Raw genomic sequence first — 57,671 nt, forward strand, 5'->3', positions numbered from 1 at the left:
TTATGGCTCCTTGATTTTGTGCTTTTTAATAAACTCATCTTTGTTTAATAATAAACGCCAGGCTGTTGTAATAACGTTTCTGAAATGATATTCGCCGCTGTGAATACGTCTTTTATTCCATCTGGAGGCTGAGGGCGGCATATACTGAATGCCGCCCTCATTCAATCAATTTACCAGCTGTAGGTTATACCGGCATTCACCTGCCATGGTTTTTCGTGGTTCTCACCTTTAGAATAATTGGCGCCAACGTATCCACCAAAACCCGATTTAAAGGCGACATCCGCACCCAGACCTACAATACCTGCCATACCATCGGTACTGTCTTTGACCTCAATACCGTTCATATTCATCTTGTTGTTTTTCGCCATTTCATCTGCCACCGCAGCATGAATGTAGGGAGCAATTCTCCCGCCGTTTTTGAGGGTCCACTGTGTGCCTACATTGGCGCCAGCCTCACTGCGTAATGACTCATACCCGCTGTCACGTGCATGCAGGCCGTTGCTCAGCTTATAATCAACCCCGTTAAAGCGGGCGTAGCTGAGGCTGACATAAGGCTCAACAAACAACGTTTTTAATGGCTGCAGACGTACACCGGTTTTCAGACGGCCACCAAAACCAGCAGAGTCGTAACTTGCTGAAGACCTTCCGCCATCAAGAGACGTTACGTTGAGATCGTTCTCCATGCGGCTGGCTTTTACTGAACCGTCCACGAAAATGCCGTTATGGTGACGGAATGAGCCGTATAGGGTTCCGGAGTAACCGGTGATGTTACTCCCTGTGTTGGCTTTATCCGTCATACTGACGTCTGAACTCCCCCGCATTACGCTCATGCCAAGCAGCACGTTGCCGTTATTCAGCTCAAACTCTTTATCATATCCGAGCATAAATCCATGGTTTTCCTGTTCAAAGCCCGAACTGGCACCATCCATTTGCTGGCGAGTATCACTGCCGTAATAGCTGCCCCAGACGCCATGGGCATTCTTCTCTCCGGTACGACGGTTATTGTCCATTCTCAGATTGAGGGCTTCTTCCTCATCACGCCAGAGCGTTACCGCCGCCGCACGGGTATTGACCACGGTCTGTGCACCAGTAGATAACTCCGGCGGCCTGGAACCTGGGTTTTGCGGTGCTGCAGGGTTCGTGATATCCGGGTTTTGCGGTGCTGCAGGGTTCGTGATATCCGGGGTTTGCGGTGCTGCAGGGTTCGTGATATCCGGGGTTTGCGGTGCTGCAGGGTTCGTGATATCCGGTGTCTGCGGGATAGTCGGATCTGTGATATCTCCTAAAGTACCCAGGATGACATCCGTTGAACCATCATCATTCTTGATTACATACGACTGGTAGCGATAAACGCCAACGTCAGAGACCATGGTATTAAAATTGGTGCCGGCGGCATCGGTGACGTGCACAATGACGTTACCGTACATCAGGCCAGCCGCTCCGCTGGAATTAGAAGCCACCCCGGCTGTCAGCGTACCTGCGGATTTATCCGCCGTGAGAATAAATGCCTTGCCTGTGTCATTATTATAATTTGACAGTACGTATGATGGCCCCTCGTCACTCCCCTCAGGATTACCTTTCAGAACCCCTGTGGTGATATTGCCGCCAGTCATGTTCACGGTACCGTTGTTCAGGCTTAATGAGGCCAGGCGTGAATCCCCCGTGTTAGTCCATTCAGCTCCAGTGTTCAGCTCCAGTGCAGCACCCTGAACTAAATCGGTGCCGGAGAGGTCTGCCGACCCGGACCAGGTCGTTTCATCTGAGAAGGTGATAGTGGTGGCTTTGCTTCCCGAAGAGGAAGAGTTTAAAAAAATGTCTCCACCGACGGTGGAATGGGCAATATTAATATCTGTTTCCTGTGCGCCCGCATCTTCAACATAAATCAGATTTCGGGTGCCTTTCACCGTACTCTTTTCAATGAATACTTGTGAACCTCTTGACACGGCAAGAGCCTGCTCACCGTACAGGCCGGAATTACGCAGATACAGAATACTATTGTCGCCGGTGAGCGAAACACCATTGTTCTTCCCATGGATGTTAACTCTTGTACCCAGTAACTGTGAATTATTACCGGACAGAGTCACACCGTCATTTTGGTTACCGGCAACTACCGCATCATCCAGTCGTATGGTGGCTTGGTCGCCCACAGACTGAATACCATTCATTTCTCCGGTGACTGTTGAGTGCCCGTTCACTTTGAGATTCAGATCGCCTGCATCGGAATAAATGCCATTGCCGGTCAGTCCGAACACATGAGTGTTATCGCTGATTGTCGCCCTGACATTGTTGCCATCGAGGAACTGGATACCGTCAGCGCCGGAAATCACGTCTTCACTACTGCTCCCGCTCAACATGGTGGTATAGAGCTCGGAGTTATTACCTTTCATGGTAATTCCTGCCACGGAATGATTGCTGACAGAGGCATTTGTGACGTGAACTACGTTGCCGTCGCCGGTGCTGAGTATTCCATAGGTTGAGTCTTTTATCTGAACGGCAACATCACCATCACCTACAATCTCAATTCTGGTACCGTTACCCATATCGATAGCCGGTCCATTATTATTTTTGATCGTTGAATTCCCTCTTACTTCAGCAGCGCTGTTTTCCGGAAGAGTAATACCATCTTCAGTAACATAGTCGTCATAAACATCATAACGCCCGTCATCTGCTGAAACAAAAGATGATGACGAAATAATGGATAACGCAAGTAGCGTTTTCCGGAATGAGTGATTCATAAGGTTAACCTCAATTTGCTTTTGCTTAAAAAACTGAAACAATAAATATATAAACTATGAATGATCTGTAATTAAAACAGTTGAATGGGAATCTTCGTTTTTTTGAATTCATTTTTCATATAAATAATAAGGTGTGCAGGAGACGAAAATGAATATAACGTAGTTATCGCCTGACGATGGGCATAAGCAGTCTTGTTAGTAATGGAGAGTTGCGTTGAAATCTGCATTAAGGACTTGCCTGTTTGTAAGTGTATACAAAATCGTCTTTGTGCTTTAGAAAGCAGATGCAATTTTAAAACACTCATACATGCGTAGAGTATTTCATCTATGTTAGGTACAACGGCATACACTGATTTAACCCATTCGCAGAGCTGCATTTTAACGGACACCTGGTCAGGGAACTGAATGGATGCAATGAAATCGTTGTTATCAACCAAAATAATACAGGCTTTGTCTTCGATTTTTCGGATCCTGATAATCTGTTTAACTAAGTCGTGTATGGTCAGAACACTTTCCGTATCCACGAAATATATAATTTTTCCCTTGAGTGAACGGGAGTATCGTTCTGTCGCAAGAGTAAGTAGGTTAAGTACGGCAAGTTTTATAAAATAATTATTCCCGATGTAATTACAACGCATTTATAAGTCCCTCTGTTCAAACTTCCTTTTCCTGACTACGACTTTGCTACCGAGCCGCTAACTCCCCTAACCCGCCACTCTCGTAGCGGGTCGCAGGTTCCGTGCGAGGTACGAGAGCTACCCAGAAGGTGGGGTAGCAAGATTTGAGAAAATTCTAGCGGATTTGTTTTATGCACAGAACAATAAACTACATTAAATTCGTTTTAAGAGATTTAATTTGCATAAGTGTTTTTTTTGTAATTAACATCTGCGATATTGGAAAATTTAAGTATTTTGTTTTGCTTGCTCTTTTGTGCTCTTTTCGTGTTTTGCTATACTCAGAGACATTGAAGTACCACTAGATACTCTGGTTTATTCCGGTATCCCGATCTTGCTTCCTGAGGTTCAGATGCAGTACTTGATAAATAGTAAAGTCATCCTGAGCCAGGATGGGCTAAGAACACCGGGAACCTGCGAAGCTGAAATCAGGCTCACGAAAGTACCGTTACGCTTAATTTATGTCCTGGCTGAAAATGCGAATACAAATATCTCCCGGAGCCATATTTTCAATCAGGTCTGGGAACTACACGGACAGGAACCCTCGGGATCAAGCCTGACAGTTCATTTAAGTAATCTGAGAAAACAGCTGGGAACTTTCGGAATAGAGCATGATGCAATTAAAGTTCTTCCTTCCAGGGAAGTATATTTTACGGCCACTGTCGAAAGTCTTCCTGACGAAATAAAAAACAATTCGGTTGAGCACACCGTCAGAAATGCAGCTCAAATAACGTCACCACACGCCCGGCCTGACTTTATGAAAAATAACATGAGCCATACAGTTCCAATGGGACTGAAAACAAAAAGATTGGCCATAGGTATTACGCTGTTTCTTATATCCACTGTGATACTTTTTTCATTAATTAAGGTTTTTTTTTCAAAAAATGAAGCAGCATATCCACTATCCTATGCCGGGTGGGAAAAAGCAGGTGAGATAAATACATGTAATTACTTCTTTCTGAAACACTATCTGGTCAGAAGCTTTAATGTGGAGGATAAAATTGAAAAATTCATAATGCGTAATAATATTAAGTGCGTCCCTTCAGATATGATTCTGGTGTCGGTTCATGACAGAAACGCAACTGATGAACTGCGTACTGAACCGGAACGTGATTTTCTTGCATTCTGTCATAGGACAGATGACGGCTTTGCCTGTGAAAGTGATTATTACTATAACGGAAAATAAAATGAAATTTATCACGGGTATGATTGTGCTTGTTCTGTCGTTCAATGCCTTATCAAATGAGGACGTAGACTGTGTTGGTCATTCCAACATCAGTATGGTGACTAATGGCAAACTCATTTCCGTCCAGGCAATGTATGTCATTAATCTTTCCAGAAAACACAATGGCTACATATCACAAAGTGGGGAGGTACAGTCCGGGCAACGATCCTATAAAATAGACAGATTCTATAAAATTGAAGTTTTACCAGTCGGTGGAGCCAAAGAAATATTTGAATTTAGGATCAACGGAATGACACGGCACGAGCCGGATTCAGTTCCTGTCGATCTGCCTGACAATTTACTGCTGAATCGTCAAGGGATTTACAAAATTCAGCGAACGCTTGTCACATCGTATCTTATCAGTGACGTTTACTCACCTGTACTTGTCTGCCACATGCGATTAAAACTCCGTTAAAAACGCACACTGCTTCTGCTCAGGGTTGACTCCGGGAGATATAATCGAGGTTTCTGGTGGCGCGCAAACCGGATCGTGCATGGAGAGTCCAACGGTTTGTGCGCTTTCTGTGCTCTCACGGAAAGCTCATAAAAGCAGATCTTCTGTTAGTTCATGAAGTTCTTTGGAAGTGAAGTCGATTTTCACTCAAAATACTATTGAAAATCAACTTCATATGTTATTAAAAGCCTATGAACTGGATCCTCGCTCAACATAAGTTAAATTCGATTCAAGCTTATCTAATCGGTTTACTTCCCAACCCCCCTGACTTCCTCTGCCACTTCAAAGAGCGCTGGATAGTTAAAAGCAAACAACCTATCGTCGGCAAAACACCGATGGCGACCGACTGGTGTAGAACTGCCAGGTGCTGCTATTGAGTCGAATGATGCTGAAATAAAACGGCTCGTTTGATTTGAGATAGAAATCTGGCAGCGTCCTTGCCAGCAACGGATGGATCGTCGTGCCTCCTCCACTGGATGCAACATTATCCGATTCAAGAAAATAATCGTCATCCTTACGGGTAAAGGAAAACCAGACGTTTTGATTTACCGCCAGCGTCTCGGCATTTTTATCGGTTATTTGCCCGCGTAAAATAGCCACTCCACGCGTACCATTAAAAACGTATCTGACGGAAATATCGCCTTGAATATCCGGATACTCCATCATCATCTCTCCTGAACAATCGAAATGCGATCGCTGCCAGTTTTGTAACATTAACGTCGCCGCGATTGTTATCGCCACAGCGACGATGATGAAAACACTCCATTTAATATTACGCGCCCACATTTCTGGACTCCTTAAAATAATAATGTGTCACGCAGTCATTATCACGCCAGCGACTATATTGTTGGCGACAAGCTAATGCCGAGATCCGAGGAAAATTAGGATATAGCGTGAGATAAATCCAGGGATAACTCTGACAATCCAGCGTGCTGGCTTTTATAAATTGCAGATGTTTATCAAATTTCAGCACATCCTGATTCCCGTACCAGTGACATCCCTCCCCTACGCTCAGTGGCACATAGCGGCTGAGTCTGGAATCAAACTGTGTCTGCCAGGTCACCAATGCAGCGATAAAACAGCAAACAACGCCTGCCAGCAGCCACCAGGCTGTACGTTTGTGTGGCGGTTTCAACGTTTTTTCAACCGGCGTGACTGGCGGAGTTATTGGCTCATTACACAGAGTTGCTTCGGGCTCCTGCTCCTGGATCTCGAGCTGTGGCTCAAGACGGATCCCGACTTTTGGCACGGTGACGATCAGCTCTTCATTCAGCCCCAACTCTTTAAACGCGCGGCGAAGCAATGATATGTTCTGATAAAAAGTATTATTTGTGACCTGAGCACCGTTAATAAACCAGACATGCTCAAAAAAATAATCGCGTTCGATGACCTGGCCTTGTCGCTGAATTAACAACAATAAACAACGAGTTGCCGGATTACTTAACGCTATGCGCTTCGTCTCATCTGATTTCGCGTGTAATACATTTCGCTCTGGCCAGAATACAACGGTGCCGTTGAGCAAAAAAACTTTTGCCATCGTGAGCCCTGAATGTGATTTTTTGTCAATTTATCTGAAGTTAGTTCATCCCTGGTTATTTTACGACAGCTGAAAATCCCCAGCGATTTCCTTCATCGTTAATCACCACAAAGTTTATCGTATTATTCAGCATTGCAGGAGGGGCCGAATTAAAAATCATGCTTCGGGAATGCGGTAATACCACTATTCCGCTTGTGGAATAGTCTCCGGAAGAAACATCAGCCAGTGTTATGTTCCAGGAACTATCATTTACAGCATAAATTATTCCACGCTCATAGCGAAAACTCAGAAGATTGATGGATTTTTCAGTCAACACCTCTATTTTTTTTGGACGCCATAGAACTTTAAGCTGATTTCTTAGCGCAAGTCGCACTTTTTCACCAGTCGAAGAGGTCTTCTTCTCCGGCGGAATTTGATAAATGTTGAGCCAGAAAAGAGACTCACGATCGTCGGCAAGTCCTGCACCCGTGGTCATGATCCGCAATTCTCGCTGCTCACCTGGATGAATCTTCAGCACTGGCGGCAATACCACAAAAGGCGCACTGGTCTGCGAAGGCCCTTTCTCAGGCGCTCCGTCATCCACCCAGCTCTGCACCACCACCGGGTAATCTCCGTCGTTCACCAACTTTACCGTCCGCTGCGTCTCTCCATGATTGAAGATCACGCGCGTCATGTTGATATTGACTGCCGCCTGTACGCTAAACGCCAGAAGCCACAGGCTACTGAATACGCAGTAAAACTTGTACATGTGACTGGTAGCTCCCCGCCGTTAATGTATCAGCCCCAAAACTGGCAAGGCGTGCCTCGAAGGTTTCGTTGTAATAATTCACGCCATCCTGGCTGCCATTTTGCTGCGTATTGCTGCCGATAACCGGCATCCAGCCGCCTTCTGTTCCACTGCCTGGCGTCGTCACCGCCATAAAATTTACCGATTTACCTGCCCTGTAAACCTGCACGCCCACGCCACGGGCATGTCCGGCGGCGCCGTATTGTGAGTCAAGCAGCCAGGTCACGGTTTTCCCGGTGATCAAATTAAAACTCCAGGCGCTGTTGACGCTGCTTTCCGGCGCAAGCAGCCCCATTGCCACGTTACTTTTCCCCGTTGCAATGCCTGATATGACCGTCGATTCGCAGGCAAATCCTATCTGAAACGGTGCCGAGGCGTATTCCCCGCGTTTTAGCTGGGCAACCGAAATAACCGGCAAATGCACAACCGGAGTAAAATCCTTCACCTGGCACATCGCCGCACGTTTAACGGTGATGCCGTTGTTATACAGGCTTATCACCGATGGCCAGTCATTGGCCCACCCGGCCCAGTTGCCTCCCCGGTGTGGTTGCCCGACTTTAATATCCCAGGACGAGGTTCCCGGCCCGCGAAACACCACATAGGCATTAGGGTTCACATAGCTGTTATAGCTCGCCGACTGTGCCTGATTCGCGTAATACCGCGTATCCAGCGTTTTGATAAGTTCTGCACTGATAGTGGAGAAATTTTTGGCCTTAATCAGGAAGTTACCGTTGGTGTCGAGATCCAGGTTTTCGAGCGGGCGTTGCTGCCAGCTGTCGGTGAATACGCTGCCCGTCGCGTCATGCGTCAGACGCAGCGCGACATTTTTCATCACAGTCAAACGGGCACCTGGTACGTCGTTCGCTTCATACCATCCCGCGTAAGCATCATCGCCGTTGGTTGACCAGGCTTCATAGAGTTGCCCGGCGGTATCTGGCGTGCAGCGGAAAAAGATCTGTTCGGGATCGTAGCCACCGCCTTTGTGCGCATAGGTGGTGAACGGAATACCGCCGCTGGAGGTCAAAATTGTTCCTCCCGGCTGAAAACTGTTATTGCTGGTGATATCAACGGATTTGCTCAGGCCCGGCAGCAGCCCGTTCCAGGCATCGTTGCCGCCACCGGATCGCCAGTCATTGGCGATCCCATCCTTTGCGGCACTGAGCCGGTGCGAACCCTGCGCGCCGCTGCTCCCAGAGCTGTACGGGTAAATAATGTATTCGCAAGCAGCCTGCACTCCATAAGAAAACAGAACCAGCAGCAGGAAAAAAAGTCTCATGATTGTCCTTTTGCCACGCAGGCCAGTGTTAATGCAATCAGCGGTTCGGTACGCTGTTGTTCGTTAAGTTTCCACGGCAGCGAGCAGTCACTGCCTTCGAGCGTTAATCGCCCTTGTTCGCCTTCCACTCGGGCATAAACCTGATTCCCCTGAGCCACCATGCCCACGACGCGCCCGCGATCGTCGATAACAGATGTGCCCACCGGCAGCGTCTCTTTACCGCTGACGGTAATCAGCAGCGGATAGCCTGCAAGTGTTGCAAAACGCAGTTTGACGGCAGCTCCGGCCATCGGCGCGACCCGACGCTGGCTCTCCTGTAGCTCTGCATTGGTGTTCATTGCACTGCCATCAAGTGTGACGTTGTTATAGCGATACGGGGTTAACGACGGGACCAGCGCGTAACCGCCACTGTTCACCGTTGATCCCTGTCCGCTGCCGACTCGCGCACCTTCCGCGCCCGGTGCTTCCACCAGGGCGAAGGTGTCGCCCACCCACGGTCCAGTGACGACGCCGTGACGATGTACAACCACCGCCCCACGAACACCTGCCGTCCACTGCTGATAATTCTGCGCCTGTGAAACACTGCCGTTCAGCGTGCCAAAGGCGGTATTTTTTTGTAGCGACCCGCTCCAGTCGGTCACATCGCCGGCTTCCCCCTGCCCCTGTTGCCAGCCTGTCGACAGCGCGTAATTGAGGCTTTCCTCACTGTCGAGTGCGCCAGACAGCGCCAGTTGAGCATTGCGCCCGGCCTGTTGAGCCTGGCTTGCAGACAGGGCCAGCGTGTGCTCACGTTCACCAAAACTGAGTGGCACGGAGAGTGTCAGCGTCGCCACATTCTCTTTTTGCGCTTGCGCGTTGTCACCGCTGCGCCACCAGGTATTCTGCCGACTGAAGGAAACGCCAAGCGTCACGCGACCGAACGTGGTGTTGTATCCCGCCTGCAGCTGGGTGCTGTTTCCGCGCCCGCCGTAGTAATCCATCATCGATCCGGAAATCCACAGATTGCCGTAACCGCCCAAGGTCTGATTAACGGTCGCGGTGAACTGATTACGCTGGCGCAGGGTATCCGAACGCCACGGCATATCGCGCCCGCTCACGCTTCGCTCGCCCAGCACGTCGCCGTAATCACGATAACCTTCTGTCGAGTAGCGATAACCCGCCAGTGCCACGTGGGTTCCTGTCGGACTGAAGGTTTTGCTCCAGTTGGTTTGCATCCGCCACCCACTCAGGGACTGAGACGCTATCCGCGCACGTGAACCAGTAAGATCGACGCCAAATGCGCCCAGCGTGGTCGCCAGAACGCCGCCGATCAATAGCGCCTGATACTCGTCACCGACACGTACGGCCCCGTTCGCTGTCAGTAAATTGGTCATTCCCCGCTCCAGCGTGAAATCAGTAAACACGCCGTCGGCAGCACTGTAATCGCGGGTTTTTCCCGCCACCAGACCATAGCGCCAGACGCCGGGGCGCAACGACAACGGCACGCTGGCGTAAGGTACGGTGAAGCCGCTTTTTTTGCCGTCTGCCCCGGTGATTTCAACCTGCAAATCCCCGTCCCACGCGGTGTTCGGCAAATCGTCGAGCACAAATGGCCCTTGCGGGACGCTGGTTTCGTACAGTGTGCGACCGTTTTGCTTAACCACGACGCGTGAAGGCGTTGATGCCGTTCCGCGAACCTCTGGCGCATAGCCGCGTCGGGACTGGGGCCACATCCGCTGATCGGTTTCCAGTTTGATGCCGGTAAACGCCATGCTGCCAAGCAGGTTACCTGGCGTGTAGCTCTCACCCACGGTCAGCACGCTTTCCAGTTTGGCAATCGGGTGCTGGAGCCAGGTTTGCAGCGCATCCCAACGCTGAGTTTCGCGATACTCATCGCGCCGCCAGTTTGCAGACGACTGCTGACGAAACTGCCAACTACCCAGGTTGAAGCCGCTGCTCAGCCCCAGCCAACCGTAATCGCTCTGCTGGCCGCCATTTTTATTGTGGTAAACGTGCAAGTTGTAATTGCTGAACAGCACGCTTTCCCCGCTCTGCCACTGCGAGGGCGGAACATAGTCCTGCGGCGTGCGTTTCATTGCTGCCTGCGGAACGCTCAGGTTCAAACGCAGCAGACCTTGATCGAAATCCCACCGTCCGCCGCTAATGCGCGCTTCAGGTTCAAGGCAGGTGTCCGGTGGCATTTCTGCCGCAGCCGTAACCCCTTGTTCATTCCAGAATTTCACGGGTAAACAAGGTGAAACGCGCCCTTCGGTATCCTGGCGAAACAACACGTCATCGCGCCCGATGTACTGCCCGTTCAGCCAGATATCGACGCTGTAGTGCCCGGGCGCAACCGCAGTTTGATTGTTAAACTGTGCCAGCCCTTTTTCGTAACCGCTGCCCAGCAATAACGCCTCATCGAAAGTGTATTCACTTGCGTATAAGGGCGTTATGCCGGGAAAAAGCAGCCAACACCAGTGCGGGTTAATGGCCGACATCGCCTTGATTCTCCACCGCCACGCGCCCGCTTAAGGTCGCGCCCTGATCGTTAATCCAGCGCATCTGTGCTTCAGCGACCCGAGCAACCTTCGCGGGCCATGAGACCGTCGCCCACGGCGCGATGGTTTCGCTCTGAATACGCTGCTTTTTACCCGCATCGCTGACTTCTAGCGACGAAAGCGCGAGGTAATAGCCGCTATTGTTGCGCAAAAAAAGTGTGCCGTTCTGCAGCCAGACGCGACTTGTACTCGCCATCTCCAGCGGTGATCCCGTCAGCCCGTTTGGTCTCATCAACACTTTGACCCGGCTGCGCACCAGCACCAGCAACTGGTTGTCCGCCTGCGCGCCTTTTTCCGACGGTGGGATCTGAATAAAGTTGAACCACCACAAAGACTCCCTGTCCTGCGCGACCGGCTTACCGACATAACGCAGGCGCACGGTTTGTCCCGAATGGGCCGCCAGCCGGAAGACTGGCGGCGTGGTGACAAAAGGAGCGTTCGCGGTTTGCGGAGCAGATTGCGGATTGCCTTCATCCAGCCAGACCTGAACAACGCCGGGGAAATCGTCGCGATTGGTCAACTGCACGCTGACTTCCCGGCTATCGGCCGGATAAATAATCCGGCTGCCGGTCATCACAATGCTTGCCTGTGCGCTGGCACACATCAACATCCCGGCCAGAAATATCGCCATTCCTTTCATCACGCTGAACTCGCTTACAGGTAAGAAACGGCGTACTGCACGGCACCGACAACCGTACCGGCAGTCGCCCCGCCGTTCGGGCTGAAGTACTGCACCGCAAAGTCGTGTTCGCCGGTGGTGCTACCTGCTGCAACGGTAATCCCGGCAACCGGTGTCGCATCACGCAGATCGATAGCCGTGGTCCCCGCACTGTCGGTCATCAGCTGCAGCTCAACGTTTTGCGCTGTACCGGTGTTAGCCAGGTTGCCGCGCTCGGTCATGTTATTGGCGACGAATACAGTCTTGATATCCAGCGCATCAGCATCAACGGTACATCCGGTCACACCCAGGGTGAACGCCGTCAGACCTGCAGAAGAAGCCGCAGTGGCCAACTCGCTTTTGGCGACAGTGGGCAGTAACACTACCGGGCGCGCATTCACACCATTCACGGTCACTTCGCAGGTCTGCTCTGTCACTTCACCTTTAAAGGTAATGGTGTTGGCCGAGTCAGCGTGTGCCGTCTGCGCAATTAACAACGCGAGGCTACCCGCAACAAATAGACGACAGGCATGTGAAGTATTGGTTTTCATATTGTCTTTCCTTAATAAATAAATACACGGCATCCTGACAATGCAACGCAATAGCGCTCCTCCGCTGAACGCGGAATGTTTATTTGCATGACGTAAAGAGACCAGTAATGTCTGTTAGTACCATAGGATTAACCCTACGATGATTGTTAGTTTAAGATTATTCCTGGTAATTAAAACCTTTGTTTTCTCAAATAACAAAAAGAGCGATCTTAAATAAGAAAAAAGGTGTTAAGGTGAGTGTTAACTTATTGTTTTACAAATATTAATATGATTCCTGATGAGCGAGATAATTTTTTTCTTAACTGCTTGAGAGACACTTAAAATTCATAAGATTCACAGATTAATAATATGTTGCTCACCCTCTGTACGGGTGTTGGTCGAGAAAATGGGTTAATTAACGGGAATGGAGTTATGAAGGATGGAAAGTCAGTAAGCATTGTATCGATCAATCCACAATAAAATCTCGCGGGTCGCCGAGATAAGCTTATATCTACCCAATATTATCTACAGCTTTTAATACGCCGGTCTGGTTCATCTGAACGATGGGCTAAACCCCCAGATTGTTTGCTGATAACCCGACTTTCTTGTACCCTTTGATTGCCCCTGAAGACTCACAGCAGAAACCGGATTTCACTATGGCAGCACACAATTCTAAAGATCCATTGCATGGCGTAACGCTTGAAATGCAAATCAACGCACTGGTTGCACGTTACGGTTGGGCTCAACTGGGCAAACTGATCAACATTAACTGTTTTAAAAGCGATCCCAGCGTCAAATCAAGTCTGAAGTTTTTACGCCGTACCCCCTGGGCGCGTGCAGAAGTCGAAGCGCTGTATCTGGACTCACTGGAAGACGCGGCACCTGAAGATCTTGATAATGACCCCTGGGCCAATAGTCGACTGAAAAAGAGTTAACATCACGATGCCCTTACACGTTAAACGTACTGGCGCACTCATTTTTCTCGCGCTGCTGCTCGCCAGCTGCGCGTCCAAACCGCCAAAATCGTTAGTCACCCCGCTTCCACCGGTGACCAAACATCCGCTTCCCGACAAATCGCACAGAGACCAGGGGCCGATGCGCGGCATCTGGCTGGCGACGGTTTCCCGTCTCGACTGGCCGCCTGTTTCCTCTGTCAATATCAGTAATCCGGCTACCCGCAACAGCGTGCAGCAAAAAGCACTGACCGATAAGCTCGATAAACTGAAAAGTCTCGGCATTAACACGGTGTTTTTCCAGGTCAAACCGGACGGCACAGCGCTGTGGCCCTCAAAGATTTTGCCGTGGTCGGACACGCTGACCGGACATGTCGGGCAAGATCCTGGCTACGACCCACTGATGTTTATGCTCGATGAAGCGCACAAACGCGGCATGAAAGTTCACGCATGGTTTAATCCTTACCGGGTAACGACTAACACCAAACCGGGAACGGTTGCGGAACTTAACCGCACTATCTCGCTCAATCCGGCCAGTGTGTTTGTCTTGCACCGCGACTGGATTCGCACTGCCAGTGACCGCTACGTGCTGGACCCCGGCATCCCGGAAGCCAGAGACTGGATTACCAGCATCGTGGCGGAAGTGGTTTCGCGTTATCCGGTCGATGGTGTGCAGTTTGATGACTATTTCTATACGGAAACGCCCGGCTCAACGCTTAATGACAGCCAGACATTCCAAAAATACGGCGCCGGGTTTGCGTCCAAAGCCGACTGGCGCAGGCACAATACCCAACAGCTGATAGCGCAAGTTTCGCGCTCGATTAAACAGCTCAGTCCAGGCGTGGAGTTTGGCGTCAGCCCAGCCGGTGTGTGGCGAAATCGCTCACACGATCCTATGGGATCAGAAACCTCGGGTGCAGCAGCGTATGACGAAGCTTTTGCCGACACCCGTCTTTGGGTGCAGCAAGGTCTGCTGGATTACATCGCGCCACAGGTTTACTGGCCGTTTTCGCGCAAAGCCGCGCGTTATGACGTGCTGGCAAAATGGTGGGCGGAGGTCGTTAAGCCGACCAACACGCGCCTGTACATTGGCGTCGCGCTGTATAAAGTCGGTGAGTCTTCAAAGAATGAGCCTGACTGGACGGTGAATGGCGGCGTGCCGGAGCTGAAAAAGCAGATCGATTTGAACGAATCGGTACCGCACATCGACGGTACCATCCTGTTCAGGGAAGACTATCTTAACCAGCCGCAGGCGCAGGAAGCGGTCAGCTACATCAAAACGCGCTGGGGTTCATAACCCCAGCTACTCCGGTTTGGGTCCGAACATCTCCAGCAACTGCTTCTGATCGGGCATCCCAACCACCTGCTGCAACTCGTTCTTCTCATTCATATAATAGATGGCTGGCGTCGCGTTCGCGCCCAGCTCATCCATTAATTTCTGGTGCTGTTGGAGCACATTGAAGGTTTCTCGTGATGAGTCGCCTTTCAGCTCTGGCAGCGTTTTGCCCCCTGACAGCTCATACTCCTTCCAGGCTGCGACCGGATCGGCATCATTGAGGATCGCCGTCGCATTCGGGCCGCTCTTCGGATTCAGAAATGCCACCAGCAGCGTATTCAATTGCACTTTACCGGCAGTGACCCACGGCTGTGCTTCAGCCCAGAACTTTTTGCAGTACGGGCAGAACGGATCGGCGAAAACAAACACCTTCCGGGGAGCCGTTTCTGCGCCCTCTTTCAACGCGTGCGTTTTGTTCAGGTTCTCCCACATCTGGCGGCCTAGCGGGATATAAATCTCTTTCTGAAAATACTCTTCGCTGATATTTTTCCCTTTGTCATCATAAAGATAACCGGAAATAACGTGTTTCCCGTCTGGCGTCATAAACAGCGTCACGCCCATATCCTGATATTGGCCGATCCAGCTTTTAACCCCACCAGGCGCGTCAATTTCCTTGATATTTTGAATGCCCTGCAGCTCGCCAAAATGCTTCACGATCGGCGGAATATCGCTGGCAGCAAGGGCCAGCGCGGGGATAAACCATGTCGAGATGAAAAAAAGATTACGCATATCACACCCACAATGTTTAGACGCCTCGATCATAGTCCATAACGATTAATCTACAACATTCTGATGTGTAAGGTTTTGTCGCGTTAACTTTTCCACGCCATCAATAACGATCCGAGTTTCAGCCGCTCAATAATGCTTTGACTGTACTGTGCATCCACCGCCGGACATCCGTAGCTACGTCCCACACGATGATTTTCTGCCGCAAATTCATCGGAAACGTAGTTCGAAGGATGTATCACAATAGACCGTTGACGGGCATTGCTATTGCTCTCATCAAGCCCGTCCAGACGCATCGAATATCCATTGCTGCCGAAGTAGGTCTCAGAACATAAATAGACCCCCAGCGAGGACATGTGCGAACCATCGACATTCGAAAATAGCGTGGCATAACCCGAATTAGAGGGGTCTGAACCTTCACCGTGTGCGCAAAGATATGCACTGACGTTGCCCTCCTCCATATCAAAAATAAACAACCGCCGGGTATCAGATTTTTTATCGAAATCAATAATCGCCCAATATCGTGGATGACTTGCGGGGTATTTTTCAGCGCGTTTATCGAGAAGTTTTTGCATGGCAGAACGTAAATCAAGGGATTCGGCAAGGGGAAGTAATATCGCCGCTTCCTCTGCAAAACGCTTACTGACGGGCGAAATGGTGCTACTGGCAACAAGGTTTGCTGTCTGAGTATTCACCTGTTGTGCCCCGTCACCGAGCGCTTCGAGGAACAATGTATAATAACCCGCAATCATATCGGCAACCGTCACCGGCTGTCCGTGAATGATCTTAGTCTCTTTACCGTTAATGATATTGCGCGCCCCGACGGGATCGTTGGCCGTTGCGGAGAAATAGCGGCTTAACGTATGACGCCCCTGATTATCGCCACGAAACCAGCCCTTATCCATGCCGATAAACATCACGTTGGCGGCAATATCGGGTTCAAGAGCCCGATCAAGTTGATCAACCAAATTAACGCCTATCGCGTCACCGGCTTTTTGATAATTCTCGCGATGCGTAAGCTGGACATAGCCGCGACCGTAATAAGGATAATAGCTGAGATGATTTTTGCGCCACGTTTCGCTAAGCCAGTAAGCCTCTTTAACCGGCTGCATGGTGGCGTTAGTTTCATGAAATGCGGTGGCCAACATATAGGCCAGCCACCGCTTGTCGGATTTATTCGACCAGGCTTCAAAACCCTCGACAATCGCCTTAGTGCCACCCAGTTCTTTTTCATCATTTAAAGACTGAAAATTTTTACGAATACTGGCCAAAAAATCGTTGTTAAATAAGGACATGATTATCTCCTTTACACAGTTTTGTGACGCAAACATAGTAAGGAGAATTCAAGCAGAGCTCATGTCCGGAAGTAATCGCACATTTTCATGAATTACAGTTGACGTTAGTGCGCTATCTGTGGCCAGTGAATATCACCCACCCCGTTCAGCTGCGGGCGAGCAAACAGAAAACCCTGAAAGCGTTTGATTCCGGCGGATTCCAGCCAGTGCCACTCTTCTATTTTTTCAATGCCTTCTGCCACCAGCGTAATTTCCAGATCGGTACAACAACTGACGATGGATTTAACAATCGCCTGCTTTGGGCCGCTCAGGTGAATATCGCTGACAATTTCCCTGTCGATTTTGATTTTATCCGGCTGGAATTTGGTCAGTAGTGACAATCCCGCGTAGCCCGAACCGAAATCGTCGATGGCCAGCCCGATTCCCGCCGCCCGCAGTTGTTTGATCGCACTATTAAACTGCTTAAAGCCAGAAATCATCTCGTTTTCCGTAACTTCCACCACCACTTGCTCCGGCAACAGGTGATGTTTTGCGATGCTTTCCAGCAGAAAATCGACCGCATCCGGCACGTTCACCAGTGAACCTGGCAGTAGATTAATGGCGATCTTATGGCTACCGATACCGATCTTATCGGCCAGCGCAAAGGCATAGGCTTTGGTCTGAAGATCAATCTCATACAGTTTTGCCGGATCAATGGCGTTAAAGAAGTGTTCCGGACTCCCCCCGTCATTGCCACGGATCAGGGCTTCCAGCGAGGTGATTTTCCCTTCTGACGGTTCAACAATCGGCTGGAAGGCAAACTGGCAAATCTGATTCGTCATCAGACCGTCCACGCCACGTCCAAAAGGTGCGCGTTCGGATTCCAGTTTCCAGTTATCAGGGCGGAAGATATCCCCGGCGCCCGGCAGTTTTTTGCGCGTGATAAACGTCTGGATGAATTTAAACACCCGATCCTCAGACGTAAGATAGCGTTCAAGTTTGCTGTAGCGCAGCACGGAATCCAGCACGGATTTAGGCGTGTCTACCTGCAGATCGAACAGCAGCATACCAACGTTTTCGAAGCGTCGTCTTGGACCGTAATCGCGCAGTAATTCCACCACGCCGTGATGGCGCTTGTCATCGCGGATTTTATGGAACAGCTTCACCACGCTCTCTTCTGCTCCCTCAAGGATTTGCAGAAACTCGGCGCCGTTGAACAGCAAAATGCCGGTAATATTCAGTCCGGCATTACGCTTTTTGGCTTGCTCAACCAGTGAAATGAGCTTGAATGGTTCACAGGATGAATTTAACTGGCTTCGATAAATGAGTGTAGTCAGCACAGCAAGTATGTCCCGTCATAATAATTACGCCTATAAGCGATTGTTTATCATAATTTATAGCCGTCGACTAATAATATTCCCTCCCTAAGACGTTTTCAGATTTTCTGGTAGAAACATAAGTGAAGTAAATGTAAACGTCGGTTTATTCCGCTCTAAGCAGTCTTTCCGCTTGCTTCTCCATTCCACGGAAAATGGCCTCGCTAATGTGCGGTGGAAAATCAGCGGGTAAAATCTTACTGACACTTGCGATCACTTCAGGTGTCTGTTCCCCTATTTCCCGCATCATCGCTTTCGCCCGCGAGGCCGAGAATCCTACCCGTTCAGCCGTCGCGGGGAAATGACGAGGCTGAATCTGCGCCCAATGGTATTGACGGTTTTTACCCTGTAGCGCCATCGCCATTTTGGCCTTCTGGGCAGAAATCCCCTTCGCACCCAGAATTGGAAAGGCCGACAAAATATCGTACAGCGGCGTCATGACATACGCCGATTCTGGCTCAATAAACACGCTATAGTTTTTTGCATGGCCATCAATGGCACCCAGCAACCAGTATAAAATCTGCGTACGGAAAAACGTCTCTCTGTCGTGCAATGCGCGGCGCGAGCCCAGCAGTAAGGTCATAATTTCCGCAATACCGGGGCCACCGTGAGACTCATACTTCAGCGCGGGTGAATAGCCCAGAGCCTGACACATATCTTCCTGCGGAAGACGCATCAGCCAGCTTCCGTCACGTGACCATCTTCGGTCAAAACGCTCGACAATCAGCACCGTTTTATCTGCCCAGGTGGCTAACGAGGCGTTCGCGACAGCAAATCCAAACGCTCGGGCTATCTGCAAACAGAGCCACTCGTTTTCGCAGCTTTCACTGAGATCGATATTGTTCTGCTCAATTTTGCCAATCGGCAGTTTAAAGATATGGCTAGTCGGCGTGCTGCCAAGCGGTCTTTGCCACTGTTCCTGATACCAGAGCAGCGCCGTTTTTTCCTGTGCGCCGGCAATAGAAATTCTAAAATCCTGATCGTCGGTCATTCCCAGCGGGGCGTTACGGTAACCTTCGAGCAGCGTCGCAATGTCATCATCGGAAAGCGGCGTGGCGTATATCTGCGTGACCGAAGGCATGTCAGTGTCGTCGGGATAAAGCTGAATGGCCCCAACGCAGTCGCGCCCTACGCTTGCCAGCAGATCAAAAGGATGATCGGTCGCCACTTTAAACCGCATTTGCATGCGGGCAATAATCGCCTGCGAGTCAGGTAGCAAATTGCTGAAAAAGTTATATACCGCCTCACCGTCCTGGCGACGAGGTGTGAGCGGCAATGATTGAGAAATCACACGCGCACCGGGCGTTTGTAGCCAGCTCTGTGCGTATTGCCAGGACATCGCCCCTTTTCCGTTACGATAAAGCGAGCCGACCACCGTGCCATTCATCGCCACGGTGAGCTTACTGTTTTTCATTTACCACTCCTGAGTCCAGCCGCTGTCCTTATCTGCTGCCTCGCCGCGCGGTAAGACATGCAGTTCCAGTTCTAGTGCTGAAAGCAGACGAAACAGCGTTTCCAGCTTGCTGGTATCCGGATTTTGCTCAAAGCCTGAGACAGTGGTTTGTTTCATACCCACGCGCTCAGCGGCATCCGCCTGCGTGAGCTGCAGGGCTTTGCGCTGATCGCGAATGGCATTCGCCAGCATGGTCGATGTGGTAATTTTCATGATGCCCTCTTTTATCCCCGATCGCGGATAATTTTAAAATATCCCCGATCGCGGATAAAATCAAATTATCCCCGCAAGGGGATATTTACTGTTTATCCCTTTGCGGGGATATTGTGCTGATGCGCCGCAGCTGTTCAGGTTTGAGAGCGGTTCCGTCCTGCGCTGTAATGATGAGCTTCGCGACAGGCTGCCCCTCGCTATCCACTAGCTGCGAGCGAGCTTCGCCTTCAGCAAACAGATTCTCTTCGCCCCACTGGCGCAGACTGACAATCAAAGGCAGCAGCGATTTGCCTTTTTCAGTCAACTGATAGGCTTTATACGCGCCCCCTTCGCTTGCCGGAATCAGCGAGAAAATCCCCGCCTCTACCAGCGTTTTTAAACGCGCCGCCAGCACATTTTTAGCAACGCCTAAATTTTTCTGAAAATCACTGAACCGGCTGATGCCGTCAAAGGCATCGCGAACGATCATCAACATCCAACGATCGCCCAGCAAATCTACGGTTCTCGCCACCGGACACGTCGTCGTTACAAAGGTTTCATCATAGGTCATAGGCTTGGCACTCAAAAACTAGTTGCAAATAAAAACCAGAAAGCATAATGATCAACTGGTTTTTATTTAAAACCAGTTTAGAGGATAATGCAATTGACCAGCACTGAAAGCTACGACGACATCACACCGCTCTCTGAGTGGATGATTTTACTTTTTGCCGTGCTCTGCGCCTTTGCCGTGGCTAACGTCTACATGACCCAACCGCTACTGGATCAAATCGCCGCCACGTTTCACGAAAAGCCGGACAAAATGGGCATCATCATTACCGCCACACAAATTGGCTACGCGCTTGGTTTGCTGCTGCTGGTGCCTTTGGGCGATTTGTTTAATCGTAAACGCCTGGTCGCCGGAATGCTCCTCGCCAGCAGTGGGCTGCTGACGGTTTCCTCGTTTGCCTCCTCTCTCTACGGGTTAAGCTGTGCCCTGGGGCTGGTCGGATTCATGGCTGTGGTGGTGCAAATCATTGTGGCGTATGCCGCGAGTCTGTCCTTACCGGCGAACCGCGGGAAAGTGACCGGTACCGTCACCAGCGGTGTGGTGCTGGGGATTTTACTGGCGCGTATGGTCTCAGGAGTTCTGGCTGAATGGGCGGACTGGCGAGTAGCGATTCAATTCTCCGCTGGCGCAATGCTTCTGATGGCTTTGCTGTTTATCCGTATTGCGCCTGAAGATCGTCAAGCGCAGAAACCCGGCGCATATCTACAGTTGATGGGTTCTGTCTGGTCACTGTGGCGAGAAATACCCGAACTGCGCTCACGGGGTGTGCTGGCGCTGCTGATTTTCATGAATTTTAGCGTTCTGTGGACATCCGTCGTTTTCCCGCTGAGCACTGCCCCCTTTAACCTGACCACTGCGCAGATTGGTATGTTTGGCCTGGCGGGCATTGCCGGTGCGCTGGCCGCCAGAAAAGCCGGCGTATTGGCCGATCGCGGTTTCGGACAGCGCGTTACGGGTGTCGCGTTAGTGCTGTTAGTACTGTCGTGGGGAGCCATTGCGCTGGGCGGATCGTCACTGATCGCCCTAACGACAGGTATCATCGTGCTGGATTTCGCCGTGCAGGCCATTCATGTCACCAGTCAAAGTCTGATTTTTGCGAAACGCCCGCAGGCCACCAGCAGACTGGTGGCGGCCTACATGGTGTTTTACTCCCTTGGCAGCGCCACCGGCGCATGGCTCACTACCTGGGTCTGGGGACACTTCGCCTGGCCCGGTGTGTGTACGCTCGGCGCGGCGATCAGCGGGCTAGCATTGCTTTACTGGTTGCTGGTTGACAGGAATCTGCACATCCCACCCGCTGATTAATTCTCTCCAGCATATAGGCGTAAAACGGGTTCGAGGTGACGCGCATCAGAGAATCCATCCCGACCACCAGCACGGAGGTTTCACCGCGCAGGGCAATATTACCGAGATTAATGCCATAACGGCGCGGATTTATCGGCTCTATGCCGTAGAGATCGTCCGTCGGGGGGAACGGGATCGCCACGTGCGATAAGGAATAGAGATCGCGCGGATACGGCGTGATTAAAGGTTGGGCCGTCTCATCCACGGCCCCCGCAGCAGTGGTCCGGGCAACGGTATTTAAGGTTTGCGCTGACGCATTGGTCAACACTGTAACGGCAAAACGGCGAGGCGCAGGCGGGAGTAGCGCGTTAACCGCCACGTACGTTCCCGGTTTGAACAGCGGGCGCAACGTGCTCGCCTGATTGATATCGAAGATCACCAGTTCACTGCCGTTCTTCGGCAATAAATTAAACAGCGAATCAACCACGCCGCGCGTGCTGACGGTGGAATCCATCACGGACTGGAACGCCAGTACCGGCGGGAGTGCCGTCAGTTTATTCTGCCGCGCCGCGTCGTTGAGTTGCTTCTGTAAAGCCTGCGTCAGCTGCCAGGACTGACGTGCGGCATTCACCGGAAACGAATTGTATTTAAACGGGTTATATTCGGGCAGAACGCTGAGCCATGCTGCTTTGGCAAACGGCGGCAGCAGCGCGGGCAATCCTGCCAGTCCGGCAAAACGGGCGAAGGCGTGGACGCGGATCATCGGCGACAGCAGGATCAGCTGTTGGGGTTTGCGAAGATGCGGATCGTCAATGGCGTCGAGGGCATATTTCATCGCCAGCGCCCCGCCGTTGGAATAGCCCACCAGATGCAACGGCACATCGTTGCCCGCCAGACGCGTGGCTTCACGAACGGAAAGACGCGCCACGGCCAGCCACTCTTCCCAGTCGACGTTCGTCAGTGCGCCGGGTGCGGTGCCATGACCGGGTAAACGTGGCGCAACCGCTACAAACCCGCGCTGCTGATAATCAACGGCAATACTGCGCACGCTGTAAGGGGAATCGGTCAAACCATGCAGCAGCACCACAGCCCCTTTCGGTTTACCCTGCGGCATCAGCACAAATGAACGGTTACCGTCATCAGGAAACTGACCCGGCCACATTGGGCTGTGACGATAATAGCGGTTAAGCGGCGTCTGGTCTGATTCGTCCAGTTTATCGGTCACTTGCGTTTGCAGATCGTGGAAAATGGCTGTTTCGCGCGTCAGATAATCGCTGAAACTGGCCCGATCAATCTCCTGCCCGGACATCTCATGCGCCGTCCAGGTGTGCCAGGGATGTAGCGCCGGGCCGGTTTGCGACTTATAGACTCTCACTGACAGCAGTACGATCGCCACAATGCCTAAAACCACCACGACACGCTTTATCACCGCCCACAAACGCACACGTATCCGCCACGGCAGATTAGCCATTCCCGTCTCTCTTTTAGCAAAAATGAGGGCCTATCTTAAAAGAGATAACGCGTGATGCCAAAAGTGTAAAGTTCCAGCATTGATTCCGCCCGGCTTAACCGTGAATCTTCCGGCAAACGGCTAACACCGTTTTTCTCAGCCAGCGATGGGCCGGGTCCATTTCCAGTCGTGGATGCCACATTTGCGAAACGGTGATGGACTGGATTTTAAACGGTAGCTCGAAGGCATGCAGTTGGGCTGAGGTTTGCGGGCGATGCAAAAATGACGCGGGGACCAGCGCAATCAGGGAAGAGGCCTCTGCAACAGCCAGTGCCGAAGGGAATCCCGGCACCGCACAGGCAATTTTACGCGTCAGGCCGCGTTCGGCTAACACCTCGTCCACCGGCCCCTGCAACTGACCCCGGCGGGAAGCCACCACATGTCCCCAGGCAATGTAATCGCTGATGCTGACGGTATTGAGTGCCGCCAGTGGATGATCGTGTCGGACCACGCCGACAAAGCGATCGCGAAACAGTGCCTGAACACGAATTTCCGGTCCCATATTACTGAGCACGCCAATTTCAAGATCCACCAGGCCTTCACGCAGGGAGCGCGAGCTTTTCTCGGGTTTGGCCGCAAAACGCAAACACACCTGAGGCGCCGCTTCGGAAACCTCGGCAATCAGCGCCGGGCCGAACGCTTCGATAAAACCGTCGTTGGCACGCACGACAAAGACTCTCTCCAGTTCGGCCAGATCAAGTGACATCGAGGACGGTTGCAGTACCGCCCTGGCTTCCAGCACCGTATTTCGCGCCCTGTCCCGACTGGCCTGCGCGTAGGGTGTGAGCACCATATTCCTGCCAGCCCGGACCAGAAGCGGATCGCCCGTCACCTCCCGCAACCGGCCCAGCGTGCGGCTCATCGCAGAGGTACTCACATTCATTCTGCGTGCGGCACCTGCCACGCTGGCCTCTGTCAGCAGCGCATCGAGCGCAACCAGCAGATTAAAATCGGGATCGGTCATCAGAGAACTCCTGTGAACAAGAGATAAGGCGTTTGATGCAACTATACAGTACCAATGCTGCGTCTTCCGCCTCTGATGGTGAAGGAATAGAGTTTCTTGCATCAATACACTCGCTAATGAGATACACGCAATGGAACTCTTTTCCGGTAAACCAGGGGACGAAGGCTTGCCAGGCCGCGAGCGAGGGCTGGTGATGGCCGCCGTGATGACCTCCACCCTGATGGCCGTTTTTGACGGTACTATGGTCAATATCGCCCTGCCGCAAATGGCGCAGGCGTTAAACGTTGCCTCCCCGCTGGCGGTCTGGTTCGCCAACGGTTATCTGCTGTCTGCCGCCATGACGCTGCTTATCTTCGCGGCGCTGGCGACGCGCATTGGCTTCAGACCGGTGTTTATCTTCGGCCTGAGTCTTTTCACCCTGGCTTCGCTCGGCTGCGCGCTCTCACCAGATGCCAACATTCTGATTGGCATGCGTATTTTGCAGGGGATCGGCGGAGCCGCCACCTTAAGCATCGCGCCGGCCATACTACGTTCGGTGTTTCCTGGGCGCTTGTTAGGCCGCATTCTTGGTCTGAATGCGTTGCTGATCGCCTCCAGCACTGCCGTCGCTCCCGTACTGGGAGGCCTGCTGCTCAGCACTTTGAGCTGGCAGTGGCTGTTCGCGATTAACGTTGTACCGGGTCTGCTGGCGCTCATGCTGGGCTTAAAAGCCATACCGCATAAACCGGTGTTAAGCGGTCAAACGTTTGATCTTAGAGGAGCGCTACTGTCCGCTACTATGCTCGGTGCGGCGATCATGGCGACAAACAGTTTCGCCAGCCCACACGCCGCCAGCCACGCTATTAGCGCGTCGGTCATCAACTGGTTTGGACTGGCACTCATCAGCGGTATCGCGTTTATCCTGCACATTCGTCAGGCGGACAAACCGTTGCTTCCGCCAGCCATCTTTCATTCAGGACGTTTTTCCCTTGCGGCACTCACGTCACTGGCCTGTTTTATCAGCCAGGGAGTCACGTTCGTCGCGCTGCCGTTCCTGTTTCAACGTGTTTATGGCTACAGTGCGTTTACCTCCGCGCTGCTGTTCACGCCGTGGCCAGTGGGCATTGCACTGGTTGCGCCCTGGGCCGGAAAACTGGCGGACAAATACTCTCCGTCGATCATATCCACGGCAGGCCTGCTTTTCTTTGTCATCGGATTAATGCTGCTGGCAACCTTGCCCGCCACGGCGGCGCACTGGGATATTGGCCTGCGTAGCCTGATATGCGGCATGGGATTCGGGTGTTTCCAGAGTCCGAATAATCGTGAAATGTTGTCGAGCGTAGTGCGGGAGTGGAGCGGATACGCATCGGGCGTGCTGGCAGTTGTGCGCACCTTCGGTCAGTGTCTGGGCGCGGCCTTAGTCAGCGTTTTGCTGGCCGTGATGGTTTCGGCAAACAGTATTGTGGAGCAGGATCAGGCCGTGAGAGTCAGTTTATGGCTGGCGGTAGCCGCATCAGGGTGTGCGATAGTATTAAGCTTGAGTCGGTTACGCAGAAATAAGTGACAACGTCACAATTGCCAGCGGCGTAACTGCCGCTGGCAAGAGACTCAGTTAAGAGTGTAATCAAGGGTAATTTCGGCTTTCAGTAGCTGAGAAACCGGGCACCCTGCTTTCGCTTTCTGGATGATGCCGTCGAACTGCTGGGGGTCGATGCCCGGCACTGTCACCTTGCTTTGCAGCGCGACCTTTGTGATAGCAAAGCCGCCGTCGGTTTTATCCAGCGACACATCCGCCGTGGTATCAATGGAATCCGCAGTGTAGCCCGCTTCACCCAGCATCAAAGACAGCGCCATCGAGAAACAGGCCGCATGCGCCGCGCCAATCAGCTCTTCCGGGTTGGTCCCTTTTTCACCTTCGAAACGGGTATTAAAGCCGTAGGGTTGCTGATTCAGGACGCCGCTTTCCGTCGAAACCGTCCCTTTTCCACGCTTAATATCGCCAGACCAGTGTGCCGAACCGTGCTTATGAATCGTCATTATTGCTCTCCTTTTGGCTTGCAAAGGGTTAAGTATAGAACGTTGATTCAGTTGTGAGAGGAAGACGGAACAGTCTTAGCCGATTGTTCATAATCTCATCAATGACTCGCCCAACGCATCCAGAAACAACCGCTGCGCCGCAGGCTGGTAATCGCGGGACTGATAGATCCCAAAAATGCCGATCGGTTTGGGCGTGAGATCGCCCAGAACGGGGACCAGCTTCCCGCTGTCCAGCGCGGGCTGCGCTTCCCATTCTGGCAACATCGCAATGCCGCAATGATGTATGGCCGCATCCATTAGCAGCGACGATATGCTGGCGCTCAGATTGCCGCTCACTGCAACGCTTTCCACTTCCCCCGCGTCGGTGACAAAATTCCACGACTGCCCGGCAAAGAAGCTGTAATGCAGGCAGTTGTGCTGCGCCAGATCCTCAAGCGTGTCAGGCGTGCCGTTGGCGGCCAGATAATCGGGCGACGCGCACAGCACCGAGCGGCACTCTCCCAGACGACGGGCAATCATGCCGGGTTCTGGATTATCAGTAATGCGGATTGCCAGGTCGATACGCTCGCCGACCAGGCTAACTGGGTGGTTATTGACGTCCATCTCGACGCGCACTTTCGGGTACTGTGCCAGAAAATCCGCTAGCATCGGGGCGACCATTTGCATCGCCGTAAAATGGGCGCAGGCCACGCGCAGCGTACCGGACGGCGTTTCTTTGGGTGACTGATCTTCAATTTCCTGCGACAGCCGCGTGAGATTACGGGTTTTCTGCAACACCTTTTCCCCGGCGGGCGTTAGCGTCAGCTTGCGCGTGGAACGGTGCACTAGACGCGTTCCGGCCCATTTTTCCATCTGCTCCAGATACCGGCTGACCATCGGGCGCGAAATACCCAGCGCGCGGGCGGCGGCGCTCAAACTTCCCAGCTCACAAATACGGTTATAGACCTGGGCGGCGATCACGCGATCCATTGGTATGACTCCATCTGCTCGATTTATGAAACTAAGCATGTCTTGTTTCAGGAATTCTGGCAAATCGAGAGATCGGTACAATAGCGTCTTCACCAATAAAACCGAGACAAAATGATGAAGCTCAATCGCCTTGCCCTGCTGTGCACCCTGTTCACTCCCGCGGTTTTTGCCGCGCCGTTAACGCTGGATACCTACAACCCGCAGGAAAAAGGTATTTTCGCCGTCTCCTCGACGCTGGTTTCCGGACCGAAAGAAGCGGTGCTGTTCGACGCGCAGTTCAGCGTCAAAGATGGGGAAGCGCTTGTCAAAAAAGTGCGCGACAGCGGTAAAACGCTCAGCAAAATTGTGATTACCTCCGGCGATCCGGATTTTTACTTTGGCTTACAGCCGCTGGTAAAAGCCTTCCCGAACGCCAAAGTAGTCGCTACTCAGGCGGTCGTGGATCACATCAAAGCCACCAAAGATGCCAAACTGGCTTTCTGGGGTCCGCAGATGAAAGACGGCGCGCCAACAGAGCTGGTTGTGCCGCAGGTTATCGCCTCCACCACGTTTATGGTTGACGGTGAAAAGATTGATATTGAGCAGGCTGACAGCTACGCCGCGTATGTGTGGATCCCATCAGCGAAAGCTATTCTCGGCGGTACCGGCGTGTCTTCAGGTATTCACGTCTGGACGGCAGATACCCAAACCAAAGCCAGCCGCCAGCAGTGGGTAGCCACCCTCGATGAAATGGCCGCCCATAAGCCAGAGCGCGTAATCCCTGGTCATTACCTCGGCACACCGCCAGCGGGTGTTGAAGCCATCAACTTTACCCGCACTTACCTGCAGCAGTTCGAACAGGCGCTGGCCGCCCATAAAGACTCGGCAAGCGTTATCGAGGCGATGAAAAAGCAGCAGCCGAAGCTGGCAGAAGTCAGTTCGCTGGAGCTGAGCGCGAAGGTTAATACCGGCGAAATGAAGTGGTAACAGGCTAACTATCTCCTGCTATATTTATTCTTTTTATAGCAGGAGATGCTTATGCAACCCTCAGTCAGAGGAATTGATCACATTGGTATTACGGTTCCGGACATAGAAGAAGCAACATTATTTTTTGAAAAAGCTTTTGCGGCAACCGTGATATATCACTCAGTTGAACCCGACAGTGAAAATATTGATCATGAGGCGCAGGAAAATACCTTAAGATTATTTCCCGGAACAAAAATCCGCGCCATCAGGATGCTGGCCATGCCTAATGGTCCCGGCATTGAACTGTTTGAAATGCATGGACCTGAACAGCAATCCCCCGCCCGCCCCAGTGATTTTGGCCTGCAACATTTCGCTGTCTATGTTGATGATTTTGAAAGCGCAATCTCCTGTTTTACAGCCGCAGGAGGAGAAATGTTTACCGAGCCAAAAACCCTCTCTTTTCCCGCCGAACGCGGCGAAGGTAATGCGTTTTGCTACGGCAAAACCCCCTGGGGAAGTGTGGTGGAATTAATCTCGTGGCCGTCCCCGATGCCCTACGAAAAATATACCGAACTGCGCCGCTGGAAACCCTGATTTAACGAAAAAAAGGGTTAATGTGATATTTATATTTCCAGGATGAATCTGAACCACAGCGCGGATAATATTTGCCATTCTGAATGTGAAGACTGAATTGCGAACCGGAATATTACACAGATAACGACACGGAGGCTGCATGTTTACCCATTACTCAGCAAATACGCATTCCGCACAACCGGCCCTGGTGAATGCCATTGAACAGGGTCTTCGCGCTGAACATGGCGTGGTCACTGAAGATGACATTTTGATGGAACTCACCCGCTGGGTGGAAGCCTCAGATAATGACATCCTCAGTGACATCTACCAGCAGACCATTAACTATGTTGTGAGTGGTCAACATCCCCCTCTGTAAAAACCCTGCTATGCTGGATCTGCAACCTAAGGGGTTACATTTCGTTTGCGCAAGCAAACTGGTCCTTAAAACTATCAACAGGATTGAGGAGTTAACATGAAATCGAACCGTCAGGCACGTCACATTCTGGGACTGAACTACAAGCTATCGAACCAACGTAAAGTGGTGATCGAGGGCAGCAATGAAACCGTAGTCGCCCATACGCACGGCAGAAAACGCCACGCAGACAAGTAAATCCCGTAACTGAATCATCACACCATCGGCAAAACCGATGGTGTTTTTGTATGTGTGTTGCGGTAATTAACATTTAGCTCCTTTATAATGCCACCCGAGGTCGCCCTGCCAGCAAGCCAGAAAGATGACAATACGCAGTGCCAGGGACGGATATTCAAAAAATCGAGTGAGTGACATGGACAACAAAGCAAAACAGCATCGTTCTCTTTACATCCCCTATGCGGGCCCGGTCCTGCTGGAATTTCCCCTGCTGAACAAAGGCAGCGCCTTCAGCAGCGAAGAGCGCAGCAGCTTTAACCTTCTCGGCCTGCTGCCGGAAGTGGTCGAAACCATCGAAGAGCAAGCCGAACGCGCCTGGATCCAGTACCAGGGCTTCAAAACCGAAATCGACAAACACATCTACCTGCGCAACATCCAGGACACCAACGAAACCCTTTTCTACCGTCTGGTACAAAATCACCTCGAAGAGATGATGCCGGTGATTTACACCCCGACCGTCGGCGCGGCCTGTGAGCGTTTCTCCGAGATTTATCGTCGTTCGCGCGGGGTATTCATCTCTTATCAGAACCGCCATAACATGGATGACATCCTGCAAAACGTGCCGAACCACAACATCAAAGTGATCGTGGTGACGGACGGCGAGCGTATTCTGGGCCTCGGTGACCAGGGTATCGGCGGGATGGGGATTCCGATCGGTAAACTTTCTCTGTATACCGCCTGCGGCGGGATCAGCCCGGCATACACCCTGCCGGTGGTGCTGGATGTCGGCACCAACAACCAACAGCTGCTGAACGATCCGCTGTATATGGGCTGGCGGCATCCGCGCGTGACGGACGAAGAGTATTACCAGTTCGTCGACGACTTCATTCAGGCCGTTAAACACCGCTGGCCAAACGTGCTGCTTCAGTTTGAAGACTTCGCACAGAAAAACGCCATGCCGCTGCTTAATCGCTATCGGGATGAGATTTGCTCGTTCAACGACGACATTCAGGGCACTGCAGCGGTCACCGCCGGGACGCTGATCGCTGCCAGTCGCGCGGCAGGCAGCCAGCTGAGCTACCAGAAAATTGTCTTCCTCGGCGCAGGATCTGCCGGTTGCGGAATTGCAGAACAGATCATCGCGCAAACGCAGCGCGAAGGATTAAGCGAAGATCTGGCCCGATCCCGCGTGTTTATGGTCGATCGTTTCGGGCTGCTGACGGACGGAATGCCAAATCTGCTACCGTTCCAGACTAAGCTGGTGCAAAAGCGCGAGAACCTGAAAAACTGGGATACGGATAACGAAGTGCTGTCCCTGCTGGACGTGGTGCGTAACGTTAAACCGGATATTCTGATTGGTGTCTCCGGGCAAACCGGGCTGTTCACCGAAGAGATCATCCGCGAAATGCACAAGCACTGCCCGCGCCCTATCGTGATGCCGCTCTCTAACCCGACCTCTCGTGTAGAAGCCACGCCGCAGGACATCATCGCCTGGACCGAAGGCGATGCGCTGGTTGCAACCGGCAGCCCGTTCGACCCGGTGGTGTGGAAAGACAAAATCTACCCTATTGCCCAGTGCAACAACTCCTATATTTTCCCTGGAATTGGTCTTGGCGTCATTGCCGCCGGTGCATCGCGCATTACCGATGAAATGCTGATGTCCGCCAGCGAAACTCTGGCAAAACACTCCCCGTTAGTGGCTAACGGCGAAGGTTTGGTCCTGCCAGAGCTGAAGGATATCCACACCGTATCGCGTGCAATAGCTTTTGCGGTCGGCAAAATGGCCCAGCAGCAGGGCGTGGCGGTGAAAACGTCCGCTGATGCGCTGCAGCAGGCGATTGACGAGAACTTCTGGATGCCGGAATACCGGAATTATCGCCGGACATCGATTTAACGCCATCATTAAGCGGGCCTCAGGCCCGCTTAATGCTTATCAGGCCGCCAGTTTTTATCTATACGAACAGGGCCAAAATGCTCTTGTCGATGGCAGTTAGGACAAAGCGCAATCGCGTTTTGGACACTGTCTTCACCCTTTTCCGAAAGCGGAATAATGTGGTGGACTTCCAGGTAATAACTGCCATCTCTGGTGCGTTTGAAAGGCGCAGTTTTGCGACAGCTTTCGCAACTATTTCCCGCTCTGGCAAGAACCTCCGCCACAACATCAGGATTACGATCGTAACGCCATACGGTGACCTGCTTTTTAAGCGGATGTACGGGGGCTTTTTTCAACCTATCTAATCTTTCTGACTGGGTTTGTTTCAGAGCTTTCGCCACTCTGTCATTGAATTCAATTTCTTCAGGCGTAGGAATATCCTCGCTAGCTTCATGGGTTGATTTCAATTGAGCCATGAGCAATGCAACAACAGATTCATCCAACGGTTTTTGGAACGATCGACCCTGTCTGGCAAAGTGGTTCATAAACCGATCCCAGCGCCCTTCTTTCCCTGCTTCAGGCAATTCTTGACTCAACGCATGTCGATTTAGCGGGATGAATTCAGCAAGCTTAGATACATCGCTTAACGCCACCCGATGCGGGTATTTATAGTTTGAACCGACATCGGTGATCTCTTCAATACGGTAAAGACCGCACAGTTGATACCCAATCCGTTGGTGTACGTTCTGGATAACAAATACGAAATCCCCAATATTGACCTGGCTGAGTTTGTCCGCGCTTTTCGCGCTGACGCCATATCCCCGTGAGCAATCAAAATCAACGGTATTTGAACCGCTGTGAAAAGCATAGTAATAGGTCATTGATCAAACTCCTTTTGCGCGTTAATTTTTAATATTATCGACACAAATTTCAGAAACTTAACGTGCATTATCCAGCTGCTTGATTATACTTCCTGTACCCATCAACCCACTGAATAAATAAGGAGGCTAATTATGCTGTATAGTGAAATTTTTAATGTTTCACATACATTTGGTGATCGCACCAGCTCAAGCGTTATCGGTATCGTGCTGCGATAACTTCTGCTTGAGCGAAGACACCAACCTACCAAATCCCTTCTCTCGGGCTTACTGAGTTATCGTCAGCGATGTTTGACGAGGCATTTCCATGCCTGAAACACTTGAGTAAGCAACAATGAGCACATTACTAACTGCACAATCTTTACGCGTTGAAACGGCGTTTAACACCCTCTTCGACTCGCTCTCCTTTACCCTGAAAAAAGGCGACCGCATTGGTCTGCTGGGCGATAACGGCTGCGGCAAAAGTACCCTCCTGAAGATCCTCGACGGTACCGAAACCCCGTCCATCGGCACGGTTGCACTTGCCGGATACTGCCTGATGGCGCGTGTGGAACAGCACTTGCCAGACTCCCTCTATCCCCTGTCGATGCTCGACGCTGTACTGGCACAACTGCCCGCCGCTGAACGCGACAGCCTGCGCTGGCGGGCCGAAACACTGCTCGCCGGAATGGGTTTCACTCCCCAGGATATGACGTTGCAATCGGCAACGTTGAGCGGCGGACAACACACGCGGCTGCTGCTGGCACGTGCGTTAATCAGCGATCCCGATCTGCTGTTACTGGATGAGCCAAGCAACCACCTCGATCTGCCGACCATGCTGTGGCTGGAGCAGTTTTTACAGAACTGGTCCGGGAGTTTTGTGTTGGTGTCGCACGACCGACAGCTACTGGATGCCGTCACCAACGGCAGCTGGATTTTGCGCGACAAAACCCTGCACAGCTTCGCCCTTCCTTGCTCAGCTGCGCGTCAGGCGCTGGCGGCAAAAGATGAAAGCGATGCCCAGCGGTACAAAGCTGAACAAAAGGAGATCGACCGTGTGGCGGCGAGCGCCAAACGGCTGGCGACCTGGGGCAAGGTCTACGACAACGAAGATCTCGCCCGCAAAGCCAAACAGATGGAAAAACAGGTCGAGCGCCTGAAGGAGAATCAGACCGACCTCACGGCGGGCAGCCCGTGGACACTCACTCTGCGCGGCGACGCACTGCGGGCCGACCGTTTGCTGGAAATGGCCTCCCTTTACGTCCCGCCAGCACCGGGTCTCCCGGCGCTGTTTGACGTGGATATCGCACGGCTCAAAAGCGGCGATCGCGTGGCGATTGTCGGGCGCAACGGCTGCGGGAAATCCTCGCTGATGAAGCTTATCTGGCAGCAGTTTGTCGCGGAACAGTCGACGGATGAACTTAAAATCCATCCCCGTCTGACGCTGGGTTATTACGACCAGACGTTGCACCAGCTACCGGACGACGCCTCGCTGCTGGATGCGCTCGAACCGTTTGTGCCGGACCCGCAGGTGCGCAAAATGTCGCTTATCAGCGCCGGATTCCCTTGGGTGCGTCACGGGCAGAAAGTCAGCACTCTGAGCGGCGGCGAGCGTTCGCGCCTTCTGTTTATCGGGCTAACGCTGGCACGCTATAGCCTGCTGATGCTTGATGAACCGACCAACCATCTGGATATGGAAGGCAAAGAGGCGTTGGCCGAAACGCTGCAACAGTTCGAAGGCGGCGTTCTGCTGGTGAGTCACGACAGGCAGCTTATCCGTCAGAGCTGTAATCGGTTCTGGCTGATTGAGGACGGCAAGCTCAGCGAATGGCACGACGCCGATGCCGTGTTTGAGCGTCTGCGGGAAAGCGGAGGATTAACGACACCTGCGATGCCAGCCATCTCGACTACATCAGCGCCGACGGAGTTTGACGACCTTCTCGAAAAACTGGTGGCACTGGAAACGCTGTTGGCAGAGGATTTGGCGCGTAAACCGAAGCATCAAAAACCGCAACTACAGGTGCAGTGGCGTCAGGAGATAGAGCGCATAGAAGCACAACTGTAAAACCTGAGCCCGGCGGTGTCCCCGCCGGGCCAGCTATTATTGCGGTTTTTTCTCTTTCCAGGCGTCCCACGCCTGTTTAATTTCTTGCTTCGCGGTGGCGGCATCGTTAAACCCGCTCAGCTCCACCTTTTTGCGCCCTTCTGGCAGTTCTTTGTAGACGCGGAAGAACGACTCCAGGCGCTGCACCTCAATTTTCGGCAGATCGCTTAGCTCTTTAATGTCGTCATACGTCGGGTCGATCTTGCTCGCCGGAACGGCCACAATTTTGTCGTCCTTCTCCCCGCCATCCACCATTTTCAGCACGCCTATGGCGCGCAGTTTGATAAGCGTCCCCGGAGCCATCGGTGCTCGGGTGTAGAAAATCACGTCCAGCGGGTCGCCATCGCCCGCGAGGGATTGCGTCAGCGAGCCGTAGTTAGCCGGGTAAGCCACCGGCATCGACTGAAAACGATCAGCGATGATAAACCCGGTTTTAGCGTCGGTTTCGTATTTGATAATGCCGCCCGCCGGGATTTCGGTGACCGCATAAAACTCTTCCGGATTGTTTTCCGGCTGTGGGAATTCCAGGATATTTTGCGCCTGCGCAGAGGCGGAAAGGAGAACGCTAACGGCAAGTAATGTTTTGAACAGCTGCATGTCTTTTAACTCTTCGGTTATTGGGAAGACAACACGTTACGTTTTCCAGATGACAGAACCATGACGTTTTTTTGGCAGTTTCCCTCCCCCCATTTATTCAGGGGTTGAATGGTTTATTGATGCTTTAATCACCTGAAAGACAACGAAATTATTACATTATGTTGCCCCGCCCTTGTATAAAACCGGCAAAGCATCAATCCTTAGGGAGTAAGAACGATTCTCATTTTTCTTGCACGCTATGCAGATACTGAAAATGAACATGGAGAAACATATGAAGGCTGCTGTCGTAACTCAAGATCATCACGTTGACGTCACTGATAAAACCCTGCGCGCGCTGCAACACGGCGAAGCGTTGCTGAAGATGGAATGCTGCGGCGTTTGCCACACTGACCTTCACGTAAAAAATGGCGATTTTGGCGATAAAACCGGGGTGATCCTCGGCCATGAAGGGATTGGCATTGTCAAACAAATCGGCCCAGGTGTTACCTCGCTGAAAGTGGGCGATCGCGCAAGCGTCGCGTGGTTCTTCCAGGGCTGCGGCCACTGTGAATACTGTAACTCCGGCAACGAAACGTTATGTCGTGACGTAAAAAATGCCGGTTATTCCGTTGATGGCGGGATGGCTGAAGAGTGCATCGTCACCGCCGATTACGCGGTCAAAGTACCGGACGGACTGGAACCCGCAGCGGCCAGCAGCATCACCTGCGCGGGTGTGACCACCTATAAAGCGGTGAAAATTTCCCATATTAAACCGGGTCAGTGGATTGCGATTTACGGTCTGGGTGGGCTCGGCAACCTGGCGCTGCAATACGCGAAAAACGTTTTCAATGCCAAAGTGATCGCCGTGGATGTTAACGACGAACAATTGAAACTGGCTGCTGAAATGGGAGCCGATCTGACCATCAACTCCCGCAACGAAGATGCGGCGAAAGTGATTCAGGAAAAAACCGGCGGCGCACACTCCGCCGTGGTGACGGCTGTCGCGAAAGCGGCGTTTAACTCTGCGGTCGACGCAGTGCGCGCCGGTGGCCGCGTGGTGGCTGTCGGTCTGCCACCAGAAGCCATGAGCCTGGATATTCCGCGTCTGGTGCTGGATGGTATTCAGGTGGTCGGTTCGCTGGTCGGAACCCGTCAGGATCTGATCGAAGCCTTCCAGTTTGCCGCCGAAGGTAAAGTGGTGCCAAAAGTGACAATGCGTCCACTGGGCGACATCAACGCGATTTTCAAAGAGATGGAACAAGGCCAAATCCGTGGCCGTATGGTGATTGATTTCCGTTCTTAACGGATTCAGGACGGGCTACGGCGATCCGTAATCCAGTCCTGAACTTCAATCAGGAATGTATCAGGTGCTTTTCGATACATTTTGCGCGCCAGATCGAGAATGGTGTGGCGCGCCAGTTCTTCTTCCATCCGCTGCTGGGCGCTGTCCATTACCGAACGCACGCCGCACGGCCCGTCGCACACCCATGCAGGTGGTGTTTCGTCAAATACCGCCAGCCGCTGACGCACTTCCCGGCACTCAAACATATTCTTTTCGCCATCGATGGCATGAGCCACATCGAGCACCGTGATGAGTTCCGCCGGACGCGCGAGCTTAAAGCCACCGCCCTTACCTTCTGAACTGTTCACCAGTCCCGCACGCGACAGACGAGTAAAGATTTTGCCCAGATAGTCGTAAGGCACACCCTGCAGGTCCGCCATCTCCCTGACGCTTAAATCCCGTTCGTTGCCTTTGGCATCCACCATGCACATCAGACTATGAATGGCGTATTCCACACCGGAACTGTAAAAGGCCATGATTAACTCCGCTCTCATTATTCGTGGTTATTATAGCTGTGTTCGCGAGCGAAAAAACAGCCTGTAAATTACCTGTTACCTAACCTGCTATTTTTACGGAGCTTTTCATTTTTTATTATTCTAACTCAGAAAAAAGTTGTCGCAGTTAACTCCGACAAGTATAGTTGCAGTCAGGTCAGACACAAAGCCTGATGAGCAAAAGGATCGAAGATGAAGAAGCATATTTTAATTGTGGGCAGTGGTTTTTCCGGTATGTGGGCAGCGGTGAGCGCGGCGCGTCTGGCGGAACTGAACGAGAGCAGCGATCTGCGTATTAGCGTACTGGCTCCGCAACCCGAGCTGCGCGTTCGCCCGCGTTTCTATGAAGAAAAAGTGGCAGGCCTGGTGGCTCCGCTGACGGATCTCTTTGCCGAATTGGGCATTGAGTATATTCAGGGCAGCGCTGAACGCATTGATACTAAAGAGAAAGCAGTCTGGTATCGCGACAGCCACGGCAACACCACCCTCGCTACTTACGATCGTCTGGTTCTCGCCACAGGCAGTCAGACTAAGCGCCCTCCGGTAGCCGGTCTGTCTGAATTTGCGTTTGACATCGACCAACTCGAATCCGCACAAGTGTTCGAAAAACACCTCGATGCGCTGGTTCATCAGCCGTCCACTCCTGCCCGTAACACGGTGGTGGTTTGCGGCGGCGGCTTTACCGGCATCGAACTGGCGACCGAATTACCCGCCCGTCTGCGCGCTCGTTTTGGTGAGGATACGCAGACTAAAGTTATCGTAGTTGAGCGTGGCGCAACAATCGGTGGTCGTTACAGCGAAGCCCTGCGCGATGTGATTGCGGATGCAAGCCACGAACTCGGCGTGGAATGGCGCTTAAACAGTGAAATCGAGTCTGTCGACGCGGCCGGTGTGACCCTGAAAAATGGCGATCGCATTGAATCATCCACCGTGGTCTGGACCGCGGGTGTTGAAGCCCATCCATTGACCACGCAAATTAATGGCGAACGTGATGCTCAGGCACGCCTGCATGTCAACGAGCTGCTGCAGATCCCCGCGCACCCGGACGTCTTCGCGACTGGCGACACAGCCCATGCGAAAACGGATGATGTCGGCAACACTGCGCTGATGACCTGTCAGCATGCGATCCAGCTCGGCAAATTTGCCGGACACAACGCCGCCGCCAGCCTGCTGAACGTCGAGCCATACCCGTATCGTCAGGTGAATTATGTCACCTGTCTGGATTTGGGTGCCTGGGGCGCGGTGTACACCGAGGGATGGGAACAAGAAGTGAAACTGGTGCGTGAAGAGGCGAAAAAACTCAAAATTGCGATCACCAATGAGCTGATCTACCCACCAGCCGCCGACCGCGCAGTGGCCTTTGCCGCCGCCGATCCGCTGGCGAAGTTTGTTTAGTAACCCCCGCCGCTCCTGACCGGGAGCGGTTTTTCTATATTCCCGATTTCCGGCAATCCTTATCTCAATTCCTTTGTTCCCTTGTTTTCAGCCGCGCACGATGATGAATCCGACGCTAAAACAAAGATTACAAAGGAATTCACCATGCAAACCCCTTTTCGCCTGCCGCTGCTGACGGCGCTGATCATCGCGGGGACCGCCGCGCACGCCGCTGATACGCCGGTTAAAGGCGGGACGCTTGTCTATCTGGAACAACAGGCGCACACCAATCTTTATCCCCCGGCGGGTGGGTTTTATCCAAACGGCGGCATTCTGAATCAGGTCACCGACAAGCTCACCTGGCAGAACCCGAAAACGCTGGAAGTTGAGCCGTGGATCGCTGAAAGCTGGTCCACCAACGCCGACAAAACCGAATACACCTTTAAAATTCGTCCTGGTGTGACCTTCTCTGACGGCACGCCGCTGGATGCCAGTGCAGTGGCTAAAAACTTCGATACCTACGGGTTAGGCAACAAAGCGCAGCGCCTGCCGGTCTCGGAAGTGATCAACAATTACGATCATAGCGAAGTGGTCGATGCACACACCGTGAAGTTTTACTTCAAAAAACCGTCACCGGGCTTCCTGCAAGGGACGGCTACCATCGGTTCCGGACTGGTTTCATTAAGCACCCTGAAGCGTAACTTCGAAGAACTGGGCGACGCACGCCATATCATTGGCTCAGGTCCGTTTGTCGTAACAGACGAAAAACTCGGTCGTGAAGTGACGCTCGAAGCGCGCAAAGCGTACCAGTGGGGACCGAAAAATCTCTCGCAGCAAGGCCCGGCGAATCTCGACGGCATCAAATTCATCGTTACGCCGGAAGATAGCGTGCGCGTCGGTGCGCTGCTGGCAGGTCAGGCTGACTTTATCCGTCAGGTTCAGGCCTACGATGAGAAACAGGCCACCGATCAGGGCTATAAAATTTATGCCGCCCCAACGCGCGGCGTGAATGACAGCATCAGCTTCCGCCCGGATAACCCGCTGGTGTCAGATATCCGCGTGCGTCAGGCGCTGCTCCACGCCACCAATGCAAAACAGGTGGTAGAAACTCTCTTCTCGCCCAACTATCCGCAGGCCAAATCGGTGATTGCCGGCTCCGCCGCCGGGTTTGTTGACCTTAGCGACAAGCTGACCTTCGACGCAGCGAAAGCTAACGCCCTGCTGGACGATGCAGGCTGGAAAGCCGGTGGCGACGGTATTCGAGCTAAAGACGGACAACGACTGGCGCTGACCGTTTATGAATCGCTGCCGCAGCCGCAAAACAAAGAGGTGCTGCAACTTGTCGCCCAGCAGTGGCGACAGGTCGGCGTGGCACTGAGCGTCAAAGCCGGCGATGCGGGCAGCCGCACGCTGGATAATCTCGATCCGTTGAAAACGCCGCTCACCGTGTCAGAAGTGGGACGCGCCGATCCGGACGTGGTGAAAAGTATGTTCTACCCGGCTAACCGCGATGCGCTGCTGCAAAAAGGCGGCTCCAGCGACAAAGTGAAAAACTTCCGCGACGACAAACTCAACGAACTACTGGTGAACATCTCCGCTGAAGTTGATCCGCAAAAACGCCTTCAGTTAACGGGCGATGCCCAGCGCTATTTGCTGGATAACGCTTACGTGATCCCCATTTTTGAAGAGCCGCAGGTCTTCGCCGGTGCGCCGTGGTTGAAGGGTGTCGCTTTCGAAGCGGTAGGTCGTCCGTCGTTCTACGGCGCGTGGATCGAAAAACACTAAGGGGGCGATGATGAGCCATTATCTGCTGCGACGGGCCGGGATGGGGCTGCTGGTCCTGTGGGCTGCATTTACCCTCTCCTTCGTGCTGCTTCAGGTGCTGCCGGGCGACGCGGTGCTGATTAAATTTCAGAACCCGGATTTGGGACTAAGCCCGGCGCAAATCGAAGAGATGCGTGTCGCCTACGGTGCGGACAGCCCGCTCTGGCAACAGTATTTCCATACTCTGTTTGCCATGCTGCGCGGCGATTTTGGTTTTTCATTACAGGCGGGCGTACCGGTGAGCGAGCTTGTCGCCAGCAATTTGCCCGACACCCTGAGCCTCGCCCTGCCCGCGTTCGCCCTGGCGGTGGTGCTGGCCTTCGCGCTTGCGTTTGCCGCGCGCTTACCGGGGCTACGCTGGATAAGCAACGCTCTTCAGTCGGTACCTGTTCTGTTCATTTCGCTGCCAACCTTCTGGCTCGGCATCGCGCTGATTCAACTTTTTTCCTTCCAGCTACGGCTGATCCCAGTGATTAACCCGTCGCCGCTGCAAGGGCTGATCCTGCCGATCGTTACCGTCGCCATTCCGATCTCCGCGCCGCTGGCGCAAATCCTGATGCGCAGTCTCGATCAGGTCTCCGCCCAGCCGTTTGTCGCCGTCGCACGTGCCAAAGGGCTGAGTGAAACCGGCGTTTTGTGGCGTCACGTCACGGGTAACGCCCTGCTGCCGGTGCTGAATATCGCCGGCATTTTGCTCGGTGAACTGATCGCCGGGGCGCTGATTACCGAAACCGTCTTTGGCCGCAGCGGTCTGGGACAGCTCACGCAGCAGGCGGTGAACAATCAGGACATCGCCGTGTTACAGGCGGTGGTGATGATCTCGGCGCTCGGTTTTGTACTGATTAACCTGCTGGTGGATCTGTTGATGCCGCTGTTTGATCCACGTCTGCAACCCGTCACCGGAGGTGCATCATGAGTCTGGTGGATTATGCCGCCGCTGCGCGAAAGCGCGTTCCGGCTCTGCAATATCTCAATATACAGCCCGGTTTATGGCTGGCGTGGGGTGTGATTGCTGTTGCTGCCCTGGCCGCGTTAGCCCCCGGCCTGCTCACGCAGTACAGCCCGATTGATGGGATCGCAGGCGCACAGCGGCTCGCTCCGCAAGCGGGACACTGGCTGGGAACCGATCAGTTGGGTCGCGACGTTTACGCACGCATTGTATATGGCGCATCGCATTCCCTGAGTGCTGCGCTGGCAGCCGTCGCGATGGGATTGTTCGTGGGGACGGCAATCGGCGTGATTGCGGGCGCTTTTGCCGGACGCGTGGAGTCGGTGCTAATGCGCCTGGTCGATGTCCTGCTGTCGATTCCGTCGCTGTTACTTTCCCTGACGGTAATCATTTTGCTCGGCTTCGGCACCGTGAATGCCGCGATCGCGGTCGGTGTGGCATCGATTGCCAGCTTTGCCCGCCTGGCGCGCGGGGAAGTGGTGCGCATTCGTCACGCGGATTACGTCGAAGCGGCCTACGGCAGCGGCGGCACCTTTTGGGCGGTGCTGTGGCGACACATTTTGCCGAATTCTCTGACTGCTGTTCTCGCCTTCGCAACGCTCCAGTTTGGTCAGGCCATTCTTGCCCTCTCAACGCTCAGTTTCCTCGGTTACGGCACCCCGCCGCCGATTCCGGAATGGGGTCTGCTAATCGCCGAAGGACGTAACTATCTCTCGACGGCCTGGTGGTTGACTACCTTCCCCGGCATCGTGGTGATCGCCGTGGTACTTGCCACCAACCGTATCAGCCAGCAGTTAAACGGAGGCCGCTCATGACCGTTTTGTCCGTTGAAAATCTGACCTTAAGCTATCGCATTGGCCGCCAGTGGCGCGAAGTCGTGCATAACGTCAGCTTCACCCTGAAACGCGGCGAAATGCTGGCTTTTGTCGGCGAATCCGGTTCCGGGAAAACCACCACCGCGCAGGCGATTATTGGCCTGCTGGCGGAAAATGCCCGTAGCGATAGCGGCAAAATTGTTCTCAACGATGAAGAGATCGATCAGTGGTCGGCGAAACGGCTCAACAGCCTGCGCGGAGCGCGTATCAGCCTTGTGCCACAGGACCCCGGCAACTCACTGAATCCGGTTAAAACCATCGGCGCACAGGTGGGCGAAATCCTGCATATTCACCAGAAAATCACCTCTGCTGAGCAGGAAAGCCTGGTGCTGGCCCTGCTGACCAAAGTCGGACTGAGCCACCCTGAACAGCGCATGAAACAGTATCCGCACCAGCTTTCCGGCGGAATGAAGCAGCGGGTGCTGATCGCGATTGCCATCGCCCTGCGCCCGGATCTCATCATCGCCGATGAACCGACCAGCGCGCTGGACGTGACGGTGCAAAAACGGATTCTCGATCTGTTGGATATTCTGCGCCGCGAGTCGGGCACAGCGGTACTGTTTGTGACGCACGATCTGGCTCTCGCCGCGCAACGTGCCGATCGCTTACTGGTGTTTCGTCACGGCGAAGTACAAGAGCACGGCGCAACCGCCGACGTGGTGCGCACCCCGCAGCACGCCTATACCCGTCAGTTGCTGAGCGATTTGCAAGGTTCGCGGTTAACCATCGCGCCGGTATCAGGCCATCGGCTGGCATCCGCCGCCATTCGAGCGCAAAACATCAGCAAACAATTTTCGCTCAGCAAAGGTCACGCTTTGCAGGCGCTGGATAACGTCAGTTTTGACGTGCAACGCGGCAGCACTCATGCACTGGTTGGCGAATCGGGATCGGGGAAAACCACGCTTGCACGCATTTTGCTGGGGTTCGAGCAGGCAGACAGCGGGCGCGTCACCATTGATGATATCGATGCGACGCAGCTTAGCGTGGAGGCCCGCCGCCAGCTGCGGCAAAAAATTCAGTTCGTGTATCAGAACCCGTTTGCTTCGCTCGACCCACGACAGACGCTGTTTGAAATCATCGAAGAACCGTTAAAAAACTTCGGCAAGGCTGCCAAAGCGGAACGCAAAACCCGCGTCGAGGCCGTCACCACGCGGGTCGCCCTGCCGCTGGAACTGTTGAATCGCACGGCGCGCGAACTCTCCGGCGGTCAGCGCCAGCGCGTAGCCATCGCCCGCGCCCTCATTCTGGAACCGACGATTCTGGTGCTCGATGAAGCGACTTCTGCGCTGGACGTCACAGTCCAGGCTCAGATTCTTGCCCTGTTGCAACAGCTTCAGCAGCAGCTGGGGCTGACCTATCTGTTTATTACCCACGACCTGGCAACCGTTCGTCGCATCGCGCACAGCGTGACGGTGCTTAAGAGCGGCCAGGTGGTTGAACATGGCACGGTTGAAACGCTTTTCTCCTCACCGCAAAACCGCTACACCCGTGAGCTGATCGACGCCATTCCCCATTTTTCACCCGTTACGGAGGAATACGCATGACGCGTAAACGCCTGGGATTCTTTACCCGCCTGCTGGATGATGCCCTGCCCAAAGAGCGCTATCGCCTGGCGACAGAACAGATCCGCCATGCCGAGCGTTCTGGGTTTGATACGGCCTGGATTGCCCAGCACCATTTCCATGAACGAGAAGGCGGCCTGCCATCACCGCTGGTATTCCTCGCCCACGTTGCGGCGCAGACGGAAAAAATTCGACTGGGTACCGCAATTATCACCCTGCCAATGGAGAACCCGCTGCGCGTGGCAGAAGATGCGGCGGTGCTGGATTTGCTGGCCGACGGGCGTCTCGATGTCGGTTTTGGTTCCGGCGGCACGCCGACCTCGTTTCTGCCTTTTGGTCTGACCTTTGAACAGCGCGGCGCGGCATTTGCGGATCATTTGCATCTGATTCAGAGCGCCTGGCGCGGGGATTCGCTCACCCATCCAGATAATCATCTTTACCCGCCTGCGCCACAGCTGGCGGAGCGCGTATGGATCGCGACGTTTTCCGTTGAGGGCGCAGTGCGTGCGGCGCAGGCCGGACACGGGCTGATGTTGTCCCGTACCCAGCCTCGTCCGGCTGATCGGCTCGATCTCACTCTAGACCAGATTCAGAACCCGATTGTCGACGCTTATCTCAATGCGTTGCCCTCGGGCGTTGCACCGCGGATTTTGGCCTCTCGCACAGCATTTGTGGCCGACAGTGATGAGTACGCCCTGAAAGTCGCTACGCCGGGTTTAACCCGACAAGCGCAGGCACATGTTGCAGCGGGTCATGCCGTTTTAGGTGACAGTGTCACGGATTATATTCGTCAGTTCGACGCCCATATCGGCACGCCACAAACGGTGCTGGCGTCGCTTTCCCAGGATTCGGTCCTCAGACGAGCAACGGATATTTCATTCCAGGTCCACTCCGTTGAGCCGTCCCATCGGGACACCTTACGTTCGATTGAGCTTATTGCAGAACATATCGCCCCTCATATTCTTTAAGGAGTCCCTATGTCTTTAAGTCAGGATATTGTTGCCGAATTAGCCGGGATCGCGCCGGGTTCACCGTTGGCTACTGCCCGCGCGACCCGCGACGCCGCGACGCGTCATGCACAGGGCAGCTATGAAACCCTCTTCAGCCAGCAGGACGCCGCGTTTGGGCTGGATGAACGTGTGGCCGTCGCCGCGAAAGTTGCAAAATGGCACAACGCCGATGCGCTGGCCGCTCACTACGCCGGTTTTGGTCTGGCTGACCCGACATCAGCACGGCTCACGCCTGCGCTGACTTTTGCCCGTCTGCTCACCTTCTCGCCCGTCGAAGCCACACCTGGCGCGCTGAACGCACTGACTCAGGCGGGTTGGAGCAAAGAGGCGATCGTGACGCTGGCACAGTTGATCGCGTTCGTCAGTTTCCAGAGCCGTCTCATCGTCGGACTCAGTTTGCTCAATGACAAAACCGTTGCCGCAAGCGACACGCCTGTTGCGGCGGGAATTTGGCACACCACGCCCACGACGAAAAGCGGTAAACCTGCGCCAGTGCAGTTTACTCAGCAGGAGCTGGGCTGGGAGCCGTGGCTGGCGTCCAAACCACTGGCGGAATTTAACGCTGATGAACAGGCGACTCTCGCCAAATTTGGCCATACGGAGTCTGATTATTTCCGTCTGCTTGCGCGCAATTTGCCGGTGCTGGAGCAGCGCACGCTGACCGATAAAGGGATTTTTTATACGGCTGGCGGCCTGCCCAGAGCAGAGCGTGAACTGGCGGCAACCGTGACCAGCAAAGTAAACGGCTGCATTTACTGCGCATCTGTCCATGCGCGTAAAGCCAGCCAGTTGTCGAAGGATGACAACGCGGTTGAAGCACTGCTGGCGGTGCGTCCGGGTCAATCGTTAAGCGAGGGGCAATCAGCTCGCTGGCAGGCGGAAATTGATTTTGCTGCAGCGCTGTCCGTGACGCCGCCGGCTATCACGCCAGCGCATCTGGCGGAACTGGAGAAGCAAGAGCTGGACACGCTAGAACAGCTCGATCTGATACAGTCCGCGGCGTTTTTCGCCTGGGCCAACCGGCTCATGCTGACCCTTGGCGAACCGTACCTTCCTTGACAGACGTCAGGCTAGCGCGCTGGCGCTAGCCTGAGCACGTTTGGCTTTTTGACGGCCATACAGCAGCAGCGACGACATCGCGGCGAACGAGAGGAGCGCCGCCGGTAGCGTCACGTAGCTCCAGCTGTAACCGAGCGTGATCATCATCCCGCCGAAATACGCCCCGATAGCACTCCCGAGGTTAAACGCCACCTGCCCGCCTGCCGCACCCAGCAGTTCACCGCCCTGCGCGTTTTGCAGCAGCATGATTTGCAGCGGCGCAGACAGCGCAAACAAGCCCGCACAGCAGATAAAGCCCATCACCAGCGATGCCGACGGGTTTTCACCAAAGGTAAACAGCATCAGCAGCGACAGCACAATCACCAGATCGGTGGTCGCGGCAATACGCAGCGGGCTGTAGCGACCCGATAATTTGCCACTGAGCAAATTCCCCAGCACCATACCGAGGCCCATCAGCATCATGATGACGGTCATAAACCCTGCCGAAAACCCGGAAACGTTAACCATAAACGGCTTCACAAAGCTGAACCACGCAAACACACCGGCATTGCCGAACATGGTGGCGGCGAAGATCAGCCAGGGTTCCGGCTTTTTCAAAAAGTGAAACTGTTCCGTGAGCCGGGTTTCCGTTTTATCGTAAAGATTCGGCACCCACAGAATGACCGAGAGGATCACCAGCGCATCAAATGCCGCAATCAGGAAAAAGGTATAGCGCCAGTTGTACTCGTGGCCGAGCCAGGTGCCCAGTGGGACGCCAACCAGATTAGCGACCGTCATCCCGGCAATCATCCCCGACACGGCGAGCGTGACTTTGCCCGGCGGCGCGATTTTAGAAAGAATGATCGCCCCGACGCCGAAAAATGCCCCGTGTGGGAAGCCTGACACCAGCCGCCCAATGGCCAGCCAGAAATACGAGGTTGAGAAGGTAAATAGCGCGTTTCCGGCCACACACAGGGCCACCAGGAACAGCAAAACCGTTTTCAGCGAGAACTTATTTGAAAACAGCGCAATGATCGGTGCGCCAATGACCACGCCAAAAGCGTAGTACGAAATCATACTCCCGGCGGAAGGGATCGAAATGCCGGTATCATGCGCCAGCTCGGTCAACACGCCCATGATGCCAAACTCGGCCATCCCTAAGCCAAAGGTACCCAGCGCCAGTGAAAAAACGGTTTTTTTCATACCACAGCCATTTGTTAAAAATTTGCAACAGCCATTATTGAACAAACTGGTATGGTGAGCCAGTTCGAATTAGCGCTCTGACAGGTTAATCCATTATTTCGGGTAGGGTTGTGAATAGGTTTACCCAATTATGGCTACGCCCAGTCGTTCCATAATCTGCGCCACCTGATAACTGTCGAGCTTAACGCCCTGCAAATCTACGCCGCGCACGTCCAGATCGCCCAGTTCAGAATTGGTCAGATCGCAATGCGTGACATTGGCCGCTCGCCAGTCGAACGATGAAAATTCGCCGCCAGATAGATCGGAACCACTGAACGTTGCGCCGAGAATGTGCGCACCGTTCCAGCGGTTCTCCCACAGTTCGCACTTCTCAAGCACTACTTTTGAAAAGTTGGCGTAGCTGAGGTTGCTCTTGGTGATGTATGCGCTGCAAAACCAGGTGCGTGAGGTGATCATATTCATAAAGCTGGTGCCACGAAAGTCAGCGCCCTGCGCCCGACACTCGCGAATTTCGATCCCCAGCGCGCTGGCGTTTCTGAAATCTGCCATCGTTAAATCGCAGCTTTTGAAAACGGCATCTTTGAGTATTGCTCTGGAAAAATTACCGCCCTGCTGGCTTTCGCGATCGTAAAACTGACAGCCGATAAACTCCGTGCCGGTGAGATCGACACCGGAAAAATCACAGTTTTGAAAAGTCCCGTTTTCAATTTTTTCCCCCGTGAACTGGTTACGGCCAATTCTTTCACCCTTCAACGTCAGCATTTTACGACCACCTGTTTATTTATACAGTTATGACCACATTGTAACCCGATCCCTCACCTGCGTGTAAATATTTCCCGCGAGGTTTTGCGAGCACGATTACACTTCAAAGAGTTACCCCTCCCTTCAGCAGAAGAGGATTGTTATGGGAAATATCAAGAAAGTAAAAACCGTGGCGGAAAAAGTTATTAGCAAACCGCTGAAGACGAAGGAGTACGAAAAGGAACTGCGTCGCCTCCACGTTGAACTGGTGAAATTACAGCAATGGGTGGTCACCAAAGGCCTTAAGGTTTGCATTGTCTTTGAAGGTCGGGACGGCGCAGGCAAAGGCGGCACCATTAAAGCCATCACCGAACGTGTCAGCCCGCGTGTGTTCCGGGTTGTTGCGCTGCCCGCGCCGACTGAGAAAGAAAAAAGTCAGCTCTATTTCCAGCGCTACGTGCCGCATTTACCCTCAGCGGGGGAGATCGTTATTTTTGACCGCAGCTGGTACAACCGTGCGGGCGTGGAGCGCGTGATGGGCTTTTGTACGCCGGAACAGGTGCAAAAGTTTCTCGATGGCACCCCGACGATGGAACGAGCGATGGTCGATGCGGGGATTATCCTGATCAAATACTGGCTCGAAGTGACGCCCAAAGAGCAGGAACGCCGCCTGCGTGACCGCATTGACGATGGACGTAAAACCTGGAAGTTATCGCCGATGGATATCAAATCCTTCAAGCTGTGGGATGAATACACCAAAGCACGCGATGCGATGTTTGCCGCCACCGATACCGCCTGGGCGCCGTGGTTTGTTGCACGTTCCGAGGACAAAAAACGCGTCAGGCTGAATGTTATTTCTCACCTGCTGTCGCAGATCCCTTACAAATCGCTGCCCGTCGAACCGGTTAAACTGCCGAAGCGGAGAGTGGGTAAAATCAAACCGACGGATTATCCGTTCAGATATATTGCAGAACGGTTTTAAAAGCGCCGGGTGGCGGCTTCGCCTTACCCGGCCTTCAGAAAGGTCGAACCCGTAGCGCCGGCGGGCAAAGCCGACGGCGCAGAGGTTTACTTGATCCCTTCCGTGCTCTCTTTTTTCGCTTCCAGTCTTTCGACGTCACGATACCAGCGCGGATGATGCTTTTGTGCCCAGCGGCGGCTGACTTTCCCTTCAATCATTCCTTTGATCGACCCTTTCACCCAGAACGCCATATACATATGGATAAGGATCGCGTGGATCAGAATGATTGCCGTGGTCGCATGGATAAGCAAACTGTAACGAATCACCTGTATCGGGAAATAGTGGGCAAAGTACGGGCGCCAGATAATCACCCCGGTCACCAGCAGCACGAAAATCATGCTCATGATGGTCCAGAACATCATTTTCTGTCCGGCATTGTACTTGCCAACTTTGGCGACTTTATGCTCGTTGCCTTTCAGCACTTCGACAATCCCTTTCACCCACGGAATATCTTGCTTATCCGGGATGTTGTGATGCACAAAGCGCACGAACATAAACATCAGCACCACGAAAATTAGCACGCCGAAGAACGGATGCAGAATGCGTCCCATCTGCGGTGTGCCGAAGGTTTCAGTCAGCCATTGCAGCGTCGGGAAGAAGAACGAAATCCCCGATACCGCCACCAGAAAGAAGCAAATGACCACCGTCCAGTGACAGGCGCGGTCGACGAATTTCGTGCGCACAATCATCTTCGATTTACTCATGATGCTCCTCCTCGTCGTCATCCACCTCTTTGTTCGGCCCGATACCGATGTAGTGATAAATCAGTCCGGCAAAGGTGGCGATAAATCCGGCGGCCGACAACGGTTTCAGCGCCCCTTTCCACAGATTGATAGAGGTATCAATGGCCGGATCTTTTGGCAGATTGTGATAAAGCTCAGGCTGATTGTTGTGATGCAAAACGTACATCACGTGCGTGCCGCCAACGCCCTGTGGGTTATAAATCCCCGCGTTGTCGTACCCGCGCGCTTTGAGCTTATCGACGCGTTCCTGCGCCACTTCAAGCATCTCTTTCTTGGTACCGAAATGAATCGCTCCGGTCGGACAGGTTTTCACGCAGGCAGGTTCTTGCCCGACGCTGACGCGGTCCACGCACAGCGTGCATTTATATACCCGGTTATCGTCTTTGTTCAGACGCGGAACGTTAAACGGACACCCGGCGATGCAGTACCCGCAGCCGATACAGTTATCCTGCTGAAAATCGACGATACCGTTGGCGTACTGAATAATCGCGCCCGCAGAGGGACACGCTTTCAGACAGCCAGGATCTTCGCAATGCATGCAGCCGTCTTTGCGGATCAACCACTCCAGTTTGCCGTTCTGCTCGGTTTCGCTAAAGCGCATCACCGTCCAGGATTTAGCGCTAAGATCTGCCGGGTTATCGTAAACCCCGACGCAGTGCCCAACCTCGTCGCGGATATCATTCCACTCCGAACAGGCCACCTGGCAGGCTTTGCAGCCCACGCAGGAAGAGACATCAATCAGCTTGGCGACTTCGGCCTTATAGTCCCGCACACGAGGTGCGGGAGTCATGGCGTTGGTCGCGGAGCGTTTGATAATGTCTTGTGTTTCCATTGCCATTGAATCGCTCCTTACGCTTTCTCGATGTTGACCAGAAACGCTTTATATTCCGGCGTTTGCGAGTTGGAATCGCCGACGTTTGGCGTCAGGGTGTTGGCGAGATAGCCTTTTTGCGCCACCCCTTCAAAGCCCCAGTGCAACGGAATACCGACGGTTTCTACCTGCTGGCCGTTGACGTTGAGCGTCTGAAGACGACGCGTTACCACCGCCACCGCACGAATAAAGCCGCGCTTACTGCTCACTTTCACCCGGTCGCCGTTAGCAATGCCCTTCGACTTCGCCAGGTTTTCGCTGATTTCGACAAACTGTTCCGGCTGCGCGATGGCGTTGAGCCGCGCATGTTTGGTCCAGGTGTGGAAATGCTCGGTCAGACGATAGGTGGTCCCGACGTACGGGAACTTATCTTTCTTGCCTAAACGCAGCGCATCGTCTTCATACAGGCGAACCACCGGGCTAGAGACCACGTTCGGGTGCAGCGGGTTGGTGCCCAGCGGCGTTTCCATTGGTTCGTAGTGTTCCGGGAACGGACCTTCTGCCAGTTTGTCGAGGGCAAACAGGCGGCCCAGACCTTCTGGCTGCATGATGAACGGCCCGGTTTTACTGCCCGGCGGCGCGGTGTTGAAGTCCGGGATATCGTTCCCCGCCCACTTCGTGCCGTTCCACTCGATCAGACTGCGTTTCGGGTCCCACGGCTTGCCGTTGATATCCGCCGACGCGCGGTTGTAGAGCACGCGTCGGTTGAGCGGCCACGCCCATGCCCAGCCCAGCGTGTTACCTAATCCTGACGGATCGGCGTTATCGCGGTTGGCCATCTGGTTGCCCTGCTCAGTCCAGCTCCCGGCGTAAATCCAGCAGGAGGACGCCGTCGTTCCGTCATCACGCAGCAGCGCAAAGCTGTTCAACAACTGGCCTTTTTTCGCCAGCAAATTGCCATTCGGATCGTAGAGATCCGCCAGCGCAACGCCGTTGTTCTCTTTGGCTACCTCTTCCGATTCCGGATGATCCGGCTGTTTGTAGCTCCAGCCCATTTTCAGCAGCGGTTCTGCACCCTTTCCGCCTTCGGAGCGATACATTTCGCGCAGACGATGGTAAATACCGGCCAGAATTTCGCCGTCGTTACGCGCTTCGCCCGGAGCGTCCTGGCCTTTCCAGTGCCACTGCAACCAGCGGCCAGAGTTAGCAATCGAGCCATCTTCTTCTGCAAAACAGGTCGACGGCAGGCGGAAGACCTCGGTTTGAATTGACGCAGTATCGACATCGTTCATCTCGCCGTGGTTCTGCCAGAAGTTAGAGGTTTCGGTCACCAGCGGATCGATAACCACCATGTACTTCAGCTTGCTCAGACTGCGCACGACTTTGTTTTTGTCCGGGAAAGAAGCCACCGGGTTAAAGCCCTGGCAGATGTAGCCCGTGACGTTGCCCTTATCCATCATGTTGAAATACTTGATGACGTCGTAGGCCTGGTCCCATTTTGGCAACCACTCAAAGCCCCAGTCGTTCTCTTTCTGCGCGGCATCGCCGTAGAAAGATTTCATCAGGCTAACGAAGAACTTCGGATAGTTGCTCCAGTAGTTCACCTGATCTGGAAGCAGCGCTTTTGGCGTATTGGCCGCAAGATACGTTTGCAGATCCGCCTGCTTTTCAGAAGGCAGCGACAGATAGCCGGTCAGGCTGGTGGAGAGCAGCCCCAGATCGGTCAAACCCTGAATGTTGGAGTGTCCGCGCAGGGCGTTCACGCCGCCGCCTGCCATCCCCATATTGCCGAGCAGCAGCTGGATCATCGCCATAGTACGGATGTTCTGCGCACCGACGGTGTGCTGCGTCCAGCCCAACGCATACAGGAACGTCGTCGTACGATCGGCTGCGCTGGTCGAGGCCAGCACTTCACACACTTTCAGGAAGTCAGCTTTTGGCGTTCCGCAGATGTTTTCCACCACCTCCGGCGTATAGCGAGAAACGTGCTGTTTGAGCAAGTTCCACACGCAGCGCGGATCGGTCAGGGTTTCATCGCGTTTCGCAAAGCCATTTTCATCAAACTGGTAGTTCCAGGAGGATTTATCGTACTGACGTTTTTCTGCGTCATAGCCGCTGAAAAGTCCGTCATCAAAGGCAAAATCGTCCCGCACCAGCAGATTAGCGTTGGTGTAGTGTTTAACGTATTCGTCGTTGATTTTATTGTTTTCAATCAGATACAGCAGCACGCCAGACAGGAACGTAATGTCCGTACCGGAACGAATCGGCGCGTAGATATCGGCCACCGATGCTGTACGCGTAAAGCGCGGATCGACGACGATCAGCGTCGCATCATTATTATTTTTCGCTTCCATCGCCCAGCGGAATCCCACCGGATGCGCTTCAGCGGCGTTACCGCCCATCACGACGACTACGTTGGCGTTTTTGATATCAACCCAGTGGTTGGTCATCGCACCGCGACCAAATGTTGGAGCAAGACTTGCTACCGTTGGTCCGTGTCAGACGCGCGCCTGGTTGTCTACCGCCAGCATGCCGAGTGAGCGCACGAATTTTTGCGTCAGCATACCGGTTTCATTACTTGCCGCAGATGCGCAGAGCATCCCGGTGGAAAGCCAGCGGTTCACGGTAACGCCCTGCTCGTTCTTTTCGACAAAGTTGGCGTCACGGTCAGCTTTCATTAATTTGGCGATGCGATTGAACGCATCATCCCAGGAAATACGCTGCCATTTATCAGAACCTGGCGCACGGTATTCCGGGTAACGCAGGCGGTTGTCGCTGTGGACATAATCCAGCAGACCTGCGCCTTTCGGGCAAAGTGCCCCACGGCTCACCGGATGATCCGGATCCCCTTCAATATGATAAATCGCTTCTTTGGCGTTCTTAGCGCCATCACCCAGGCTATACATTAATAGCCCGCATCCCACGGAGCAGTATGTGCAGGTGTTGCGGATCTCTTTGGCGCGCAGCAGTTTATAGTTACGCGACTGAGCCAGCGCCATTTTGGGCATAAATCCCAACGCAGCAGCTGTTGTTCCGGCCATACCGCCCGCGCAGATTTTAAAAAACTTTCTGCGGCTGACGTCCATTATTGTCCTCGTTCTGTTCAGGAGACTTCGCGGGGGAAACTAGCAGCAAAGCCCCTGATTTTTTTGCGTCAAATCAATGTCCACGATCTTCGCCCCCTTAATAGTCCTCCCTGGCGGCTTTGCTTAATCCTTTGGGGTTAACCGTTTGTAGTTTGATTCGCGAAAGCGCCTGAAAGAGTGCTATAAAATTGCCCCTGGATTTCGATGGCATTGGGATAAAAATGGACAGAAAAAGAGCAACATTGATTGGCCTCGCGGCGATTATGCTGTGGAGCACGATGGTAGGTTTAATTCGCGGTGTGAGCGAAGGACTGGGGCCTGTCGGTGGTGCGGCAATGATCTACACTCTCAGCGGTTTACTCTGTTTTATCACCGTTGGATTTCCGGATATCAGACGCTTCTCAACGCGCTATCTTATTGCGGGCAGCGTCCTGTTTGTGAGCTACGAAATATGCCTGGCGCTTTCGCTCGGATATGCCAGCACCCGCCATCAGGCGATTGAAGTGGGGATGGTGAATTATCTCTGGCCGAGTCTGACGATTGTGTTCGCCATTTTGTTTAATGGTCAAAAATCGAACCTGTGGATTATCCCTGGCTTACTGATCGCCCTGCTCGGTGTTTGCTGGGTATTAGGCGGTGAGAATGGTCTGCATCTTGCTGAAATAACCGCCAATATTATCTCTAATCCGCTGAGCTATGGACTGGCATTTGCTGGGGCCTTTATCTGGGCGGCTTACTGCACGGTGACCAGTAAATATGCCAAAGGACAGAACGGTATTACGCTGTTCGTTTTGCTGACTGCGCTGTCGCTGTGGATGAAATATCTGTTCAGCGATCAACCGGAAATGGTCTTCAGCGTACCGGTGGTCATTAAACTGGTGATGTGCGGAATTGCGCTCGGTTTCGGCTACGCTTCGTGGAATATTGGCATTTTGCACGGAAATGTCTCCGTGCTGGCCACAGTCTCTTATTTCACCCCGGTACTGTCTGCCGCCCTGGCCGCCGTTCTGCTGAACGCCCCGCTCTCCTTTGCCTTCTGGCAAGGGGCGTTGATGGTGTGCGCAGGGTCGTTACTGTGCTGGTATGCCACCCGAAAATAAACCCGATTCAGGGGGAAATACCCCCTGTTATTCATCCTGCATAAATAAAATGTGATCCGACATCAGATATTTTGTTTTTTACATCGTGTTTACATTTATATTCTGTTTATATTGTGCCCTTCGTAACTTCTTCTTACATTCTGATTGACATAAACTGACAACGCAGCGGAACTAATTACGCTCTAATAATCCCTGCCGATATAGCCATCGCCACAATAGTTTATGTGTAAATATTTCAGCATTTCTGTCCTGAATCAGCTCAAAAGCTGGCTAACTATTTGATTTTGCGTTTTAGAAGCCAGTATTCAATCGGATATACTTGATAATCACCTATAATAATAAAAACCCGATCAAACTATATGAAGGGTAATTATAAAATTAAGTAAATACTCAATACCCGAATAACAATTAATCAATCCTGCCAAATATCGGCCATTTTATTGGACGCACGTCACACTAATTGAAATTATCAGCAATAACTTGAAACTTATTATTGAAATGAGACTACAAGATTCTTAAAAATAGCATGCCATTGACGAACGACCTCGTTTAGAAATCGTTTATTAATGGCTCAGGAAATGCCCAAAGAAAATTATAAGGATTATTAAAATGAAACTTAAATTAGTTGCAGTGGCAGTGACTACCCTGTTGGCAGCAGGCGCGGTGAACGCGGCTGAGATTTATAACAAAGACGGTAACAAGCTGGATCTGTACGGTAAAGTAACAGGTCTGCACTATTTCTCTGATGACGCTGGCAACGACGGCGACAAAACTTACGTGCGTCTGGGCTTCAAAGGTGAAACTCAGATCAACGACCAGATGACCGGCTACGGTCAGTGGGAATATGAGTTCAAAGGCAACAACGACGAATCCAACGGCGACAAAGGCAACAAAACCCGTCTGGCGTTCGCGGGCCTGAAATTCAACGAATTTGGTTCTTTCGACTACGGTCGTAACTACGGTGTTGCTTACGACATCGGCGCATGGACCGACGTTCTGCCAGAATACGGCGGAGACACTTGGACTCAGACTGACGGCTTCATGACTGGCCGTACTACTGGTGTTGCAACTTACCGTAACGCAGACTTCTTCGGTCTGGTTGATGGTCTGAACTTTGCAGCACAGTACCAGGGTAAAAACGACGACCGTGATATCACCACCGCGAACGGCGATGGCTGGGGTCTGTCTTCTACCTATGAAATGGACGGTTTCGGCGTGGGTGCTACCTATGCGAAATCTGACCGTACTGACAACCAGGTTCGTGCAGCAGCGCTGAACGACCTGAACGCAGGCGGCGAAAACGCAGAAGTTTGGGCTGCTGGCCTGAAATATGACGCGAACAACATCTACCTGGCAACTACCTACTCTGAAACCCGCAACATGACCAACTTCGGTAAAGGTTACATTGCGAACAAAACTCAGAACTTCGAAGCGGTTGCACAGTACCAGTTCGACTTCGGTCTGCGTCCTTCCGTCGCTTACCTGCAGTCCAAAGGTAAAGACATCAATTCTTACGGCGACCAGGATCTGGTGAAATACATTGAAGTGGGTACCGTTTACTACTTCAACAAAAACATGTCCACCTACGTTGACTACAAAATCAACCTGGTTGATGACAATGCCTTCACCAAAGCTGCTGGTGTAAGCACCGACAACATCGTTGCACTGGGTCTGACCTACCAGTTCTAAGATTTTGTCAGTTAAAAAGGCCAGCCCTTCGCGGCTGGCTTTTTTTATCGCAGTCACCTGGCGTGATAAAGGAGTACGCCATGCACCTCTATACCGGACGCTGCTTGTGTGGGATGAGCCAGTTTAGCGTCAACATCGATGCGCTCGATGTGTATGCCTGCCACTGTACCAACTGCCAGAAATGGTCGGGCGGAATTGCCATGTATCTGGAAACTCAGGGTGAACCTACCGTTGAGCAAGGTTCGATCGCCCCTTCGCACTTTTCCTCTTCTTCGCGCGGAGAGCGCTGGTTCTGTCCCGGATGCGGTTGTCCACTCTGGTTCGAGTTAACGCCCTCCGGACGTTATTTTGTCCCCTGGACGCTGCTGGATCTCAGCGAAGATGAACGTCGTCGACTGGTGCTGGCCGCCGAGATTTATACCGAAACACAGCCGGCTTTCTGGCGACTCACAGGACAATACGCCCGATTCAGCGGGACCGAGATCGAAGCGCTGGATAAAAGCTGCTCATTCACAACGTAGCGCTACCCGCCGCGCGCCTGAGCCATGCCTGCAACAACTTGCCATCCTCGGTCATATCCGAATCCTGACGGACGCACAGATAATAGTCGCGCCCGTCATCGATGGGCGCATCGAAGATTTTCACCAGCTCGCCGCTCTCCAGATAGGGCGCGATAAGCGGCTCGCGCATCAGCGCGCAGCCCAGTCCGGCCTGCACGCCCGCCAGCGTCAGCAATCCATCTTCAAACAGCGGGCCGCTCTTGCGCGGTGGACGTTTCACGCCCTGCTGGATAAACCACTGCTGCCAGGTGGTGCGCTCTTCGTCGTGTAAGAGCGGCATTTGCAGCAGCTGTTCCGGCGTATCCAGAAGCCCGTGAACGCGCAGAAACGCCCGGCTGCATACCGGCACCATCTGCCCGGAAATCAGTTTTTCGCTCTGATATCCCGCCCACTGACCGTTGCCAAATCTAATCGACATATCCGACGCATCGCTAAGATAGTTACGATGGTTGGCGTACACCACGTTGATTTCCGTTTGCGGGTTGGCGCGCATAAACGCGGGCAAACGTGGAATAAACCAGCCCATGCCGAACAGCGGGATCAGGCTTATCGTCACCTGCCGCGTCTGTGCCTGTTCAACAAGATGCTCTGTGGCCTGGCGCAGAACGTTAAAGGCCGCGCGGATTGAGCGGTAATAGTCACGCCCCTGCTGGCTCAAAATCAGCCTGCGCCCCTGGCGCTCGGTGAGCGGCATTTGCAAATAGCCTTCCAGCACTTTGAGCTGATGGCTGACAGCAGACGGTGAAATCGCCATTTCCTGTGCCGCCTGCGTCACGCTCCCTAGCCGGGCGATCGCTTCGAAGGCGCGCACGGCCCGCAGGGGTGGATCGTTCGCCAGACGGCTTTCCGCATAGGCAGGCAACGCATGTGATTGTTCTGTTTTATTCATATGTTGATTTCAGTGGCGTCATTTCGCTCAGGTGATGTTTTACTATTTTGTTTAAAATCATCGTGATAAATCAATCTCGAAATATCATAAGAAATAATATATGCGTATTTTACAATTTAATTCAATTATCGGATGTTACCCGCTGAAAGAGCAATCTGTTGGGTAACCACGTTGGACACACTGATACAACAACTGATCAATGGCGTGATGCTGGGCAGCATCTACGCGCTGATCGCGCTGGGCTATACGATGGTGTATGGCATTTTGCGCATTATTAACTTTGCCCACGGCGATATTCTCATGGTCGGCGCGCTTACCACGCTGTCGGCCCTCAACGCGCTGAACGGTATTTTCCCGCACATGCCGCAGCTGTTGCAGCTCGGTTTTGCGCTGGTTATTGCGATGGCCGTCTGCGCCCTGCTGGCAATGGCGGTAGAACGCTTCGCCTATCGTCGCCTGCGCAACGCCCCGCGTCTGGCACCGCTGATCTCCGGGATCGGCGTATCCGTGCTCCTGCAAACCGTGTCCATGATCATCTGGACCCGCAACCCGCTGATGTTTCCGCAAATCCTGCCGATGGACGCCATTGCTGTCACCGCCGGCAGCGCAGACCATCCCCCGGCCATTATCACCGTGACGGGTATCGTCACCGTGTCGCTGGCGCTGATAGTGATGACAGGACTGTGGCTGCTGGTGGAATACACCCGATTAGGTCGTGGAATGCGCGCGGTGGCCGAAAACCCACGCGTCGCGACGCTGATGGGCGTCAACCCCAACGCCATTATCACGCTCACCTTTGCCATTGGCGG

Annotated in this window: 52 protein-coding genes (1 of these 52 only partly in view); 25 read left to right on the forward strand and 27 right to left on the reverse strand. The window is 53.1% G+C overall.

Annotation, left to right across the window (positions count from 1 at the left end; genetic code table 11):
* Nucleotides 1–170: 170 nt before the first annotated feature.
* Nucleotides 171–2,735 carry an autotransporter outer membrane beta-barrel domain-containing protein gene (locus JBO43_RS01365; protein WP_202673545.1) on the reverse strand — a complete coding sequence of 855 codons (2,565 nt, stop codon included), beginning with the start codon at nucleotides 2,733–2,735 and terminating at the stop codon, nucleotides 171–173.
* 1,026 nt (nucleotides 2,736–3,761) lie between these two features.
* Between JBO43_RS01365 and JBO43_RS01370 the strand changes: the two genes are divergently transcribed.
* Together JBO43_RS01370 and JBO43_RS01375 are read left to right on the forward strand one after the other, a co-directional pair.
* Nucleotides 3,762–4,595: a winged helix-turn-helix domain-containing protein gene (locus tag JBO43_RS01370; RefSeq protein WP_202673546.1), complete on the forward strand. Its 834-nt coding sequence runs from the start codon at nucleotides 3,762–3,764 to the stop codon at nucleotides 4,593–4,595.
* 1 nt (nucleotide 4,596) lies between these two features.
* Complete coding sequence (locus JBO43_RS01375; protein WP_202673547.1) at nucleotides 4,597–5,049, forward strand: hypothetical protein; 453 nt, start codon at nucleotides 4,597–4,599, stop codon at nucleotides 5,047–5,049.
* 354 nt (nucleotides 5,050–5,403) lie between these two features.
* On the opposite strand, the gene JBO43_RS01380 is transcribed toward JBO43_RS01375, so the two are convergent.
* From JBO43_RS01380 to JBO43_RS01410, 7 genes are read right to left on the reverse strand one after another with little or no spacing between them, the layout of a single operon-like run.
* Nucleotides 5,404–5,874: a YqeJ family protein gene (locus tag JBO43_RS01380; protein WP_233210383.1), complete on the reverse strand. Its 471-nt coding sequence runs from the start codon at nucleotides 5,872–5,874 to the stop codon at nucleotides 5,404–5,406.
* Nucleotides 5,861–6,625, reverse strand: coding sequence for a winged helix-turn-helix domain-containing protein (locus JBO43_RS01385; protein WP_095282024.1), 765 nt, complete (start codon nucleotides 6,623–6,625; stop codon nucleotides 5,861–5,863). The genes JBO43_RS01380 and JBO43_RS01385 overlap by 14 nt, the downstream gene beginning before the upstream one ends.
* Before the next feature lie 55 nt (nucleotides 6,626–6,680).
* On the reverse strand, nucleotides 6,681–7,373 hold the full coding sequence (locus JBO43_RS01390; RefSeq protein WP_202673548.1) for a fimbrial biogenesis chaperone: 693 nt from the start codon (nucleotides 7,371–7,373) through the stop codon (nucleotides 6,681–6,683).
* On the reverse strand, nucleotides 7,345–8,688 hold the full coding sequence (locus JBO43_RS01395) for a fimbrial protein (RefSeq protein WP_202673549.1): 1,344 nt from the start codon (nucleotides 8,686–8,688) through the stop codon (nucleotides 7,345–7,347). Before JBO43_RS01395 ends, JBO43_RS01390 begins: the two co-directional genes overlap by 29 nt.
* Nucleotides 8,685–11,165 carry a fimbria/pilus outer membrane usher protein gene (locus JBO43_RS01400; protein ID WP_202673550.1) on the reverse strand — a complete coding sequence of 827 codons (2,481 nt, stop codon included), beginning with the start codon at nucleotides 11,163–11,165 and terminating at the stop codon, nucleotides 8,685–8,687. Before JBO43_RS01400 ends, JBO43_RS01395 begins: the two co-directional genes overlap by 4 nt.
* Complete coding sequence (locus JBO43_RS01405) at nucleotides 11,152–11,856, reverse strand: fimbrial biogenesis chaperone (RefSeq protein WP_237729902.1); 705 nt, start codon at nucleotides 11,854–11,856, stop codon at nucleotides 11,152–11,154. Before JBO43_RS01405 ends, JBO43_RS01400 begins: the two co-directional genes overlap by 14 nt.
* A 23-nt stretch (nucleotides 11,857–11,879) precedes the next feature.
* Nucleotides 11,880–12,434, reverse strand: a complete 555-nt coding sequence (locus JBO43_RS01410; protein WP_095282028.1) for a fimbrial protein — start codon at nucleotides 12,432–12,434, stop codon at nucleotides 11,880–11,882.
* Nucleotides 12,435–13,069: 635 nt separating this feature from the next.
* Here JBO43_RS01410 and JBO43_RS01415 point away from each other — a divergent pair.
* Complete coding sequence (locus JBO43_RS01415; RefSeq protein WP_095282029.1) at nucleotides 13,070–13,348, forward strand: VF530 family protein; 279 nt, start codon at nucleotides 13,070–13,072, stop codon at nucleotides 13,346–13,348.
* Between the two features lie 7 nt (nucleotides 13,349–13,355).
* Entirely contained in the window at nucleotides 13,356–14,663 is a 1,308-nt protein-coding gene (locus JBO43_RS01420) for a glycoside hydrolase family 10-like protein (RefSeq protein ID WP_103946264.1), read from the forward strand.
* A gap of 6 nt (nucleotides 14,664–14,669) precedes the next feature.
* Here JBO43_RS01420 and dsbG read toward each other — a convergent pair whose 3' ends face one another.
* The 6 genes from dsbG to JBO43_RS01450 all read right to left on the reverse strand — a co-directional run bounded on the left by dsbG (nucleotide 14,670) and on the right by JBO43_RS01450 (nucleotide 20,294).
* Nucleotides 14,670–15,431, reverse strand: coding sequence for a thiol:disulfide interchange protein DsbG (dsbG, locus tag JBO43_RS01425; RefSeq protein ID WP_202673551.1), 762 nt, complete (start codon nucleotides 15,429–15,431; stop codon nucleotides 14,670–14,672).
* Nucleotides 15,432–15,514: 83 nt separating this feature from the next.
* A complete protein-coding gene (locus JBO43_RS01430; protein WP_202673552.1) occupies nucleotides 15,515–16,723 on the reverse strand; it encodes a murein L,D-transpeptidase catalytic domain-containing protein in 1,209 nt (402 codons plus the stop codon).
* 104 nt (nucleotides 16,724–16,827) lie between these two features.
* Nucleotides 16,828–18,042: a diguanylate phosphodiesterase gene (locus tag JBO43_RS01435; protein ID WP_202673553.1), complete on the reverse strand. Its 1,215-nt coding sequence runs from the start codon at nucleotides 18,040–18,042 to the stop codon at nucleotides 16,828–16,830.
* Nucleotides 18,043–18,184: 142 nt separating this feature from the next.
* Nucleotides 18,185–19,492 carry a type II toxin-antitoxin system HipA family toxin gene (locus JBO43_RS01440; protein ID WP_103946262.1) on the reverse strand — a complete coding sequence of 436 codons (1,308 nt, stop codon included), beginning with the start codon at nucleotides 19,490–19,492 and terminating at the stop codon, nucleotides 18,185–18,187.
* Nucleotides 19,493–19,744, reverse strand: coding sequence for a type II toxin-antitoxin system RelB family anti-toxin (locus tag JBO43_RS01445; RefSeq protein WP_103946261.1), 252 nt, complete (start codon nucleotides 19,742–19,744; stop codon nucleotides 19,493–19,495). It abuts the gene before it with no gap.
* A gap of 85 nt (nucleotides 19,745–19,829) precedes the next feature.
* On the reverse strand, nucleotides 19,830–20,294 hold the full coding sequence (locus JBO43_RS01450) for a winged helix-turn-helix transcriptional regulator (RefSeq protein ID WP_103946260.1): 465 nt from the start codon (nucleotides 20,292–20,294) through the stop codon (nucleotides 19,830–19,832).
* A gap of 87 nt (nucleotides 20,295–20,381) precedes the next feature.
* Between JBO43_RS01450 and JBO43_RS01455 the strand changes: the two genes are divergently transcribed.
* Nucleotides 20,382–21,596 (forward strand): MFS transporter, encoded by a 1,215-nt coding sequence (locus JBO43_RS01455; protein WP_202673554.1) that lies wholly within the window; start codon nucleotides 20,382–20,384, stop codon nucleotides 21,594–21,596.
* Here the strand turns inward: JBO43_RS01455 and JBO43_RS01460 are convergent.
* Nucleotides 21,529–23,046 (reverse strand): alpha/beta hydrolase, encoded by a 1,518-nt coding sequence (locus JBO43_RS01460; protein WP_202673555.1) that lies wholly within the window; start codon nucleotides 23,044–23,046, stop codon nucleotides 21,529–21,531. The two genes, JBO43_RS01455 and JBO43_RS01460, sit on opposite strands and share 68 nt — an antisense overlap.
* A 94-nt stretch (nucleotides 23,047–23,140) precedes the next feature.
* Nucleotides 23,141–24,049, reverse strand: a complete 909-nt coding sequence (locus JBO43_RS01465; RefSeq protein WP_202673556.1) for a LysR family transcriptional regulator — start codon at nucleotides 24,047–24,049, stop codon at nucleotides 23,141–23,143.
* 130 nt (nucleotides 24,050–24,179) lie between these two features.
* Between JBO43_RS01465 and JBO43_RS01470 the strand changes: the two genes are divergently transcribed.
* A complete protein-coding gene (locus JBO43_RS01470; protein ID WP_202673557.1) occupies nucleotides 24,180–25,592 on the forward strand; it encodes an MFS transporter in 1,413 nt (470 codons plus the stop codon).
* Nucleotides 25,593–25,636: 44 nt separating this feature from the next.
* Here the strand turns inward: JBO43_RS01470 and JBO43_RS01475 are convergent, their stop codons facing one another.
* On the reverse strand, nucleotides 25,637–26,065 hold the full coding sequence (locus JBO43_RS01475) for an OsmC family protein (protein WP_095282041.1): 429 nt from the start codon (nucleotides 26,063–26,065) through the stop codon (nucleotides 25,637–25,639).
* 87 nt (nucleotides 26,066–26,152) lie between these two features.
* Entirely contained in the window at nucleotides 26,153–27,034 is an 882-nt protein-coding gene (locus tag JBO43_RS01480) for a LysR family transcriptional regulator (protein WP_202673558.1), read from the reverse strand.
* Nucleotides 27,035–27,148: 114 nt separating this feature from the next.
* Here JBO43_RS01480 and JBO43_RS01485 point away from each other — a divergent pair, with 114 nt between their 5' ends.
* From JBO43_RS01485 to JBO43_RS01505, 5 genes are all read left to right on the forward strand, one after another.
* A complete protein-coding gene (locus JBO43_RS01485; RefSeq protein ID WP_095282043.1) occupies nucleotides 27,149–28,000 on the forward strand; it encodes a Vmh family MBL fold metallo-hydrolase in 852 nt (283 codons plus the stop codon).
* 51 nt (nucleotides 28,001–28,051) lie between these two features.
* Nucleotides 28,052–28,573: a VOC family protein gene (locus JBO43_RS01490; protein WP_174348407.1), complete on the forward strand. Its 522-nt coding sequence runs from the start codon at nucleotides 28,052–28,054 to the stop codon at nucleotides 28,571–28,573.
* Nucleotides 28,574–28,712: 139 nt separating this feature from the next.
* Complete coding sequence (bdm, locus tag JBO43_RS01495) at nucleotides 28,713–28,928, forward strand: biofilm-dependent modulation protein (protein ID WP_095282045.1); 216 nt, start codon at nucleotides 28,713–28,715, stop codon at nucleotides 28,926–28,928.
* Between the two features lie 96 nt (nucleotides 28,929–29,024).
* The gene (gene sra / locus JBO43_RS01500) at nucleotides 29,025–29,162 is read left to right on the forward strand and encodes a stationary-phase-induced ribosome-associated protein (protein WP_095282046.1); all 138 of its coding nucleotides are present in this window, start codon (nucleotides 29,025–29,027) and stop codon (nucleotides 29,160–29,162) included.
* A 175-nt stretch (nucleotides 29,163–29,337) separates the two neighbouring features.
* Entirely contained in the window at nucleotides 29,338–31,035 is a 1,698-nt protein-coding gene (locus JBO43_RS01505) for an NAD-dependent malic enzyme (protein ID WP_095282047.1), read from the forward strand.
* A 29-nt stretch (nucleotides 31,036–31,064) separates the two neighbouring features.
* On the opposite strand, the gene JBO43_RS22875 is transcribed toward JBO43_RS01505, so the two are convergent.
* Entirely contained in the window at nucleotides 31,065–31,895 is an 831-nt protein-coding gene (locus JBO43_RS22875; RefSeq protein ID WP_237729903.1) for an HNH endonuclease, read from the reverse strand.
* A gap of 331 nt (nucleotides 31,896–32,226) precedes the next feature.
* On the opposite strand from JBO43_RS22875, the gene JBO43_RS01515 reads away from it, so the two are divergent.
* A complete protein-coding gene (locus JBO43_RS01515) occupies nucleotides 32,227–33,936 on the forward strand; it encodes an ABC-F family ATP-binding cassette domain-containing protein (protein ID WP_202673559.1) in 1,710 nt (569 codons plus the stop codon).
* A 36-nt stretch (nucleotides 33,937–33,972) separates the two neighbouring features.
* Here the strand turns inward: JBO43_RS01515 and JBO43_RS01520 are convergent, their stop codons facing one another.
* The gene (locus JBO43_RS01520) at nucleotides 33,973–34,572 is read right to left on the reverse strand and encodes an inorganic diphosphatase (RefSeq protein ID WP_095282049.1); all 600 of its coding nucleotides are present in this window, start codon (nucleotides 34,570–34,572) and stop codon (nucleotides 33,973–33,975) included.
* Nucleotides 34,573–34,843: 271 nt separating this feature from the next.
* Between JBO43_RS01520 and adhP the strand changes: the two genes are divergently transcribed.
* Entirely contained in the window at nucleotides 34,844–35,854 is a 1,011-nt protein-coding gene (gene adhP, locus JBO43_RS01525; RefSeq protein ID WP_202673560.1) for an alcohol dehydrogenase AdhP, read from the forward strand.
* A gap of 5 nt (nucleotides 35,855–35,859) precedes the next feature.
* On the opposite strand, the gene JBO43_RS01530 is transcribed toward adhP, so the two are convergent.
* Complete coding sequence (locus tag JBO43_RS01530) at nucleotides 35,860–36,369, reverse strand: RrF2 family transcriptional regulator (protein WP_103946252.1); 510 nt, start codon at nucleotides 36,367–36,369, stop codon at nucleotides 35,860–35,862.
* Nucleotides 36,370–36,579: 210 nt separating this feature from the next.
* On the opposite strand from JBO43_RS01530, the gene JBO43_RS01535 reads away from it, so the two are divergent.
* The 7 genes from JBO43_RS01535 to JBO43_RS01565 all read left to right on the forward strand — a co-directional run bounded on the left by JBO43_RS01535 (nucleotide 36,580) and on the right by JBO43_RS01565 (nucleotide 45,040).
* Complete coding sequence (locus JBO43_RS01535) at nucleotides 36,580–37,782, forward strand: NAD(P)/FAD-dependent oxidoreductase (protein ID WP_103946251.1); 1,203 nt, start codon at nucleotides 36,580–36,582, stop codon at nucleotides 37,780–37,782.
* Nucleotides 37,783–37,926: 144 nt separating this feature from the next.
* Nucleotides 37,927–39,546, forward strand: a complete 1,620-nt coding sequence (locus tag JBO43_RS01540) for a TIGR04028 family ABC transporter substrate-binding protein (protein WP_202673561.1) — start codon at nucleotides 37,927–37,929, stop codon at nucleotides 39,544–39,546.
* 10 nt (nucleotides 39,547–39,556) lie between these two features.
* A complete protein-coding gene (locus JBO43_RS01545; protein WP_095282054.1) occupies nucleotides 39,557–40,501 on the forward strand; it encodes an ABC transporter permease in 945 nt (314 codons plus the stop codon).
* Nucleotides 40,498–41,349: an ABC transporter permease gene (locus JBO43_RS01550; RefSeq protein ID WP_202673562.1), complete on the forward strand. Its 852-nt coding sequence runs from the start codon at nucleotides 40,498–40,500 to the stop codon at nucleotides 41,347–41,349. Before JBO43_RS01545 ends, JBO43_RS01550 begins: the two co-directional genes overlap by 4 nt.
* A complete protein-coding gene (locus JBO43_RS01555) occupies nucleotides 41,346–42,953 on the forward strand; it encodes a dipeptide ABC transporter ATP-binding protein (RefSeq protein ID WP_202673563.1) in 1,608 nt (535 codons plus the stop codon). Before JBO43_RS01550 ends, JBO43_RS01555 begins: the two co-directional genes overlap by 4 nt.
* Nucleotides 42,950–43,939, forward strand: coding sequence for a putative FMN-dependent luciferase-like monooxygenase (locus JBO43_RS01560; RefSeq protein WP_202673564.1), 990 nt, complete (start codon nucleotides 42,950–42,952; stop codon nucleotides 43,937–43,939). Before JBO43_RS01555 ends, JBO43_RS01560 begins: the two co-directional genes overlap by 4 nt.
* 9 nt (nucleotides 43,940–43,948) lie before the next feature.
* The gene (locus JBO43_RS01565; protein ID WP_202673565.1) at nucleotides 43,949–45,040 is read left to right on the forward strand and encodes an alkylhydroperoxidase domain protein; all 1,092 of its coding nucleotides are present in this window, start codon (nucleotides 43,949–43,951) and stop codon (nucleotides 45,038–45,040) included.
* Nucleotides 45,041–45,046: 6 nt separating this feature from the next.
* On the opposite strand, the gene araJ is transcribed toward JBO43_RS01565, so the two are convergent.
* Nucleotides 45,047–46,222: an MFS transporter AraJ gene (gene araJ, locus JBO43_RS01570; RefSeq protein ID WP_202673566.1), complete on the reverse strand. Its 1,176-nt coding sequence runs from the start codon at nucleotides 46,220–46,222 to the stop codon at nucleotides 45,047–45,049.
* Nucleotides 46,223–46,342: 120 nt separating this feature from the next.
* Entirely contained in the window at nucleotides 46,343–46,984 is a 642-nt protein-coding gene (locus JBO43_RS01575) for a Qnr family pentapeptide repeat protein (protein ID WP_202673567.1), read from the reverse strand.
* A gap of 142 nt (nucleotides 46,985–47,126) precedes the next feature.
* On the opposite strand from JBO43_RS01575, the gene ppk2 reads away from it, so the two are divergent.
* The gene (gene ppk2 / locus JBO43_RS01580; protein WP_095282061.1) at nucleotides 47,127–47,945 is read left to right on the forward strand and encodes a polyphosphate kinase 2; all 819 of its coding nucleotides are present in this window, start codon (nucleotides 47,127–47,129) and stop codon (nucleotides 47,943–47,945) included.
* Between the two features lie 86 nt (nucleotides 47,946–48,031).
* Here ppk2 and fdnI read toward each other — a convergent pair whose 3' ends face one another.
* The 3 genes from fdnI to fdnG are packed head-to-tail and all read right to left on the reverse strand — an operon-like array spanning nucleotide 48,032 to nucleotide 52,624.
* The gene (gene fdnI / locus JBO43_RS01585; protein ID WP_095282062.1) at nucleotides 48,032–48,688 is read right to left on the reverse strand and encodes a formate dehydrogenase-N subunit gamma; all 657 of its coding nucleotides are present in this window, start codon (nucleotides 48,686–48,688) and stop codon (nucleotides 48,032–48,034) included.
* The gene (gene fdxH, locus JBO43_RS01590; protein WP_103946243.1) at nucleotides 48,681–49,565 is read right to left on the reverse strand and encodes a formate dehydrogenase subunit beta; all 885 of its coding nucleotides are present in this window, start codon (nucleotides 49,563–49,565) and stop codon (nucleotides 48,681–48,683) included. The genes fdnI and fdxH overlap by 8 nt, the downstream gene beginning before the upstream one ends.
* An 11-nt stretch (nucleotides 49,566–49,576) precedes the next feature.
* Entirely contained in the window at nucleotides 49,577–52,624 is a 3,048-nt protein-coding gene (gene fdnG, locus JBO43_RS01595) for a formate dehydrogenase-N subunit alpha (protein WP_103972657.1), read from the reverse strand.
* A gap of 221 nt (nucleotides 52,625–52,845) precedes the next feature.
* On the opposite strand from fdnG, the gene yddG reads away from it, so the two are divergent.
* From yddG to JBO43_RS01610, 3 genes are all read left to right on the forward strand, one after another.
* The gene (yddG, locus tag JBO43_RS01600; RefSeq protein WP_202673568.1) at nucleotides 52,846–53,724 is read left to right on the forward strand and encodes an aromatic amino acid DMT transporter YddG; all 879 of its coding nucleotides are present in this window, start codon (nucleotides 52,846–52,848) and stop codon (nucleotides 53,722–53,724) included.
* A gap of 609 nt (nucleotides 53,725–54,333) precedes the next feature.
* On the forward strand, nucleotides 54,334–55,413 hold the full coding sequence (ompC, locus tag JBO43_RS01605; RefSeq protein ID WP_095282066.1) for a porin OmpC: 1,080 nt from the start codon (nucleotides 54,334–54,336) through the stop codon (nucleotides 55,411–55,413).
* Nucleotides 55,414–55,493: 80 nt separating this feature from the next.
* Entirely contained in the window at nucleotides 55,494–55,934 is a 441-nt protein-coding gene (locus JBO43_RS01610) for a GFA family protein (protein ID WP_202673569.1), read from the forward strand.
* Here the strand turns inward: JBO43_RS01610 and JBO43_RS01615 are convergent.
* Nucleotides 55,924–56,862 carry a LysR substrate-binding domain-containing protein gene (locus tag JBO43_RS01615; protein ID WP_095282068.1) on the reverse strand — a complete coding sequence of 313 codons (939 nt, stop codon included), beginning with the start codon at nucleotides 56,860–56,862 and terminating at the stop codon, nucleotides 55,924–55,926. The genes JBO43_RS01610 and JBO43_RS01615 overlap by 11 nt on opposite strands.
* A gap of 171 nt (nucleotides 56,863–57,033) precedes the next feature.
* Between JBO43_RS01615 and JBO43_RS01620 the strand changes: the two genes are divergently transcribed.
* Nucleotides 57,034–57,671: the 5' portion of a branched-chain amino acid ABC transporter permease gene (locus JBO43_RS01620; RefSeq protein WP_202673570.1), read on the forward strand. It continues 313 nt past the right edge of the window; the window shows 638 of its 951 coding nt (coding positions 1–638); it begins with the start codon at nucleotides 57,034–57,036; the stop codon falls past the right edge of the window.

This window comes from Lelliottia jeotgali, from assembly GCF_016771845.1.
Classification (GTDB): Bacteria; Pseudomonadota; Gammaproteobacteria; order Enterobacterales; family Enterobacteriaceae; genus Enterobacter; species Enterobacter jeotgali.

Coding starts and splice junctions, on each gene's coding strand:
- JBO43_RS01380 (WP_233210383.1), bottom strand. CDS start 5,874: ATGTGGGCGCGTAATATTAAATGGAGTGTTTTCATCATCGTCGCTGTG.
- JBO43_RS01485 (WP_095282043.1), top strand. CDS start 27,149: ATGAAGCTCAATCGCCTTGCCCTGCTGTGCACCCTGTTCACTCCCGCG.
- JBO43_RS01375 (WP_202673547.1), top strand. CDS start 4,597: ATGAAATTTATCACGGGTATGATTGTGCTTGTTCTGTCGTTCAATGCC.
- JBO43_RS01465 (WP_202673556.1), bottom strand. CDS start 24,049: ATGACCGATCCCGATTTTAATCTGCTGGTTGCGCTCGATGCGCTGCTG.
- JBO43_RS01440 (WP_103946262.1), bottom strand. CDS start 19,492: ATGAAAAACAGTAAGCTCACCGTGGCGATGAATGGCACGGTGGTCGGC.
- fdnI (WP_095282062.1), bottom strand. CDS start 48,688: ATGAGTAAATCGAAGATGATTGTGCGCACGAAATTCGTCGACCGCGCC.
- JBO43_RS01415 (WP_095282029.1), top strand. CDS start 13,070: ATGGCAGCACACAATTCTAAAGATCCATTGCATGGCGTAACGCTTGAA.
- bdm (WP_095282045.1), top strand. CDS start 28,713: ATGTTTACCCATTACTCAGCAAATACGCATTCCGCACAACCGGCCCTG.
- araJ (WP_202673566.1), bottom strand. CDS start 46,222: ATGAAAAAAACCGTTTTTTCACTGGCGCTGGGTACCTTTGGCTTAGGG.
- JBO43_RS01575 (WP_202673567.1), bottom strand. CDS start 46,984: ATGCTGACGTTGAAGGGTGAAAGAATTGGCCGTAACCAGTTCACGGGG.
- JBO43_RS01560 (WP_202673564.1), top strand. CDS start 42,950: ATGACGCGTAAACGCCTGGGATTCTTTACCCGCCTGCTGGATGATGCC.
- JBO43_RS01555 (WP_202673563.1), top strand. CDS start 41,346: ATGACCGTTTTGTCCGTTGAAAATCTGACCTTAAGCTATCGCATTGGC.
- JBO43_RS01410 (WP_095282028.1), bottom strand. CDS start 12,434: ATGAAAACCAATACTTCACATGCCTGTCGTCTATTTGTTGCGGGTAGC.
- JBO43_RS01615 (WP_095282068.1), bottom strand. CDS start 56,862: ATGAATAAAACAGAACAATCACATGCGTTGCCTGCCTATGCGGAAAGC.
- dsbG (WP_202673551.1), bottom strand. CDS start 15,431: ATGCGTAATCTTTTTTTCATCTCGACATGGTTTATCCCCGCGCTGGCC.
- JBO43_RS01545 (WP_095282054.1), top strand. CDS start 39,557: ATGAGCCATTATCTGCTGCGACGGGCCGGGATGGGGCTGCTGGTCCTG.
- JBO43_RS01515 (WP_202673559.1), top strand. CDS start 32,227: ATGAGCACATTACTAACTGCACAATCTTTACGCGTTGAAACGGCGTTT.
- JBO43_RS01450 (WP_103946260.1), bottom strand. CDS start 20,294: ATGACCTATGATGAAACCTTTGTAACGACGACGTGTCCGGTGGCGAGA.
- JBO43_RS01530 (WP_103946252.1), bottom strand. CDS start 36,369: ATGGCCTTTTACAGTTCCGGTGTGGAATACGCCATTCATAGTCTGATG.
- JBO43_RS01550 (WP_202673562.1), top strand. CDS start 40,498: ATGAGTCTGGTGGATTATGCCGCCGCTGCGCGAAAGCGCGTTCCGGCT.
- JBO43_RS01420 (WP_103946264.1), top strand. CDS start 13,356: ATGCCCTTACACGTTAAACGTACTGGCGCACTCATTTTTCTCGCGCTG.
- JBO43_RS01455 (WP_202673554.1), top strand. CDS start 20,382: ATGCAATTGACCAGCACTGAAAGCTACGACGACATCACACCGCTCTCT.
- JBO43_RS01400 (WP_202673550.1), bottom strand. CDS start 11,165: ATGTCGGCCATTAACCCGCACTGGTGTTGGCTGCTTTTTCCCGGCATA.
- JBO43_RS01365 (WP_202673545.1), bottom strand. CDS start 2,735: ATGAATCACTCATTCCGGAAAACGCTACTTGCGTTATCCATTATTTCG.
- sra (WP_095282046.1), top strand. CDS start 29,025: ATGAAATCGAACCGTCAGGCACGTCACATTCTGGGACTGAACTACAAG.
- JBO43_RS01520 (WP_095282049.1), bottom strand. CDS start 34,572: ATGCAGCTGTTCAAAACATTACTTGCCGTTAGCGTTCTCCTTTCCGCC.
- JBO43_RS01470 (WP_202673557.1), top strand. CDS start 24,180: ATGGAACTCTTTTCCGGTAAACCAGGGGACGAAGGCTTGCCAGGCCGC.
- adhP (WP_202673560.1), top strand. CDS start 34,844: ATGAAGGCTGCTGTCGTAACTCAAGATCATCACGTTGACGTCACTGAT.
- JBO43_RS01540 (WP_202673561.1), top strand. CDS start 37,927: ATGCAAACCCCTTTTCGCCTGCCGCTGCTGACGGCGCTGATCATCGCG.
- JBO43_RS01430 (WP_202673552.1), bottom strand. CDS start 16,723: ATGTCCTTATTTAACAACGATTTTTTGGCCAGTATTCGTAAAAATTTT.
- JBO43_RS01390 (WP_202673548.1), bottom strand. CDS start 7,373: ATGTACAAGTTTTACTGCGTATTCAGTAGCCTGTGGCTTCTGGCGTTT.
- JBO43_RS01505 (WP_095282047.1), top strand. CDS start 29,338: ATGGACAACAAAGCAAAACAGCATCGTTCTCTTTACATCCCCTATGCG.
- JBO43_RS01480 (WP_202673558.1), bottom strand. CDS start 27,034: ATGGATCGCGTGATCGCCGCCCAGGTCTATAACCGTATTTGTGAGCTG.
- JBO43_RS01395 (WP_202673549.1), bottom strand. CDS start 8,688: ATGAGACTTTTTTTCCTGCTGCTGGTTCTGTTTTCTTATGGAGTGCAG.
- JBO43_RS01445 (WP_103946261.1), bottom strand. CDS start 19,744: ATGAAAATTACCACATCGACCATGCTGGCGAATGCCATTCGCGATCAG.
- JBO43_RS01565 (WP_202673565.1), top strand. CDS start 43,949: ATGTCTTTAAGTCAGGATATTGTTGCCGAATTAGCCGGGATCGCGCCG.
- JBO43_RS01535 (WP_103946251.1), top strand. CDS start 36,580: ATGAAGAAGCATATTTTAATTGTGGGCAGTGGTTTTTCCGGTATGTGG.
- fdxH (WP_103946243.1), bottom strand. CDS start 49,565: ATGGCAATGGAAACACAAGACATTATCAAACGCTCCGCGACCAACGCC.
- JBO43_RS01460 (WP_202673555.1), bottom strand. CDS start 23,046: ATGGCTAATCTGCCGTGGCGGATACGTGTGCGTTTGTGGGCGGTGATA.
- JBO43_RS01385 (WP_095282024.1), bottom strand. CDS start 6,625: ATGGCAAAAGTTTTTTTGCTCAACGGCACCGTTGTATTCTGGCCAGAG.
- yddG (WP_202673568.1), top strand. CDS start 52,846: ATGGACAGAAAAAGAGCAACATTGATTGGCCTCGCGGCGATTATGCTG.
- ompC (WP_095282066.1), top strand. CDS start 54,334: ATGAAACTTAAATTAGTTGCAGTGGCAGTGACTACCCTGTTGGCAGCA.
- JBO43_RS01490 (WP_174348407.1), top strand. CDS start 28,052: ATGCAACCCTCAGTCAGAGGAATTGATCACATTGGTATTACGGTTCCG.
- JBO43_RS22875 (WP_237729903.1), bottom strand. CDS start 31,895: ATGACCTATTACTATGCTTTTCACAGCGGTTCAAATACCGTTGATTTT.
- ppk2 (WP_095282061.1), top strand. CDS start 47,127: ATGGGAAATATCAAGAAAGTAAAAACCGTGGCGGAAAAAGTTATTAGC.
- JBO43_RS01610 (WP_202673569.1), top strand. CDS start 55,494: ATGCACCTCTATACCGGACGCTGCTTGTGTGGGATGAGCCAGTTTAGC.
- JBO43_RS01475 (WP_095282041.1), bottom strand. CDS start 26,065: ATGACGATTCATAAGCACGGTTCGGCACACTGGTCTGGCGATATTAAG.
- JBO43_RS01405 (WP_237729902.1), bottom strand. CDS start 11,856: ATGGCGATATTTCTGGCCGGGATGTTGATGTGTGCCAGCGCACAGGCA.
- JBO43_RS01370 (WP_202673546.1), top strand. CDS start 3,762: ATGCAGTACTTGATAAATAGTAAAGTCATCCTGAGCCAGGATGGGCTA.